At 33.9% G+C, this 57671-nt stretch carries 49 protein-coding genes and 5 tRNA genes; 14 read left to right on the forward strand and 40 right to left on the reverse strand.

What is annotated here, in order from left to right; all coding sequences use genetic code 11:
* The 6 genes from Q0856_RS14690 to Q0856_RS14715 form a co-directional block, all read right to left on the reverse strand.
* Positions 1 to 1109 (reverse strand): hypothetical protein (locus Q0856_RS14690; protein ID WP_298506236.1); only part of this gene is annotated, 1109 nt, incomplete at its 3' end.
* A 295-nt stretch (positions 1110 to 1404) separates the two neighbouring features.
* The gene (locus Q0856_RS14695) at positions 1405 to 7080 is read right to left on the reverse strand and encodes an FG-GAP-like repeat-containing protein (RefSeq protein WP_298506238.1); all 5676 of its coding nucleotides are present in this window, start codon (positions 7078 to 7080) and stop codon (positions 1405 to 1407) included.
* Positions 7081 to 7265: 185 nt separating this feature from the next.
* Complete coding sequence (locus tag Q0856_RS14700) at positions 7266 to 9560, reverse strand: Calx-beta domain-containing protein (protein ID WP_298506242.1); 2295 nt, start codon at positions 9558 to 9560, stop codon at positions 7266 to 7268.
* Positions 9561 to 9814: 254 nt separating this feature from the next.
* Entirely contained in the window at positions 9815 to 11761 is a 1947-nt protein-coding gene (locus Q0856_RS14705; RefSeq protein ID WP_298506245.1) for an OmpA family protein, read from the reverse strand.
* Positions 11762 to 11773: 12 nt separating this feature from the next.
* Entirely contained in the window at positions 11774 to 12727 is a 954-nt protein-coding gene (locus tag Q0856_RS14710) for a type IX secretion system membrane protein PorP/SprF (RefSeq protein WP_298481378.1), read from the reverse strand.
* A gap of 15 nt (positions 12728 to 12742) precedes the next feature.
* A complete protein-coding gene (locus tag Q0856_RS14715; protein WP_298506247.1) occupies positions 12743 to 15832 on the reverse strand; it encodes a gliding motility-associated C-terminal domain-containing protein in 3090 nt (1029 codons plus the stop codon).
* A 375-nt stretch (positions 15833 to 16207) separates the two neighbouring features.
* Between Q0856_RS14715 and Q0856_RS14720 the strand changes: the two genes are divergently transcribed.
* Positions 16208 to 17797: a peptide chain release factor 3 gene (locus tag Q0856_RS14720; protein ID WP_298480873.1), complete on the forward strand. Its 1590-nt coding sequence runs from the start codon at positions 16208 to 16210 to the stop codon at positions 17795 to 17797.
* 36 nt (positions 17798 to 17833) lie between these two features.
* Here Q0856_RS14720 and Q0856_RS14725 read toward each other — a convergent pair whose 3' ends face one another.
* From Q0856_RS14725 to Q0856_RS14850, 26 genes are all read right to left on the reverse strand, one after another.
* Entirely contained in the window at positions 17834 to 18145 is a 312-nt protein-coding gene (locus tag Q0856_RS14725) for a DUF3467 domain-containing protein (protein WP_298480871.1), read from the reverse strand.
* 107 nt (positions 18146 to 18252) lie between these two features.
* Entirely contained in the window at positions 18253 to 22551 is a 4299-nt protein-coding gene (rpoC, locus tag Q0856_RS14730; protein WP_298480869.1) for a DNA-directed RNA polymerase subunit beta', read from the reverse strand.
* Between the two features lie 57 nt (positions 22552 to 22608).
* Positions 22609 to 26418, reverse strand: coding sequence for a DNA-directed RNA polymerase subunit beta (gene rpoB, locus Q0856_RS14735; protein ID WP_298506250.1), 3810 nt, complete (start codon positions 26416 to 26418; stop codon positions 22609 to 22611).
* Between the two features lie 132 nt (positions 26419 to 26550).
* Positions 26551 to 26928 carry a 50S ribosomal protein L7/L12 gene (gene rplL, locus Q0856_RS14740; RefSeq protein ID WP_298480865.1) on the reverse strand — a complete coding sequence of 126 codons (378 nt, stop codon included), beginning with the start codon at positions 26926 to 26928 and terminating at the stop codon, positions 26551 to 26553.
* A gap of 50 nt (positions 26929 to 26978) precedes the next feature.
* Positions 26979 to 27494 (reverse strand): 50S ribosomal protein L10, encoded by a 516-nt coding sequence (rplJ, locus tag Q0856_RS14745; RefSeq protein WP_298480863.1) that lies wholly within the window; start codon positions 27492 to 27494, stop codon positions 26979 to 26981.
* Positions 27495 to 27520: 26 nt separating this feature from the next.
* Entirely contained in the window at positions 27521 to 28210 is a 690-nt protein-coding gene (gene rplA / locus Q0856_RS14750; protein WP_298480861.1) for a 50S ribosomal protein L1, read from the reverse strand.
* Between the two features lie 18 nt (positions 28211 to 28228).
* The gene (rplK, locus tag Q0856_RS14755; RefSeq protein WP_121069271.1) at positions 28229 to 28666 is read right to left on the reverse strand and encodes a 50S ribosomal protein L11; all 438 of its coding nucleotides are present in this window, start codon (positions 28664 to 28666) and stop codon (positions 28229 to 28231) included.
* Between the two features lie 67 nt (positions 28667 to 28733).
* Positions 28734 to 29285, reverse strand: coding sequence for a transcription termination/antitermination protein NusG (nusG, locus tag Q0856_RS14760; protein WP_298480857.1), 552 nt, complete (start codon positions 29283 to 29285; stop codon positions 28734 to 28736).
* Between the two features lie 9 nt (positions 29286 to 29294).
* Positions 29295 to 29483: a preprotein translocase subunit SecE gene (secE, locus tag Q0856_RS14765; RefSeq protein ID WP_298480855.1), complete on the reverse strand. Its 189-nt coding sequence runs from the start codon at positions 29481 to 29483 to the stop codon at positions 29295 to 29297.
* Positions 29484 to 29538: 55 nt separating this feature from the next.
* Positions 29539 to 29611: transfer RNA gene (locus Q0856_RS14770), tRNA-Trp, on the reverse strand.
* A 66-nt stretch (positions 29612 to 29677) separates the two neighbouring features.
* Positions 29678 to 30865 (reverse strand): elongation factor Tu, encoded by a 1188-nt coding sequence (gene tuf / locus Q0856_RS14775; protein ID WP_298480853.1) that lies wholly within the window; start codon positions 30863 to 30865, stop codon positions 29678 to 29680.
* A gap of 56 nt (positions 30866 to 30921) precedes the next feature.
* Positions 30922 to 30993: transfer RNA gene (locus Q0856_RS14780), tRNA-Thr, on the reverse strand.
* Positions 30994 to 31101: 108 nt separating this feature from the next.
* A tRNA-Gly gene (locus tag Q0856_RS14785) sits at positions 31102 to 31174 on the reverse strand.
* Positions 31175 to 31322: 148 nt separating this feature from the next.
* Positions 31323 to 31404 (reverse strand) — tRNA-Tyr (locus Q0856_RS14790).
* Between the two features lie 28 nt (positions 31405 to 31432).
* A tRNA-Thr gene (locus tag Q0856_RS14795) sits at positions 31433 to 31506 on the reverse strand.
* Positions 31507 to 31606: 100 nt separating this feature from the next.
* Entirely contained in the window at positions 31607 to 31909 is a 303-nt protein-coding gene (gene raiA, locus Q0856_RS14800) for a ribosome-associated translation inhibitor RaiA (protein WP_298480851.1), read from the reverse strand.
* Positions 31910 to 31942: 33 nt separating this feature from the next.
* Positions 31943 to 32836 (reverse strand): tyrosine-type recombinase/integrase, encoded by an 894-nt coding sequence (locus tag Q0856_RS14805; RefSeq protein WP_298480849.1) that lies wholly within the window; start codon positions 32834 to 32836, stop codon positions 31943 to 31945.
* 88 nt (positions 32837 to 32924) lie between these two features.
* Entirely contained in the window at positions 32925 to 33119 is a 195-nt protein-coding gene (gene rpsU / locus Q0856_RS14810) for a 30S ribosomal protein S21 (protein WP_291869014.1), read from the reverse strand.
* A gap of 86 nt (positions 33120 to 33205) precedes the next feature.
* Positions 33206 to 34378: an acyl-CoA dehydrogenase family protein gene (locus Q0856_RS14815; protein ID WP_298506252.1), complete on the reverse strand. Its 1173-nt coding sequence runs from the start codon at positions 34376 to 34378 to the stop codon at positions 33206 to 33208.
* Between the two features lie 27 nt (positions 34379 to 34405).
* A complete protein-coding gene (locus Q0856_RS14820; RefSeq protein ID WP_298506255.1) occupies positions 34406 to 35263 on the reverse strand; it encodes a helix-hairpin-helix domain-containing protein in 858 nt (285 codons plus the stop codon).
* 12 nt (positions 35264 to 35275) lie between these two features.
* A complete protein-coding gene (locus Q0856_RS14825; RefSeq protein ID WP_298506258.1) occupies positions 35276 to 36862 on the reverse strand; it encodes an alanine/glycine:cation symporter family protein in 1587 nt (528 codons plus the stop codon).
* Between the two features lie 88 nt (positions 36863 to 36950).
* On the reverse strand, positions 36951 to 37958 hold the full coding sequence (locus Q0856_RS14830; RefSeq protein WP_298480839.1) for a potassium channel protein: 1008 nt from the start codon (positions 37956 to 37958) through the stop codon (positions 36951 to 36953).
* Positions 37959 to 37960: 2 nt separating this feature from the next.
* Positions 37961 to 38188 carry a PspC domain-containing protein gene (locus Q0856_RS14835; RefSeq protein WP_298480836.1) on the reverse strand — a complete coding sequence of 76 codons (228 nt, stop codon included), beginning with the start codon at positions 38186 to 38188 and terminating at the stop codon, positions 37961 to 37963.
* A gap of 9 nt (positions 38189 to 38197) precedes the next feature.
* Positions 38198 to 39481, reverse strand: coding sequence for a DUF2851 family protein (locus tag Q0856_RS14840; protein WP_298506261.1), 1284 nt, complete (start codon positions 39479 to 39481; stop codon positions 38198 to 38200).
* 82 nt (positions 39482 to 39563) lie between these two features.
* The gene (locus tag Q0856_RS14845; protein WP_298480833.1) at positions 39564 to 39875 is read right to left on the reverse strand and encodes a rhodanese-like domain-containing protein; all 312 of its coding nucleotides are present in this window, start codon (positions 39873 to 39875) and stop codon (positions 39564 to 39566) included.
* A 54-nt stretch (positions 39876 to 39929) separates the two neighbouring features.
* Complete coding sequence (locus Q0856_RS14850; RefSeq protein ID WP_298506264.1) at positions 39930 to 40181, reverse strand: hypothetical protein; 252 nt, start codon at positions 40179 to 40181, stop codon at positions 39930 to 39932.
* Positions 40182 to 40644: 463 nt separating this feature from the next.
* Here Q0856_RS14850 and Q0856_RS14855 point away from each other — a divergent pair, with 463 nt between their 5' ends.
* The 12 genes from Q0856_RS14855 to Q0856_RS14910 all read left to right on the forward strand — a co-directional run bounded on the left by Q0856_RS14855 (position 40645) and on the right by Q0856_RS14910 (position 50908).
* Positions 40645 to 41091, forward strand: coding sequence for a MarR family transcriptional regulator (locus tag Q0856_RS14855; RefSeq protein ID WP_298506267.1), 447 nt, complete (start codon positions 40645 to 40647; stop codon positions 41089 to 41091).
* 4 nt (positions 41092 to 41095) lie between these two features.
* A complete protein-coding gene (locus Q0856_RS14860; RefSeq protein ID WP_298506270.1) occupies positions 41096 to 41728 on the forward strand; it encodes an NAD(P)H-dependent oxidoreductase in 633 nt (210 codons plus the stop codon).
* A 39-nt stretch (positions 41729 to 41767) separates the two neighbouring features.
* Positions 41768 to 42346 carry a YceI family protein gene (locus tag Q0856_RS14865; RefSeq protein WP_298506272.1) on the forward strand — a complete coding sequence of 193 codons (579 nt, stop codon included), beginning with the start codon at positions 41768 to 41770 and terminating at the stop codon, positions 42344 to 42346.
* 257 nt (positions 42347 to 42603) lie between these two features.
* Positions 42604 to 44001, forward strand: a complete 1398-nt coding sequence (locus Q0856_RS14870) for an anthranilate synthase component I family protein (RefSeq protein WP_298506275.1) — start codon at positions 42604 to 42606, stop codon at positions 43999 to 44001.
* A gap of 21 nt (positions 44002 to 44022) precedes the next feature.
* A complete protein-coding gene (locus Q0856_RS14875) occupies positions 44023 to 44589 on the forward strand; it encodes an aminodeoxychorismate/anthranilate synthase component II (protein ID WP_298480822.1) in 567 nt (188 codons plus the stop codon).
* Positions 44590 to 44593: 4 nt separating this feature from the next.
* Entirely contained in the window at positions 44594 to 45586 is a 993-nt protein-coding gene (gene trpD / locus Q0856_RS14880) for an anthranilate phosphoribosyltransferase (protein WP_298480820.1), read from the forward strand.
* A complete protein-coding gene (gene trpC, locus Q0856_RS14885; RefSeq protein WP_298506279.1) occupies positions 45586 to 46368 on the forward strand; it encodes an indole-3-glycerol phosphate synthase TrpC in 783 nt (260 codons plus the stop codon). Before trpD ends, trpC begins: the two co-directional genes overlap by 1 nt.
* A gap of 78 nt (positions 46369 to 46446) precedes the next feature.
* On the forward strand, positions 46447 to 47046 hold the full coding sequence (locus Q0856_RS14890; RefSeq protein WP_298506281.1) for a phosphoribosylanthranilate isomerase: 600 nt from the start codon (positions 46447 to 46449) through the stop codon (positions 47044 to 47046).
* A gap of 144 nt (positions 47047 to 47190) precedes the next feature.
* On the forward strand, positions 47191 to 48372 hold the full coding sequence (gene trpB, locus Q0856_RS14895; protein WP_298506284.1) for a tryptophan synthase subunit beta: 1182 nt from the start codon (positions 47191 to 47193) through the stop codon (positions 48370 to 48372).
* Positions 48373 to 48379: 7 nt separating this feature from the next.
* Positions 48380 to 49141 carry a tryptophan synthase subunit alpha gene (gene trpA / locus Q0856_RS14900; RefSeq protein WP_298506286.1) on the forward strand — a complete coding sequence of 254 codons (762 nt, stop codon included), beginning with the start codon at positions 48380 to 48382 and terminating at the stop codon, positions 49139 to 49141.
* A gap of 3 nt (positions 49142 to 49144) precedes the next feature.
* Positions 49145 to 49369: a hypothetical protein gene (locus tag Q0856_RS14905; RefSeq protein ID WP_298480810.1), complete on the forward strand. Its 225-nt coding sequence runs from the start codon at positions 49145 to 49147 to the stop codon at positions 49367 to 49369.
* Positions 49370 to 49408: 39 nt separating this feature from the next.
* Entirely contained in the window at positions 49409 to 50908 is a 1500-nt protein-coding gene (locus Q0856_RS14910; protein WP_298506288.1) for a M20/M25/M40 family metallo-hydrolase, read from the forward strand.
* A gap of 97 nt (positions 50909 to 51005) precedes the next feature.
* On the opposite strand, the gene Q0856_RS14915 is transcribed toward Q0856_RS14910, so the two are convergent.
* From Q0856_RS14915 to Q0856_RS14945, 7 genes are all read right to left on the reverse strand, one after another.
* Positions 51006 to 52118, reverse strand: a complete 1113-nt coding sequence (locus Q0856_RS14915; protein WP_298480806.1) for a glycoside hydrolase family 88 protein — start codon at positions 52116 to 52118, stop codon at positions 51006 to 51008.
* A gap of 130 nt (positions 52119 to 52248) precedes the next feature.
* Positions 52249 to 52641, reverse strand: a complete 393-nt coding sequence (locus Q0856_RS14920) for a RidA family protein (RefSeq protein ID WP_298480805.1) — start codon at positions 52639 to 52641, stop codon at positions 52249 to 52251.
* 141 nt (positions 52642 to 52782) lie between these two features.
* Entirely contained in the window at positions 52783 to 53394 is a 612-nt protein-coding gene (locus Q0856_RS14925) for a hypothetical protein (RefSeq protein WP_298506290.1), read from the reverse strand.
* A 135-nt stretch (positions 53395 to 53529) separates the two neighbouring features.
* On the reverse strand, positions 53530 to 54222 hold the full coding sequence (locus tag Q0856_RS14930; protein WP_298506292.1) for an aspartate/glutamate racemase family protein: 693 nt from the start codon (positions 54220 to 54222) through the stop codon (positions 53530 to 53532).
* A gap of 70 nt (positions 54223 to 54292) precedes the next feature.
* The gene (locus Q0856_RS14935; protein ID WP_298506293.1) at positions 54293 to 54577 is read right to left on the reverse strand and encodes a hypothetical protein; all 285 of its coding nucleotides are present in this window, start codon (positions 54575 to 54577) and stop codon (positions 54293 to 54295) included.
* Between the two features lie 173 nt (positions 54578 to 54750).
* Positions 54751 to 55134, reverse strand: coding sequence for a hypothetical protein (locus Q0856_RS14940; RefSeq protein WP_298506295.1), 384 nt, complete (start codon positions 55132 to 55134; stop codon positions 54751 to 54753).
* Positions 55135 to 55326: 192 nt separating this feature from the next.
* On the reverse strand, positions 55327 to 55863 hold the full coding sequence (locus tag Q0856_RS14945; RefSeq protein ID WP_298506296.1) for a YcxB family protein: 537 nt from the start codon (positions 55861 to 55863) through the stop codon (positions 55327 to 55329).
* 332 nt (positions 55864 to 56195) lie between these two features.
* On the opposite strand from Q0856_RS14945, the gene Q0856_RS14950 reads away from it, so the two are divergent.
* Positions 56196 to 56792, forward strand: a complete 597-nt coding sequence (locus Q0856_RS14950) for a hypothetical protein (protein ID WP_298506298.1) — start codon at positions 56196 to 56198, stop codon at positions 56790 to 56792.
* Between the two features lie 119 nt (positions 56793 to 56911).
* Here the strand turns inward: Q0856_RS14950 and Q0856_RS14955 are convergent, their stop codons facing one another.
* Positions 56912 to 57637, reverse strand: coding sequence for a hypothetical protein (locus Q0856_RS14955; protein WP_298506299.1), 726 nt, complete (start codon positions 57635 to 57637; stop codon positions 56912 to 56914).
* Positions 57638 to 57671 lie beyond the last annotated feature (34 nt).

The raw sequence follows: 57671 nt of genomic DNA on the forward strand, positions 1-57671 counted from the left end.
GAGGTAATATCTCCATCGCCTGTGATTGCTGTTCCATCTACTTCTAAGGCGCCTGTTGTTGCATTTTGTACCAATCCTGTTCCTGCTACATCTGCATTAATTGTTGAAGCATTTACAGCATCTGCTGCGATATCTGCACTTGCTATTGTTCCGTCTAAAATTTCCGTAGTAGTAATAGCGTCATCTGCCATCTTTACATTGGTAATAGCATTATCTGCAATTGTCAATGTTACATTATTCAATGTTGCGTTAGAACCACCTGTAACGTCAATATCACTTGATGTTATACTTCCGTCACCAACTATATCTGTAGGGTCTACTGTTACTCTATACACTGTGTTATTTCCAGTTACACTTGAGGTTACATCTATTCCGGTTCCTTCTACTACTGTTGTAGTTAGTTCACTAGAGGTAATACTTGCATCTAGCTCTTCTAAAGCAGATTGTACATTTGTACTTGTTATATTGCCTGCTGGATTTACTGAAACTTCACCCGCATTTTGATTATCGGTTACCATTGTCCAGTTAGTACCATTATATACATACAACTCATTGGTTGCCGTATCTAAATAGGTTACTCCTGGGTTATTATTTGCTGGAGGCCCTGTTGGTGGTCCTAGATTACTTGTTGTAAGTTCATTAGTAGGATCTATATCTAAATCTAATGCATTGTTTGCTGCTAAATCTGCTATTGCTTCTTCTACTGTAGTCTCATTTACACTATCTCCATCTACATCTAAAGGGTTATTTAAATTTACCTCAGCAGCATTCTGATCTGCTAAATCTTCTAAATTTACAGAAACGGTATTTCCATTTTCTATATCTAAGGATAATAAATTTGTAGCAGAATCAAAACTAAAATTTTGTAATTGCTGACTATCTGTAGAGGTTAACTCCCAAGTATTTCCATCCCAGAAATAAATTGTACCCGTATCTGTATTTACATAAATATCCCCTATGTCTGCACCTGTAGGTGTACCAACACCTGGAGCTGTAACATCTGTACCACTTAACACTTCGCAATTACATTGATCCTCTAAAAGAACTGTTTGTTGTGAAAACGCAATTCCCGATATAAATAACAACATCGGTAATAGAAACTTTTTCATTTGTAGGTTTTTAGTTTTGGCCATTTTAGTACTATAATTTTGCTATATATTTTAAATATATACCTGTAATCTTTCTTTTAAGAAACCATAACTTTTACACTATGATCTTACTACACTCTACAAAAATAACTTTACATCCTCCGTTGGAAAATAAATGTTGTGTAAGTGTACATTAGTATTGTATACCTCTTAAAAAGTGAGGTTTTAGTAAAATAAAACACTTAAAAAACTTTATTCCTTTTATCGATAACCTCAACAAAACAAAAAGCTCCAAGCGTTTAATTTTTTTAGTAAATCAGTTTTTTCTTACCCTATGTGTTATTCTTCTATTTGTAATTACTGTTGCAACTCTAAGGTTTAAAACTGCAGTAATAGAAGTATCCATTGTACAGACAAACATAGAATTAGAAACTAAAACTCTGTACTGATTCCCATTATCACTAGATGTTGGATTTGTTATAGATAAGGTATTGGTATTTACACCACTATGTATACCAGAATTAGGTAAATTATCCCAAGTTGTACCGTTAAATAATTGCCACTGAAATATATCTCCGTTTGTTGCAACGACGGTCATAGTACCACTACATCCTGGACAGATAGTTAAACTACTAGGTTCTGTGGTAATAACAGGAGCTGTACCTGCTTCTTTATAATCGAAAACTAAATTCGTATTAATATCAACTGGAGTAGTATATCCATCAGAATTACCAGTTACTAATCCATTTACAACATTATATCCAGTTCCCTCTAACTCCCCTATTTCTGTTCCGCTTTCCGTATAACCTGCTTCTTGCACATCATTACAACCATCGTTATCCGAATCTAACTCTATAGCATCTATATTACTATCTCCATCAGAATCTGCTAATGAATAATTTACAGTCTCATTATTTGGTTCGCTTTGTACTGCATTTGGCACCCCATCTATACCTACCACTCCATTAACTACTCCGTTTGTATGGGCTTGGTTATGACCTGCTTCTACAGCATCATAGATACCATCATTATCACTATCTAAATCCATACTGTCTGGAACGCCATCATTATCGGTATCTTTACAAGTAGTGATATCTTCTACCGTTACAAAATCTAATGCAGCTCCATCAGCAGTATAACTAGGAGTAGCTTCAAAAGAAATAGTTGTTTGCGCTGTTGTTGCTACAAAGGTTTGTTCAAAATAAAACCATTTCTTTGGTCCCATGATTCCTGAAACTATTCCTTCTGCTTTTGTTAATAGGGTTTGATTTATTAAAGAGTTATTTCCTGAATCAATAACATCTACATCTAAGGTAACTTGTGCTCCTTTTGCATGACCTACATCTTCGCCCCAATAAAAAGAGAAGCGATATGTATTTCCAACCGTAGTATTTATTACTTGAGAGAGAATATTATTTACTCCTCCTGTTACATTGTTGTTACCCATAACATCTAAATACTGGACGCCATGATATTCATCTGCAAAAGTGGCTCCTCCTGACCAACCTGGAGTTTCGCCTCCTACCCAACCATCAAGGTTTTGAGTGTATGTCCAACCTGCTAATGTATTAGCATTATAGGTAGCTCCTATAAAGGTTCCTGCTGCTCCTGTAAAGCCTCCAGGGAATACTACCGCATCTGTAAAGTCTTGTTGTTCAAAGGATGGGTTTATTACTAAATTACCACAACCTTCATCGGTATCTAAAATACCATCATTGTCATCATCAAAATCTAATGCATCTACAATAGTATCGTTGTCGGTATCGGGTCTGTCATCTAAAGCATCTCTAAAATCTACATCGCCTCCTGTTGTTGCATCATTATCAGAATCTAGCAAAGTAAATGATGGGGTTATTGGATTATCTATGGTTCCTCCTGGATTATTATACCCTGTTACATCGGTATCTATTGCATCATCTAAACCATCATTGTCGGTATCTTCTCCTGCTAAGGCTATCCCTGCTTCTGTAGTATCTCCATGACCTTCGTTATCACTATCTAAATCTAAGTAATCGGGTTGATCTGTTCCATCGGTATTGGTTGGGGTTAATCCTCCTAAGTAAGCAGAATTTACTCCATCATTGATTGCATATGTTGCGGCTGTATCATTGTTAGATAGGATGTATCCTAAAGTGGTTTGCGCTTCTACATTATCCGGTATTCCATCTCCATCACTATCTAAATCTAAATCGTTATTTATACCATCTTTATCGGTGTCTATACTTGCTGTCCAAATAATTGCTTTAACCAACAAATTTTCTCCTGCGGTATTGAACACTCCACTATCATTTGCATGAGGTACTATGACTCTTCTACCGGGAGCAACGCCAGATGGTATAGTTTCTCCTTCTTCCCATGCTGCCAGAGATATTTCTCCGTTTGGATGCAGCCCTAGTATTGTTCCTGTACCTATGTCTAAACTGTTTGTTCTATAAGACGCATTACCTATATTGTAATTCCCTAACGCAAGTCCTGCTGTTATTGGATGTGTATTATTTGTTATTTGAACATCTGTGGTGTTAGTAGTTGCTCCTTGGCTAGCTCCCAAAATTTCGTCATGAAGAAAAGTTTCACTTGTAATTACTCCGCGATTAGTTGTCGCCATATTCGCAACGTTTGTAAAAGCGGTACCGCTATTTGCATCTTCATAAATAAAAGTTACTGCATAATCATTGGCGTTACCTCCTACATTGTCATCTACTACGGTTACTGTATATCCTAAAGCTATTAATTTATCTATGGTATTTTGTTCTTCACTCCCAGGTGTTCCATTAGTTACCCATAAAACAGTTCTTGGACTCTCTACCAAATCTAAAATACCATCATTGTCATCATCTAAATCTACTCCATCTGGAACTCCATCGCCATCATTATCTTCACAAGCGTTTACCCCTATGTCTTGATAATATGTATTGGTAGTATTATAGGCTGCTCCCACAACTTGCCCTGTTGAAGTAACTGTAGGAGTACCAGAACCATATGTTCCATTATCGTCTGCATCTGCATTAGCAACCAATCCTAAATAGGCTTCATCAGCGTCGGAACATCCATCTCCATCACTATCCGTATTTTTAGAATAAGCACAGGGCGTATCCGTACTATAAACAAAATTATCTAAACCATGAGGGTCACGCGCGGTAGAAGTTATACTTTCTGTTAGAATATCATATCTAATAGTTACCGTACTTACGGGAGTATCTGTTAAAAAACCAAAATTAGTTTCTCTATTTTGACCGGCAACAGCTGTTCCTCTTGGTAAATTTGTACCATCTAAAATATTAACTGGACCTGTAATATCATCCCCAACAATATTATCTTTTATAGAAGCTATTAATGTTCCATCTGCATATACGGCATAGCTCAATAAAGGATTATCCCCAATTATGGTATCTAAAATATCTACCATATCAAAACTAAAAGCCGTTACGGGATTTGTAAAGTTTATTGTCACTGTATAAAAGTCTCCTGCTACACCACCCTGCTCTGGTTCTACATATACAGCATCTCCTGAGCTACCTGACTTAAATGCCCCACCTGTTGTTCTTCTAAATTCATTCCTATTAGTGGTAATATAACTTGTACTATAGGTCATTGTACCATTACTAAATGTAACTACACTACTTACTCCAGAACCATCACCAGACCCCGTTGAAGAAAAATCATTATTACCGTTAAGAACGGTTAAACTTAGCTGTCGATTATAAGCTTCTTTTTGAAATCCAGATTCTAAATATCCATTAGCATTTGTATTATTACCTATTACAAAAACACGATAATCTCCTCTTATCCAATCTAAGGCTTCTACTTGCGATTCTACAACTCCTGAAAGTGGAGGACATTCATCTACATCGTAAATTCCATCATTATCATCATCAACATCGCATATATCATTAATACCATCTCCATCAGTATCAATACCAGTTAAATCGGTACAAGGTTCTTCTATATAAACCGTAGCAGTATCACTTTTACCTAATGCCGGGCAAACAGAAACCGTTGAATCCGTAATTGTATAGTCAAAATTTGTTCCAGTAAAAGGTGTTCCTGCGCTATATGTATAAGTAACCAGACCTGCATCCGCATCATCAATAACTACAGACCCTACGGCTGGTTGCACAACACTTTCAATAAAGAAATTTTCTCCGTCTGGCTCCGAATCGTTATCAAATAGATTAATTTGAATAGATACAGAATTCCCTTGTGATACCACCACTAAATCATCTTCTGCATTTGGTGGATTTACGTTTTCTAAAATTTCAGCATCGGTAGTAGACATATCATAATGATTGGTCCCTGGAATTGTACTAGGTGTAGCAATAATTGTTGAAATAAGCCTAGAAAATCCTGAAGGTTCCGAAGGATCATAAAAATTAGGATAACGTACTTCTATAATATAGGTTTCATTTTCACCCAAAGGCAATCCAAAATGTACTTCCTCTGGACTTTGCGTTCCGTGACCGAAAACTCCATTTACTTGTCGTAATCCGCTAACTATATTACCTGCACAATCCCTAATTAAAACATTAGTTCCTATGGCCACACGTTCCGGAAGCCCTCCGGTGCTTCCATTTGCACCACGGTCTTCAGAAACGTCAATTAATAAGTGATTATTTCTATTCGCTGCCGGAAGATTGTTTATAAATAATTGATTAGAGCTACCATTAATATTCATATAAATATCTAAATCGCCATCATCATCAATATCAATCATTGTTGCTCCCTCACCATCACTTGTATTAAATATTTCAGTATCTAGACTAAAAGTCATTGCTGTACCACTACCAATTACTCCTGGTGCAGGTGTTGGGCTATTTAGTTGATTAATAAATAAATAACTTCTTCTGTTTGCCGCACTTCCAGAACCATCTCCAACAAATAAAATATCAATATCCCCATCATTATCTATATCTCCTCCTGCAAGTGCATCAATATCATTAGATGAGCTTCCATTATCTGTATTAGAAGGTTGTGGCAAACCAGGGAAAGTTGCAGCTCCTAATGGAGTCCAAACGCCAGGGCCGTCATTTCTAAATATTTGAGTTAAGCCATTTTCGGTCCATACTGCATCTAAATCTCCATCATTGTCTAAATCCCAAAGACCATTTCCTCCTTTATTTCCGTTTTCGGCTTGTGCTAAATCTGAGCCACTGGTAAAACTACCTCCTTGATTTAAGAAAAAATCATTTTCATTACGCTTACGCATAAAAATATCCACCCAACCATCGTCATTTACATCAGCCGCAGAACCATAATCTCCATCCGTTGCAAATTGATTTAATCCAAACTCAACTACTCCATTCCCATCACCGGGGGTTATGTGGGTAAATAATGCTGAAGGTGCAGGATTAGCAACTGTATGTGTAACATGATTTATATAATTGTTTCTTAAAAGTTCTATTCCGTATGCATGGCTGTCAAAAAAAATATCTAAATCTCCATCTCCTTCAAAATCGAAAAAACCTGCCCCTTCTACGTTGAGTCTACTTATGGTTACGGTGGCACTATTATTCCTTCCTACTGTAATTGGACTTGAGCCCCCAACACCATCTCCAAAAGTTCCATTTGCATTTTGTATAAAAATTTGAATAGCTACATCAGAAGAGCTTGTACCATGACTTGTCATCATAAAATCTGGTCTTCCATCTCCATTTAAGTCACCCCAAGCTGCTTGTCTTTCTGCTCTATCTCCTGATATCATTCCTGGAACCAAGGTAGATTGTACATTAGTAAAAGTACCATCACCATTATTGCGCATTAAGTAATTTCTTTGAGAAGTACTATTCCGTAAAACTAGAACATCTATATCCCCATCTCCATCAAAATCGGACCAAGCATGTCCTCCATCTTTAGAACCTCCCAAATTTAGTCCATACGAAGCTGCACTTTCTGTAAAAGTGGTTTGGGCGTAAAAGTTATTAATGCCTAGGAGAAAAAAAACGAATAGAATAGCATAAAATCCCTTTACAGAACTATTTGCGTTACTTTTATACATTGGTATAACTTTTAGTTATTTCTTTTGGGAACCCTTACAAAGTTATTCACATAGTAGTCTGGATGGGAAATTATGTTGTGTAACTATAGTTATACGATATAAATACAATGAAATTTGAAGTAAGAAATAATGTTCGCATGACAGCCCATATTTAAATGTAGTCTATATCTTACAAATTAAAATATTTATTCTTTCTTTACTCTATATGTTATTCTTTTATTTGTAATTACTGTTCTTGGGAATACGGAAAGTTCTCCTGTATATTCTCCCGCAAATGGTATATTTTGATCATTTGATGTGTCGATAGGAAAAATAGTATTTTCATAATTTCCAATTTTCAAGGTCACAATATCAAAACTAAAAGAACATGTATTACCAGCTAGAACACTAATTCCGGAAATAGTAAAATTACTACCTCCAGCAATTGCAGTAATAGTACCCCCACTAGAAGAAGTTGCATCTGGAGTAGTTGAAATTACCATATCTGTTGGTAGGTTATCTGTTAAGCTAAAATTTGTTAAATTCACACCATTAGCTGGATTTTCTACTATTATGGTTACACGAGATTCGTTACCTTGAGAAATTGCTGTTGGATTAAATGACTTACTTGCTACTGTTGGAAAAGCTATTTCATTGGACGTTACAAATACTCCTCCCCATATACCTTCGCTACTGCTACCTAAAACAACATCCATTTCCGTGGCAGAATTAGGTATAAGTCCTGTAGCATCAAAAATATCAATATCTACACCCCAACTATATCCAAAATTTGGATTTCTATTTCCTACATCAACTCCAAATTCGGAAATAGTTCCATTTAATGTATTGTTCCCTGGGTTTAAAGCATTTGTAATAGGCGATCCATTTATGGAAACAAAGTCACCAGATGAACTCGATTCCCCATCTAAACCAAAATATCCAACACTACTTTCAAACACTCCCGAAGATGGTGTTAATAAGCCTGTAACCGTAAATGAATCATTAGCTCCAAAACCAAAAAAATCGAAACCATCCCAAATACTAATATTACGAGATTTTTCTGTGCTATCATTGTAAACGACTACCATTGTCCAACCTCCATAAGGACCTGTAAAAGAACTCCCTGTTATTAATGCAATATCTGCAACAAAATAATTACCATTACCTCCTGATTGCACTAAGCTAGTAACATCTGCATAAGACATAAAAGAATTCCAACCAGAAAATGCACTTGTCTCAATATTACGTTGATCAGCTGTTATTGTATTATAAGTACTCCCGCTAGGTGTTCTTAGTTTTACTTCATCTATATTTAAGGTTGGTGGCGGATTAGTAATTCCACTATTGCTACTATTATAAACACCCCCCCAATATAATGCGGCATATTCCACAGTAGCTCCAACTGGAATAGTTATTGTACTACTACTAGAATTGGTTGTACTTGGATCTCCGTCCACATTTGAATACCCCATTATTACAGTTGGATTATTACTAGTTGGAAATCCTGGACAATTAGCAGTACATATTAAATTTGTGTTCCCCTTCATTATAAAATTTCCTACAATATTCATTGCATATCTTTCTTCATAGGGTCTCACATCATTAGGATCACTTTCATTATCATTAATTGTACCTATTGCAGTATCCGAAATATCAACCGACACATCACTAGTTGCACTAAAACTTATTGTAAAGGTCTCGGATACCTCTAGTAAGGCATCATCTGTTATTAAAATTGTTATTTGCTCGGTATCTCCAGATGTACCATTAAAATTTAATGTTCCAGTATAAATTCCAGAACTAACAGTATAATCAATACCTTGAGTTGCAGTACCAGCTGTTATTACATAATCTACAGTATATGAAGACGGCGTATTTAATCCTGCATGAGATATATCAAAAGTTGCAGTACCTACATCTTCTTCTACTGCTACGTCTTCCACTAATACTCTAGCACCAAAACTGGCGGTAATTCTAAAATTATCTATATAAAAATATTCTCCCGACTCCCAATCTCCCCAAGCCCATGTACTTTCATTATATAATCTAAATGTTGTTGTAGCTGAAGCATAAGCTAATATATTTTGACTAAAAGTATTTGCTTGTGTACCATGAAACGTATTTAAGGTAGTATAGTTTACTCCGTCAGTAGAAACTTGAAGACTCATATATTCACTTGTAGTATCATTCCCTCCATCTAAACCAATTGTTTGCCAATCAAAAGAAATAGTGGCACTAGAAGCCCCTGATAAGTTTACAGACCTAAAAATGTTTTGGGAGTTTCTACTAATATCTTCAAAACGCAAATCACCGCCAGTAATTCTAATTCTTCCATTAGCAGCACTATTACCATCATTAACTTCATTCCAATTACCTGAAAAATTAAGAGTCCCATCATTATTAGAATAAGATACAGAGCTAAAGTTATCTCTATAAGTTTCCTGTGCTAACAAAAGAGGTGCAGCGAGCAAAAAATAAATTAATAAAAGGGGGAATTTCATAGTATTACTATAATCAGGGTTTATAATAGTAAATTAGTATTTTCTATATCTCTAAATTTTAAGATTATTAGTTCATTACTAAATTACACATAAAAATAAAGAGCTTAGAGTTCTTTGCTTAATATTTGTTGTATAGAGATTAAAATAAGAGGTGTAGCTATAATTAAATGGTGTTAGCCCAACTAGAAAAATGCTTATATAAAAGAAAAGCTACCAAAAATGGTAGCTTTTCTTTTATATAATTTTTGAAAAATTTACTCCAATATTATAAATTCTGATCTACGGTTTAACTCATGTTCTTTTCCAGTACACTTTACACCATTCTTACAGTCATTTACCAACTTAGTTTCTCCATAACCTTCACCACTTAAACGATCTTTAGAGATGCCTTGAGAAATCATATAATCCACAGTAGCTTCTGCTCTTTTTTGAGATAACCATAAATTGTACGAATCTTTACCTCTACTATCCGTATGCGAGTTTACTTTAATTTTTAAACTCGGATATTTTTCCATAGCCGCTATTACTTTCTCTACTTCTATCTCCGAATCTTTACGGATAATATATTTATCAAAATCGAAATAAATTGTACTTAGTTGCAGTAGTTTTGCCAAATCATCTCCAAAACCTGCTAATATTTTATCTCTTTCTAAATAGAAATCAATAATTTTAGCTTTACCATCTGACTTTCCAATATACTCTTCTGCAGGTACATAACCTTCCATAAGTGCTCTTACAAAATTCCCTTGATTACAATCTAACTCCAAAGAATAAGCCCCCTTAGAATCAGTAATCGCGGAAAGAATTTCTTGATTATCCTCGTCAATTATTTTAATTGATGCTCCTACTAATACCTGATTAGAAATTTTGTCTCTTACAACCCCAGTAATTTGTTGGTTACAATCTAGCAACAAAGGTTCGTTTTCTATAAAACTATATATATCATCCGCACCTTTTCCTTCTTCTCTATTAGATGCAAAATAACCCTTTTTAGTTTCTTCATTAAAAATGAAGGTGAAATCGTCCATTTTACTATTTATAGACTCTCCGACATTTACAATTGCTCCATCAAAATTATCTTTTGCGATTTTAGTTGCAAATACATCTAAACCTCCTAACCCTGGATGCCCATCTGAAGAAAAATAGAGAACATCTTCCGAAGTAACAAATGGGAATGTTTCTCTAGATTCCGTATTTATAGCATCACCTAAATTTGTTGGTGCACTATAAGTACCATCTTCATTGATATTAACTTTAAAAATATCTGAAGCACCTAAAGAACCTGGCATATCAGAAGAAAAATAAAGTGTTTTTTCATCTGGACTAAGAGCAGGGTGTGCTACAGAATAAGAATCGCTATTAAACGGCAATTCAGCTATATTAGACCACGCATTAATACTATCTACAAATGTGGCTCTATATATTTTTAAGCGAATTACACCTTTTTCATCTTTCTTATACTTACCCTCCACCGTATTATTACGGGTAAAATATAAAATTTTCCCATCTTTCGTTGCCGCTGAAGTAGACTCATGTAATCTTGTATTGACGTCATCTCCTAATCTAGAAACCAAACTATCAGATCCATTACTAGTATTAACCTTATATAAATCCAAAAAGTCCTTCGAATTCCAGGTATGTCTATACCTTGCAAAATTCCCCGTATCTCTATCCGAAGAAAAAATTAAACCTTCTTTATAAAAAGAGGGAGCAAATTCTGAGTAAGAAGTATTGTATTGAAAAGACTTAATAGTATATCTTCCTGAATTTTTCTTAATTTCCTTTAAATAATCTTTTTCCTCTTTAAAACCTTTAGCTCTAGCATCATCTGCCGTTACTTCCGAAAATTTAGTCATTACGGCATTGGCTTCTTTGTAATCACCAATAGATTTAAGGGTTTGAGCATATCTAAAAAAATACTCTGGTCCTACTTCCTCTCCATAATCTTTTACTAATCTTTTATATATTTCCGAAGCTTCTTTATAATTTGCATTGAAGTAATAAGAATTACCCAAATTCTTCAACAAAGCAACGGAGACATATCCTTTGTCTAGAACTTTTTTATAAATATCAATTGCAGGACTAAAAGAATACTCCTCGTATTGTCCATCCCCTTTAGTTGCTAATTTATCCTGAGCAAAAGATGTTATGGTACAAATAAAAGTGAAAGCAAAAAGGAATATTTGAATACTTTTTTTCATTTTCAAAATATTTTAAAAGAATCTAGGTGAAACTAAACGTCTAAATGACTTAACCAGTTCATACCTTAAAAAAACTTCAAAAGAACCGTCGTTGAACTGTGTACCACCTAAATCTGTAGTTTCTTTGTCGTAGGCAAGCCCTATCATAAACTGATCTGATATTTGAAAACCTGCCATTCCACTTAATGCAGCATCCCATCTATATGCAGCTCCTAATGTAAATTTATCATTAAACATGAAACTTGTGGAAAAATCTACTTGTAATGGCGCTCCGCCAACCATTTTTGTTAATAATGCAGGTTTAAATTTTGTTCTTCCATTTAAATCAAATACATATCCTGTAATGAAATAGAAATTAATTCTTTCTTTAGATAAAAATTGTACCGAATTTGAATCTTGTTTAGAGTTATCAAAATGGTCTGTCTGTAAGAGGTTAGGTGCTGATAAACCTGCATAAAATCTATCCGAATGATAATACAATCCTAATCCAAAATTAGGAGAAAACTTATTTTCTATATTATCTACATTTACTGGTTCTACATCAAAATTGCGCAACCCATTAAAATCTAAATTAAGTAGATTTCCACCTGCTTTTAGTCCAAAAGATAATTTACCTTCTAAAGAGACATCTATTGTATAGGATAAAACAGCATCGAAATAAGTTTCTTGTACTACACCATCACCAATTTCATCATTAACAATCGAAAAACCATAACCTAACTTACTATTTCGGATTGGCGAATGAATATTAAGTGTTTGCGATTTAGGTGCTCCTTCTAGACCTACCCATTGCGCTCTATACAAAGCTGCAATGCTTAATTGCCCTCTTGAACCTGCATAGGCAGGATTAACACTCATTGTATTATACATATACTGTGTATACTGAGCATCTTGCTGTGCATTTATATTTTCAAAAAAAACTAAACCTAGAAATAATATTGTTAAAAATCTTTTTTTAATAATCATGTGCTTATTAATTGATTACTTACTTACGTATATATAACCGCTATCAGTTACTTGTTTAAGATTATCATTTTTATTTTGATACTCAAAGATATAAAAATAAACTCCTGAAGGAAGATACTCATCTGCACTTAAAGTAGATCTTCCTTTTGATCTACCATCAAAAACATTATTCTGATTATTATACTCATTTCCTTCATAAACCGCGACGCCCCATCTATTATATATCTTTAAGGAGTTATTTACTGCTCCATCGACTCCTCTAATAAATAAGAAATCATTTTTTCCATCTGAGTTTGGCGAAACAATTTGATTTATTTCAATTTCAAATATTTCTGGTGTATCGTCCGTTGCATCTAAATAATCTGGAGTACCATCATTATCCGTATCATCATTTGTTGGGTCACCATCGCCATCTGCATCTTCATCTGGCGTATTTATACCATCACCATCATCATCTAAATCTCTATAATTAACATCTTCGGTTCCATCCGTATCTGGCAAATCTGTCTGAGGATTATCTATCTCATCATTAACATCAAATCCATCATTTACATCACTGCCTTCGTAACCATCATCTAATCCATCGCCATCTGTATCTACTCCTGTATAAGTCTGGTCTGGAATACCATCGAAATTAAAGTCGTTACCCTCATTGTTATCCGGAACACTATCATTATCACTGTCTAAATCAATATAATCTTGTGTGTCTTCTCCGTCTGTATTTACTGGTGTTAATCCATTTGGATAAGCACTGTTTAATCCGTCATTAGATATATAAGTAGCTTCATCATCTTCATTTGGCGCTATATAACCTTCCGTAGTCTGAGCTTCTACATTATCTGGAATACCATCATTGTCAGAATCGATATCTAAATGATTTGGAATACCATCGTTATCACTATCTAATGGGTCTGTCAACGGATTATCATCACCATCTAAATTTGGATCTTCATCCATATCTAATATACCGTCATTATCATCATCTAAATCTGCATAATCTGGTACGCCATCACCATCAGTATCTGGACGATCATCTGTTGGATCTAAATAATCTGGTGTACCATCATTATCTGTATCATCATTTGTTGGGTCACCATCGCCATCTGCATCTTCATCTGGCGTATTTATACCATCACCATCATCATCTAAATCTCTATAATTAACATCTTCGGTTCCATCCGTATCTGGCAAATCTGTCTGAGGATTATCTATCTCATCATTAACATCAAACCCATCATTTACGTCACTGCCTTCGTAACCATCATCTAATCCATCACCATCTGTATCTACTCCTGTATAAGTCTGGTCAGGAATACCATCGAAATTAAAGTCGTTACCCTCATTATTATCCGGAACACTATCATTATCACTGTCTAAATCAATATAATCTTGTGTGTCTTCTCCGTCTGTATTTACTGGTGTTAATCCATTTGGATATGCACTATTCAATCCGTCATTAGATATATAAGTAGTTTCGTCATCTTCATTTGGTGCTATATAACCTTCCGTAGTCTGAGCTTCTACATTATCTGGAATACCATCATTGTCAGAATCGATATCTAAATGATTTGGAATACCATCGTTATCACTATCTAATGGGTCTGTCAACGGATTATCATCACCATCTAAATTTGGATCTTCATCCATATCTAATATACCGTCATTATCATCATCTAAATCTGCATAATCTGGTACGCCATCGTTATCGGTATCAGGACGATCATCTATTGGATCTAAATAATCTGGTGTACCATCATTATCTGTATCATCATTTGTTGGGTCACCATCGCCATCTGCATCTTCATCTGGCGTATTTATACCATCACCATCATCATCTAAATCTCTATAATTAACATCTTCGGTTCCATCCGTATCTGGCAAATCTGTCTGAGGATTATCTATCTCATCATTAACATCAAATCCATCATTTACGTCACTGCCTTCGTAACCATCATCTAATCCATCGCCATCTGTATCTTCTCCTGTATAAGTCTGATCTGGAATACCATCGAAATTAAAGTCGTTACCCTCATTGTTATCCGGAACACTATCATTATCAGTATCTAAATCAATATAATCTTGTGTGTCTTCTCCGTCTGTATTTACTGGTGTTAATCCATTTGGATATACACTATTCAATCCGTCATTAGATATATAAGTAGCTTCGTCATCTTCATTTGGTGCTATATAACCTTCCGTAGTCTGAGCTTCTACATTATCTGGAATACCATCATTGTCAGAATCGATATCTAAATGATTTGGAATACCATCGTTATCACTATCTAATGGGTCTGTCAACGGATTATCATCGCCATCTAAATTTGGATCTTCATCCATATCTAAGATACCGTCATTATCATCATCTAAATCTGCATAATCTGGTACGCCATCGTTATCGGTATCAGGGCAAATAAGAGGTAATAATTTTATTCCTATTCCGCTTGCAGCAACTGAATTTGTTGTGAAAAATTGTACCTCCGAAGCAGCTCCCCTAGACACCCAATCAAAACCACTACTTCCTCCTAACCCTTCATGAGCTGTATTATTTTCAACGTAATAGACATTGTCCTCTACTACTGACTTCAAAAGCTCAGATATGTTAGATATTAGTGAATATTCAACATTATCCAAACTAACAAACCCATCCCTAGCATTAGTCGCAAGACCTCCCGAATGGTGCACTATTGCAATTACCGGAACAGTTCCTGCGAATTTAAAGATTGGGGTTTGTTCATGAGTTATTCTAAAACCACTCCCATTACTAGCTGTACTTACTCCAGAAACACTTACAATAACACTACCGCTAGGTAAACCCCATTTATGGCTAATATCCAAATTTGCAGCTGAAAGACTACCATCACTTATCCCCGAAGAAAAACCGAAATCTACAGGTAATACACTCATTAAGTCAAAAGAATCACATCCATACTTTTCCAAATCAGTTCTACTCGTTTCAAAAGATGCATATATAGAGCCATCATTAACAAAATAGGTCAAATCTTTACTTGCGGCAAAAGTAGTGAAAGATGTTATCCATAATATTCCGCAAACAAACAGTTGCTTGAAATTAAAATTTTCATTGAAATAAGATGTAAATATTTCCATAAGTGTTAGTAATTTTAATTTTACTTATCACCATGGCTTGTAGATTATTTAATCAGGTAAGATGCTGGGAACACTATCCAATTTAATGCAAGATAAATCTAAAATTCCTTTCGTCAAATTCTTTTTATTCTATATGTTATTCAAAATCTTTAAAAAACATTTTTTCTCGTTGTATTACTGTTTTTTAAGAGGTTTCTTACTTATAACGAAAAAACAAACACTTTAGACGAATAGTAAATAAAATGAATTTCGTCCGATTAAAATGCATTTCGTCGATATTTATAAGAGATAAATTCAAAATCACCTCCTTACTTTTAATTTCATGTCTTATTTATAAAATCCTTTATTTACCGTATTTTTGCGCAAATTTATAGCATGGATTTTAAAACAGAAATTGAAAGAAGAAGGACATTTGGGATAATATCTCACCCAGATGCAGGTAAAACCACCTTAACAGAAAAACTCTTATTATTTGGAGGTGCTATTCAAGAAGCTGGTGCTGTCAAAAACAATAAAATAAAGAAAACCGCTACCAGTGACTTTATGGAAATTGAGAGGCAAAGAGGAATTTCTGTGGCAACTTCCGTTTTAGCTTTTATCTATGGTGACAAAAAAATTAATATTTTAGACACCCCTGGTCATAAAGATTTTGCGGAAGATACGTTTAGAACTTTAACTGCTGTTGATAGTGTTATTGTTGTTATTGATGTTGCAAAAGGCGTTGAGGAACAAACCGTAAAATTAGTGGAAGTATGTAGAATGCGTAACATACCAATGCTAGTATTCATTAATAAATTAGATAGAGAAGGAAAAGATGCTTTTGATTTATTAGACGATTTAGAACAGAAACTTGGTCTTAAGGTAACCCCTTTAAGCTTTCCTATTGGAATGGGATATGATTTTAAAGGAATATATAATATCTACGAAAAAAACGTAAACCTGTTTAGTGGAGATAGTAAAAAAAATATCGAAGACACAATAGCTATAGACGATATTCATAGTACTAAATTAACCCAATTAATTGGTGAAGCAGCAGCAAATACCTTACGAGATGATTTAGAGTTAGTAAGCGGCGTATATCCTGATTTTGATAAGGACGCATATTTAAAAGGAGAACAGCAACCAGTATTTTTTGGTTCTGCATTAAATAATTTTGGAGTAAGAGAATTATTAGATTGCTTTGTTGATATAGCACCATCGCCAAGAGCGAAAATGGCTGAGGAACGTTTAGTAGACTCTAACGAAAAAAAACTGACTGGATTCGTTTTTAAAATTCATGCAAATATGGATCCAAAACATAGAGACCGTTTGGCTTTTGTTAAAATAGTCTCTGGAACTTTTGAAAGAAACAAACCGTATCTGCATGTTCGCAATGGCAAAAAAGTAAAGTTTTCTAGCCCCAATGCTTTTTTTGCTGAAAAAAAGGAAATCGTAGATACATCATTTCCTGGGGATATTGTAGGGCTACATGATACGGGAAACTTCAAAATTGGAGATACACTAACCGAAGGCGAACAATTAAACTACAAAGGAATACCAAGCTTTTCTCCGGAACATTTTAGATATATAAATAATGCAGACCCATTAAAATCTAAACAATTATACAAGGGTATTGACCAGTTAATGGATGAAGGTGTTGCTCAACTCTTTACGCTAGAATTAAACGGAAGAAAAATTATAGGTACTGTTGGCGCTCTACAATTTGAAGTCATACAATATAGATTAGAGCATGAGTATAGCGCAAAATGTACTTACGAGAATCTTCCTGTGTATAAAGCTTGTTGGGTAGACGAGTCTAATAACAAAACGGATGAATTTAAAGAGTTCGTTCGGGTTAAACAAAAATTCTTAGCAAAAGATAAAAAAGGGCAGTTAGTTTTTCTAGCGGATTCTAGTTTTTCTTTACAAATGACACAACAAAAATATCCTAATGTTAAACTCCATTTTACTTCGGAGTTTAATTAAATAAAAAGGGATGAAATTAAATTTCATCCCTTTTTATTATGCTTCTCCTGTTGGACCAAAATTCATTGGTATAGGTGGTTGTTCATAATCTTTAATAGTTCCATGCGCCTTTTCAAAACGATCTACGTTATCACTTAAAGCCCTAAGAAACTTCTTTGCATGTTGAGGGGTTAAGACAATTCGGCTTTTCACTTTAGCTTTGGGTGCGCCAGGCATCATACTAATAAAATCAACAACAAACTCCGAAACAGAGTGGTTTATTATTGCTAGATTAGAATATGTACCTTCGGCAATTTTCTCATCTAACTCTATATTAATTTGCTGTTGCTTTTTTGATTCGTCACTCATAATTCTATCAATATTATCTTTCTTTTAAAACTCTAATAAAATAAAGTTAGTATAGAATATAACTAAAAAAATAACCCTCAATTTTCATCGAGGGTTATTTCTAGAAATTAAAATTTCAACGCTTCTTTGCGAGCCATAATTTCATCGTACTCTTCTTTAGAGCCAACGATTATATTATCATAATCTCGCATTCCTGTTCCTGCCGGGATTTTATGCCCAACAATTACATTCTCTTTTAAGCCTTCTAATGTATCTACTTTACCACTTACAGCAGCTTCATTTAACACTTTAGTTGTTTCCTGGAAGGAAGCAGCAGAAATAAATGATTTTGTCTGTAATGAAGCTCTTGTAATACCCTGAAGTATTGGTGTTGCCGTAGCCGCTACAGCGTCTCTAGCTTCAATTAAATTCTTATCTCCTCTTCTTAGAATAGAATTTTCATCTCTAAGTTCCCTTGCAGAAATAATTTGACCAGCTTTAATATTATCCGAATCTCCCGCATCCACTACAACTTTCTTTCCATAAATTTCATCATTTTCAACAATAAAATCTTGTTTATGAATTAGTTGGTTTTCTAAGAAAATTGTATCTCCTGGATCTACAATACGTACTTTACGCATCATTTGCCTTACTACAACCTCAAAGTGTTTATCATTAATTTTCACCCCTTGCAAACGATATACTTCTTGCACTTCATTTACTAAGTACTGCTGTACAGCTGATGGGCCTTTTATTTTTAATATATCCTCTGGAGTAGTAGAGCCATCCGAAAGTGGCATACCTGCTCGAACATAATCGTTTTCCTGAACTAAGATTTGATTAGAAAGTTTTACCAAATACTTCTTAACTTCTCCTAATTTAGATTCAATAATTATTTCACGGTTACCTCTTTTAATTTTCCCAAAAGAGACAACACCATCTATCTCAGAAACAACTGCTGGGTTCGATGGATTACGAGCTTCAAATAACTCAGTAACTCTTGGAAGACCTCCTGTAATATCACCTGCTTTTGCAGACTTACGTGGAATCTTAACTAAGATTTGACCTTCTTTAATTTTATCACTATCATCTACCATTAAGTGAGATCCTACTGGTAAATTATAAGAACGCAACACTTCATCATTGGCATTCTTAATTAGTAATGTCGGGATTAATTTTTTGTTTCTAGATTCTGAAATTACTTTTTCCTGAAAACCTGTCTGTTCATCAATTTCTACTTGATATGTAATCCCTTGATCTATGTTTTCGTAAGCAATTTGACCAGGGAATTCCGAAACAATAACTCCATTATATGGATCCCAAGAACAAATTACATCATCTTTCGCTATTTTGGCTCCATTCTCAATAAATAATTGAGAACCATAAGGAATGTTATTTGTACTTAATACAATTCCAGATTTAGCATCTACAACTTTTATTTCCGATGTTCTAGAAATAACAATTGTAGCAGGATTACCTTCTGAATCTTCACCAACAACAGTTCTTAAATCTTCAATTTCTGCAATACCACCCAACTTAGCGATAAGCTTATTATCTTCAGAAATATTACCTGCAATACCACCCACGTGGAATGTACGTAATGTTAACTGTGTTCCTGGTTCTCCAATAGATTGGGCAGCAACTACACCAACGGCTTCACCTCTTTGTACCATTTTATTAGTAGATAAGTTTCTACCATAACATTTAGCACAAATACCTTTTTTAGCTTCACATGTTAATGCTGATCGCACTTCCACTTTTTCTACTGGCGATGCTGAAATTTTCTTAACATCAGACTCCATAATTTCCTGCCCTGCAGAAAGTAATAATTCTTCTGTTAAAGGATTATAAACATCATGTAGAGAAACCCTACCTAATATTCTTTCTCCTAATGTCTCAACAATCTCTTCGTTCTTCTTTAAAGCTCTAACTTCTACACCTCTTAAAGTTTCACAATCTTCAATGTTAATAATAACATCTTGGGAAACATCCACTAAACGACGTGTTAAGTAACCTGCATCTGCCGTTTTAAGGGCAGTATCTGCAAGACCTTTACGAGCACCGTGAGTAGATATAAAATATTCTAAAATCGAAAGACCTTCCTTAAAGTTAGAAAGAATTGGATTTTCAATAATTTCACCACCACCAGCAGTAGATTTTTTAGGCTTAGCCATTAATCCACGCATACCGGTTAACTGACGGATTTGCTCCTTAGAACCCCTCGCACCAGAATCAAGCATCATATATACCGAGTTGAATCCTTGTTGATCTTCGCGAATACGTTTCATAGCCAACTCTGTTAGCATAGCATTCGTAGAAGTCCAAACATCAATAACTTGGTTATAACGTTCGTTATTGGTGATAAGACCCATATTATAATTTGCCATAATGCCGTCTACTTGACCATTGGCATCAGCAATCATTTCAATTTTTTCTTTTGGTATGATAATATCCCCTAAACTAAACGATAATCCACCTTTAAAGGCAAAATCATATCCTAAAGTTTTAATTCTATCTAAGAAATCTGCTGTAGTAGGTACATCCGTTACGGCTAAAATTCCACCAATAATATCTCGTAATGATTTTTTATTTAATACATCATTAATATAACCAGCTTCTTCAGGTACCTCCATATTAAACAATACTCTACCCACAGTTGTTGGTATAATTTTGTTTACTAACTCCCCTTCTTCATTAAAATCTTTAGCACGAACCTTAATTCCTGCATTAAGATTTACCATTCCTTCATTAAAAGCAATTTCTACTTCTTCATAAGAATAGAATGTTAATCCTTCACCTTTAATAGGCACCTCTGGGGTAGATTTTCTTTCCTTAGTCATATAATATAGACCCAAGACCATATCCTGTGATGGTACCGTTATTGGAGAACCATTTGCAGGATTTAAGATATTATGAGAAGCCAACATTAATAATTGAGCCTCTAAAATAGCCTCAGGACCTAATGGTAAATGAACTGCCATTTGATCCCCATCAAAATCCGCATTAAATGCAGTACATACCAATGGGTGAAGACGAATAGCTTTACCTTCTATAAGTTTCGGCTGGAATGCTTGTATACCTAAACGGTGTAATGTCGGAGCACGGTTTAATAATACTGGATGCCCCTTAAGAACATTTTCCAAAATATCCCAAACTACTGGCTCTTTTTTATCTATTATTTTCTTCGCAGACTTAACTGTTTTTACAATACCTCTTTCAATTAACTTTCGAATTACAAAAGGCTTATAAAGCTCAGCCGCCATATCTTTTGGAAGGCCACATTCAAATAATTTCAATTCTGGTCCTACAACAATAACCGAACGAGCAGAATAATCTACACGCTTACCAAGTAAGTTTTGACGGAAACGCCCTTGCTTACCTTTTAATGAATCAGAAAGTGACTTTAAAGGTCTATTAGATTCCGTTTTAACAGCAGACGCTTTACGTGTGTTATCAAATAATGAATCCACAGATTCCTGAAGCATACGTTTCTCATTTCTAAGAATAACTTCTGGAGCCTTAATTTCTACTAAACGCTTTAAACGGTTATTACGAATAATAACTCTTCTATATAAATCATTTAAATCTGAAGTAGCAAAACGACCACCGTCTAATGGTACTAATGGACGTAATTCTGGTGGAATAACCGGAATTACTTTCATAATCATCCACTCTGGCCTGTTATCTCTATTTTCTTGAGATTCTCTTAAAGCTTCTACAACCTGAAGTCTTTTTAAAGCTTCTGTTTTTCTTTGCTTAGATGTCTCTGTATTAGCTTTATGCCTTAATTCATATGACAATTCGGTTAAATCAATTCTAGCTAATAAATCAATAAGACACTCAGCTCCCATTTTAGCTATGAACTTATTAGGGTCTGAGTCTTCTAAATACTGATTTTCTTGTGGTAATTCCTCTGCAATATTAAGATACTCTTCCTCTGTTAAGAAATCCATTTTCTTAACTTCCTCTCCTTCTGGACCTTTTGCAATACCTGGTTGAATTACTACATAACGTTCGTAGTAGATAATCATATCTAACTTCTTAGAAGGTAATCCAAGAAGATATCCAATCTTATTAGGTAAAGAACGGAAGTACCAGATATGAGCTACAGGAACAACTAAATTAATATGACCTACTCTATCTCTACGTACTTTTTTCTCTGTAACCTCTACCCCACAACGATCACAAACAATACCACGGTAACGAATTCTTTTATATTTACCACAAGCACACTCATAATCCTTAACAGGACCAAAAATACGCTCACAAAAAAGACCATCTCTCTCTGGTTTGTGTGTTCTATAGTTAATAGTTTCAGGTTTTAAAACTTCACCTTTAGACTCTCCTAATATTGCCTCAGGAGATGCTAATCCGATGGATATTTTATTAAACCTTTTTATTGGGTTATTATCTTTTATTCTAGCCATAATATAATGGTGATACTAAATTAACAATGTGTTCTTAAATCGTTTTATCCGATCTGACTATTCCTCTAATCTAATGTCTAAACCTAAACCTTTAAGTTCATGCATTAATACATTAAAGGATTCTGGTAATCCAGGTTCTGGCATTGTTTCGCCTTTAACAATAGATTCATATGTTTTTGCTCTACCAATAACATCATCGGATTTAACCGTTAATATTTCTCTCAAAGTAGCAGACGCACCATATGCCTCTAGAGCCCATACTTCCATCTCTCCAAAACGCTGACCACCAAATTGTGCTTTACCACCTAATGGTTGTTGTGTAATTAGTGAGTAAGGTCCTATAGAACGAGCATGCATTTTATCATCTACCATATGCCCTAATTTCAACATATAAATAACTCCTACTGTAGCTGGCTGATCAAAACGCTGACCTGTACCACCATCATGAAGATATGTATGTCCAAATCTTGGTATACCTGCTTCATCAGTGTATGCATTAATTTGATCTAAAGTAGCACCGTCGAAAATTGGAGTACCAAACTTTTTACCAAGTTTAAGACCTGCCCAACCCAATACTGTTTCATATATCTGTCCTATATTCATACGAGAAGGTACCCCTAACGGATTTAATACAATATCCACTGGCGTTCCATCTTCCAAGAAAGGCATATCTTCATGACGAACTATACGAGAAACAATACCTTTGTTTCCGTGACGTCCTGCCATTTTATCTCCAACTTTAAGCTTACGTTTTTTCGCAACATAAACTTTCGCTAACTTTATAATACCTGCTGGCAATTCATCTCCTACAGAGATAGTAAACTTATCTCTTCTAAGGTTCCCTTGAAGATCATTTAATTTAATCTTATAGTTATGTAATAAATCTGCTAAAGAAGCATTTGTTTCTTTATCTGTTGTCCAACTTCCACCAACTAAGTGAGCGAAATCATCAACAGAATTCAACATCTTCATAGTATATTTCTTGCCTTTTGGCAATACTTCTTCCCCTAAGTCATTTAATACACCCTGCGACGTTTTTCCATTAACTAAGACAAACAATTTTTCAATCAAAATGTCTTTTAGTTGTTGAAATTTAACTTCGTATTCTAATTCTAAATTAGAAATAGCTTCTTTATCTTCTGAACGCTTGCGCTTATCTTTAATAGATCTAGAGAATAATTTTTTCTCAATAACCACACCTCTCAAAGATGGAGACGCTTTTAAAGAAGCATCTTTTACATCACCTGCCTTATCACCGAAAATTGCTCTCAATAATTTTTCTTCTGGCGTTGGATCAGATTCTCCTTTTGGCGTAATTTTACCAATTAAAATATCTCCAGGCTTAACTTCAGCACCAATACGAATCATTCCATTTTCATCCAAGTCTTTTGTCGCTTCTTCTGAAACATTTGGAATGTCATGCGTTAATTCTTCTGCTCCTAATTTTGTATCACGAACATCTAAAGAATACTCATCTACATGTATAGATGTAAATATATCTTCTCGCACTACTTTTTCGGAAATTACAATCGCATCTTCAAAGTTATACCCTTTCCAAGGCATAAAGGCAACCACTAAGTTTCTACCTAATGCTAATTCCCCTTTTTCTGTTGCGTATCCTTCACAAAGAACTTGCCCTTTTTTAACTCTATCTCCTTTTTCAACAATAGGTTTAAGGTTAATACTTGTTCCTTGGTTTGTTTTTCTAAATTTAACTAGTTTATAGGTTTTAGAATCTTCTTCGAAACTAACTAATCTTTCATCGTCAGTACGATCGTATTTAACCGTAATTTTCTGAGAATCCACATACTCAATAACACCTTCTCCTTCGGCATTAATTAATACTCTAGAATCTGATGCTACTTGACGCTCTAAACCTGTACCTACAATTGGTGATTGCGGTTTTAATAATGGTACTGCCTGACGCATCATGTTTGATCCCATCAATGCACGGTTGGCATCATCATGCTCCAAGAAAGGAATAAGAGATGCTGATATAGATGCAATTTGATTAGGAGCAACATCCGTAAATTGTATTTCTGATGGATCTACAACTGGGAAATCTCCTTCTTCCCTTGCTATTACTTTGTCTGAATCAATAGTACCATCTTCTTTTTTAGGAATATTTGCCTGCGCAATTTTCATTCCTTCTTCTTCTTCGGCACTTAAATATCTAAACTCATCCATATCCACCTTAGAATCCGTAACCTTTCTATACGGAGTCTCTAAGAACCCCATTGGGTTAACTTTAGCAAAAACAGCTAAAGAAGAAATAAGACCAATATTTGGACCTTCTGGTGTTTCAATAGGACATAATCTTCCGTAATGCGTATAGTGAACATCACGAACCTCAAAACCTGCTCTCTCTCTTGATAAACCTCCTGGCCCAAGTGCAGATAATCTACGCTTGTGTGTTATCTCTGCCAACGGATTCGTCTGATCCATAAACTGAGATAATTGGTTTGTACCAAAGAAAGAGTTAATAACCGATGATAAGGTTTTTGCATTAATCAAATCGATTGGTGTAAAAACCTCGTTATCACGAACATTCATACGTTCTCGAATGGTTCTTGCCATACGAGCTAAACCAACACCAAACTGAGAAGACAACTGTTCCCCTACCGTACGTACACGACGATTAGAAAGGTGATCAATATCATCAATCTCTGCCTTAGAGTTAATTAATTCGATTAAATATTTAATAATCGTTATGATATCAATTTTGGTTAAGACCTGCTTATCCATTCCGATATCTAATTGTAATTTTTTGTTCATTCTATAACGACCAACTTCACCTAAGTTGTAACGCTGATCAGAGAAGAATAATTTATCAATAATACCTCTTGCAGTTTCCTCATCTGGCGGTTCTGCATTACGTAATTGACGATATATATGCTCAACAGCCTCTTTTTCAGAGTTTGTTGGATCTTTCTGTAATGTATTATGAATTATAGCATAATCGGACTGCGCATTATTTTCTTTATGTAATAATACCGTCTTAACATCCGCATCCATAATTTCTTGAATATGATCTTTTTCAAGAATGGTGTCACGATCTAAAACAATTTCATTTCTTTCAATAGATACCACTTCTCCAGTATCCTCATCCACGAAATCTTCATGCCAAGTATTCAAAACTCTAGCCGCAAGTTTACGACCTAAAACTTTCTTTAATCCTGCTGCAGATGCTTTAACCTCTTCAGAAAGGTCAAAAATCTCTAATATATCTTTATCTCTTTCAAAGCCTATAGCTCTAAATAAAGTAGTAACAGGTAATTTTTTCTTTCTATCAATATATGCGTACATAACGCCATTGATATCTGTTGCAAATTCTATCCAAGATCCCTTAAAAGGAATTACTCTTGCAGAATATAGCTTTGTTCCATTTGCATGGAAAGATTGTCCAAAGAATACCCCTGGAGAACGGTGTAATTGAGAAACTACAACTCTTTCTGCACCATTAATTACAAATGTACCACTCGGTGTCATGTAAGGAATTGTACCTAAATATACATCTTGTACAATAGTCTCAAAATCCTCATGTTCCGGATCTGTACAATATAATTTAAGTCTAGCTTTTAATGGTACACTATATGTAAGTCCACGTTCAATACATTCTTGAATTGAATATCTTGGTGGATCTATGAAATAATCTAAAAACTCCAATACAAACTGATTTCTTGTGTCAGTTATTGGAAAGTTTTCCATGAAGGTGTTATATAATCCTTCATCTCCTCTTTGATCAGATTTTGTTTCAAGTTGAAAGAAATCTTGAAACGATTTAATCTGAATATCCAAGAAATCTGGATATTCCGGAGTGTTCTTAGCGGATGCAAAATTTATTCTTTGAGTCTGATTTTTGAACATCTATGGACAGTATTTTGATCGTGAATACTAAATGGGTTGTATACTACTTTATATACATATTATATAAAAAGGCTTAGGTCTAAGCGCAAATTGCGAAAAGACCTAAACCATAAGTGCTATATGTCGTTGCTATTATTTAAGCTCAACTTCTGCTCCTGCTTCTTCTAATGAAGTTTTAATTCCTTCAGCTTCGTCTTTAGAAACACCTTCTTTAATTGCTTTTGGTGCGCTATCAACGATATCTTTAGCATCTTTCAATCCTAAACCAGTTAATTCCTTAACTAATTTTACAACTGCTAATTTAGAAGCACCAGCCGCTTTTAATATTACATCAAATTCTGTTTGCTCTTCAGCAGCATCTCCACCAGCGGCAGCACCACCAGCAGCAACAGCAACTGCAGCAGCAGCAGGCTCTATACCGTATTCTTCTTTTAATATATCAGCTAATTCGTTTACTTCTTTTACAGTAAGATTAACTAATTGTTCTGCGAAATCTTTTAAATCTGCCATTTTTACTATCGTTTAATAAATTTTTAAAATATAATTGTTTTTAGTGCGTACTATCTTTCTGATAATGTTTTAAGGATACCAGCTAGTTTACCACCACCTGATTTAAGTCCAGAAATAACATTCTTAGCAGGAGATTGTAATAAACCAATTATCTCGCCAATCATTTCCTCTTTAGACTTAATGCTTACTAAAGCATCCAAATTCTCATCACCAATATAAACTGCTTCTTCTACGAAAGCACCTTTTAATAAAGGCTTATCAGATTTTTTTCTGAAACTCTTTATTAATTTTGCAGGAGCATTTCCTACTTCAGAAAACATTAAAGAAGTATTCCCTTTAAGTACTTCAGGAAGTTCTCCAAATTCTCTATCAGAAGCCTCCATTGCTTTTGCAAGCAATGTATTTTTAACTACAGCCAGTCTTATATCCGATTTAAAACATGCTCTTCTTAAATCCGAAGTAGTCACTGCATCAAGACCAGAAATATCTGCCAAATAAATGGTAGAGCTTTCCCCTAACTGAGTAGTCAAATCCTGTATAACGTTTGCTTTTTCTTCTCTTGTCATAATTAAATTTTTAAACTACCAGTTAATTAAACTGTTTTTGGATCTAATTGAACACTAGGACTCATTGTGCTAGACATGAAAATTGATTTCATATAAACACCTTTAGACGCCGTAGGCTTCAATTTATTCAAAGTATCTAATAACTCTTTAGCATTTCCTGCAATCTTATCCGCAGAGAAAGAAGCCTTTCCAATTGCAGCATGCACTATACCTGTTTTATCTACTTTAAAGTCAATTTTACCTGCTTTTACTTCTGTAACCGCTTTAGCTACATCCATAGTAACAGTACCTGTTTTTGGATTAGGCATTAAACCTCTTGGCCCTAAAACTCGACCTAGGGGACCTAATTTACCCATTACACTTGGCATTGTGATAATTACATCAACATCTGTCCAACCGCTTTTTATTTTATCCAAATATTCATCTAATCCAACAAAATCTGCACCAGCTGCTGTAGCCTCTGCCTCTTTGTCTGGAGTAACCAAAGCCAAAACTTTAACATCCTTACCAGTTCCATGTGGAAGCGTTACCACCCCACGAACCATTTGATTTGCTTTTCTTGGATCTACACCCAAACGAACAGCTAAATCTACAGATGCATCAAATTTTGTATTTGTTATTTCTTTTACTAAAGCAGACGCTTCATCAATAGAATAAAGTTTATCTTTCTCTATTTTAGCACGAGCCTCCTTTTGATTCTTTGTTAACTTTGCCATTTAATTGCTTTTAAGATTTTAAAAAGGTCTTTTTCCTGCCACTTTTAAACCCATAGATCTTGCTGTTCCTGCGATCATACTCATTGCTGATTCTACAGTAAATGCATTTAAATCTACCATTTTGTCTTCGGCTATTGCCTTAACCTGGTCCCAAGTTACATTACCTGATTTTACTCTGTTAGGTTCGCCAGATCCTTTTTTAATCTTAGCTGCTTCCAATAGCTGAACTGCCGCTGGTGGTGTTTTTACAATAAAATCAAATGATTTATCCTTGTATACGGTGATAACAACTGGTAATACTTTACCTGGTTTATCCTGTGTACGAGCATTAAACTGCTTACAGAATTCCATAATGTTAACACCGGCAGCACCTAAGGCGGGTCCAACCGGTGGCGATGGATTCGCTGCACCTCCCCTAACTTGTAGCTTAACTACTTTACCTACTTCTTTTGCCATTGTTTAAAATTAAATTGAAAGTGTATCAATGGAAGCGATACTACTTTTAAATATGTAACAAATTATATTAAATTTTTTCTACTTGCATATAACTTAACTCCAATGGTGTTTTTCTTCCAAAAATCTTAACCATTACCTCAAGCTTACGCTTCTCCTCATTAATTTTTTCAACCGTTCCGTTAAACCCATTAAAAGGACCATCTATTACTTTTACCGTTTCACCAAAAACAAAAGGTATTGCAACGCTATCTGTATTTACAGTTAACTCATCCACCTTACCTAACATTCTATTCACTTCCGATTTTCTCAAAGGAACAGGATCTCCTCCTTTTGTCTCCCCCAAAAAACCAATAACATTTGTAATAGACCTAATAATATGTATCATTTCTCCACCTAAATTAGCTTTGATCATGATATACCCAGGGAAATACACCCTTTCTTTATTAATTTTTTTTCCGTTTCTAATCTGAACCACTTTTTCTGTAGGAACTAAAACATCCTCCAGATAATCAGAAAAACCTAAACGAGACACTTCACTTTCAATGTATCCCTTAATTTTATGCTCCTGACCACTAACAGCCCTTACTACATACCACTTCTTTTCTAAAACTTCAGACATGATCGCAGTTTAATTTAAAACGTTATCAAAATACAAACCAACCAACTTACTTAAACCAGAATCCACACCCCAAGTTGCCAATGCAAATAAAATAGAGAATACCGCAACCACAACCATAAGATTAGATGATTCTGAACGCGGCGGAAGAGTAACATTATTTTTTAACTCCTCTATAGATTCTTTTATATAAGTTAACATAGTTGTTTATTTTTTTCAATTTTACAAGAAACAGAACATACGTTCTTTTCTTTCGCACGGGAGGAGAGACTCGAACTCCCGACACCTGGTTTTGGAGACCAGTGCTCTACCAACTGAGCTACACCCGTTTGTATTTACATTGAAAGGTATCCGCCAACGGCGGACACCCCTATAATGTAAAACTATAAATTATCTTAATCTAAAATTTTAGTAACCTGACCAGCACCTACTGTTCTACCACCTTCACGAATCGCAAAACGCAATCCTACGCTTAATGCAATTGGAGACAACAACTCAACAGTAATAGTAAGGTTATCACCAGGCATAACCATCTCAACCCCTGAAGGAAGATTAATAGTTCCTGTTACATCCGTAGTTCTAACATAAAACTGTGGACGATAGTTATTATGGAAAGGCGTATGACGACCACCTTCTTCTTTCTTAAGGATATAAACCTCTGCTTCAAATTTAGAGTGAGGAGTCACAGAACCTGGCTTACAGATTACCATACCTCTACTAATTTGAGATTTTTCAATACCTCTCAATAAGATACCTACATTATCTCCTGCCTCACCTCTATCTAATATCTTACGGAACATTTCAACTCCAGTAATAGTAGAGGATAATTTTTCAGCACCCATACCAATAATATCAACTGCATCACCTGTATTTGCAATACCAGTTTCGATACGACCTGTAGCAACAGTTCCACGACCAGTAATTGTAAATACATCTTCAATTGGCATTAAGAAATCTTTATCAACATCTCTCTTTGGCAATTCAATCCAAGCATCAACTTCTTCCATTAATTTCATTACTGTATCTACCCACTTTTGCTCACCATTAAGTGCACCTAAAGCAGAACCAGCAACAACAGGTCCATTATCACCATCATACTCATAAAAAGAAAGTAATTCTCTTACTTCCATTTCAACAAGCTCTAAAAGTTCTTCATCATCAACCATATCCACTTTATTCATGAATACAACAATTCTTGGAATACCAACCTGACGACCTAATAAGATGTGCTCACGTGTTTGTGGCATTGGACCATCTGTAGCAGCAACGACTAATATAGCACCATCCATTTGAGCAGCACCAGTTACCATGTTCTTTACATAATCCGCGTGACCAGGACAATCTACGTGCGCGTAGTGACGATTTGCAGTAGAATACTCTACGTGCGATGTATTAATTGTAATACCTCTTTCCTTTTCCTCAGGAGCGTTATCGATAGAATCGAAACTTCTCAATTCAGAAAGACCTGCATTTGCTAAAACTGTAGTAATAGCAGCAGTTAATGTAGTTTTACCGTGATCTACGTGTCCAATAGTACCTATATTTAAGTGCGGTTTGGAACGATCAAAAGTTTCCTTTGCCATGTTTAATGAATTTTAATCTTTAGTTTATATTAGTGTACAAATTTATGCCTTAATTGAGCCAATGACGAGATTTGAACTCGTGACCTCTTCCTTACCAAGGAAACGCTCTACCCCTGAGCTACACCGGCGTAAAGTGTTAAACCTAACACCTCAAACAACCAAAGCTCATTAAAGGTGTAATTTATTTACAGAAAAAACAGAAGCAACGCAAGGTCGATTCTGTTTTTTATGTTTTGAGCGGGAGACCGGGTTCGAACCGGCGACATTCAGCTTGGAAGGCTGACGCTCTACCAACTGAGCTACTCCCGCTTATTTACTTCTTGAAATTAATTTCAGAAAGCAAAATTACAACATTTTCAAAATTTCAAAAAACTATTTTAAAGAATATTTTTTAAAGCTACTTCGAATTTTAGCTTTGCAAAAGTAACCTTTTAAAAGTACTTTCTAAAATTTTTTGTGGGGAGAGCAGGATTCGAACCTGCGAAGACGTAGTCAGCAGATTTACAGTCTGCCCTCGTTGGCCGCTTGAGTATCTCCCCAAACCATTAATTAAAGAACTTTTCAAAGAGCCGATGGAGGGACTCGAACCCACGACCTGCTGATTACAAATCAGCTGCTCTAGCCAGCTGAGCTACATCGGCTTTTTTACTTTTTTAGTTATAAAAAAGTCCGCTATTTCTAACGGACTGCAAATGTATACGTTTTTTTGTTTATTCAAAACAAAATTTAAAAAAAATTTCATCAAGCTTTTGCTCTAATTTTTTCTTTCTTTTTTATTAGCCTTCTTTCCAGCGAATTACAAGCAGAATCTACTGCTTCTTCAAAAGATTTACATTGCTTTTTTACCATGAAATTATCCTTAGGAACGTTTAATTTTATCTCCACAATCTTATTTTCCTTCAAATTATTGTTATCTAATTTTAAAAACACTTCCGAACTAATTACTTTATCATAAAATGTTTCTAATTTATCTAATCTGTTTTGTACAAACTCAATTAACCCATCTTCTGCATTAAAATTTACGGATTGCGCATTTACTTTCATAGAATACTATTTTTAAAAATTAAACAATGTAATTTATATTTTACCGCCTCTTGGATGAGCGGAAGCGTGTACTTTTTTCAACTCTTCTATACCATTATGGGTATAAACTTGTGTTGATGCTAAACTAGAATGCCCTAATAACTCTTTTACAGAGTTTAAATCTGCACCCTTATTGAGCAAATGGGTGGCAAACGTATGCCTAAGTATATGAGGACTCTTCTTTACCTTACTAGACACCTTACTAAAATACCCATTTATAACTCTATAAACAAGAGTTTCATACAATTTATTGCCTGTTTTTAAAAGAAAAACATGATTTACATCTTTTACACAAGCTAACTCTTTTCTCTCCGCAAAATATTGAGAAAACAAATCTACCGTAGATTCCAATATAGGTATTACACGCTCTTTATTTCTCTTTCCCAAGACTTTTAAGCTACGTTCCTCCAAATTAACATTACTACATTTTAATTGAATAAGCTCAGCTCTACGCATACCTGTAGCATAAAGCAAATCTATAATTAACTTATCTCTAACCCCTTCAAACCCTTCTGGATAAACAATTTGCCCTAACACTTTTTGCATTTCTTCCTCAGAAAATGGAACTTCTATTTTTTTGGAAACTTTTAATGCTTTATGTTTTGCTAAAGGAGAAATTTCTATTGCCTCTATACGAAGCAAAAATTTATAGTACGCTTTTAAAGATGCTATTTTCCTATTAATTGTACGATTTTCCAATCCGTCCTTAACCAAGTTAACAACCCAACTCCTAATAAGAACATATTCTATATTATCTATACTAGGCACCTCATATTCTTCTAAACAAAAACAAGCAAAAGATTCTATATCTTTTTTATAAGCCTGCACCGTATGCTTAGAATATTTCTTTTCTAAAAGAAGATAATTTAAAAAAGGAGTCCATACCATACTCTCAAAGTTAGCATATATTTTAACTTAATTCCATAAAAAAATCCTGCTAATAGCAGGATTTTATATTGAAAATAGATTCATTAACCTATATTTCTTCTTGATCTCTTAAACCTTGTATGTACTGCGCTTTTTGTATTTGCGCTCTACGTGTTACAGATGGTTTATTGAACTGCTGACGCTTTCTCAATTGACGCATTGTACCGGTTTTATCGAACTTTCGCTTAAAGCGCTTTAAAGCTCTATCTATGTTTTCTCCTTCTTTAATTGGTATAATTAACATATGCTACTACCTCCTCTCTTTTGTGATTAAGGCTGCAAATATACTATTTATATCGGCATTACAAACCTTATTGAAAATTATTTTACCTAAACCTTTACTGCAGGCGTATAGCTTTTCTTGTCTATAATTATTTTGGATAGTATTTCTTTTAGTATTTCAGATGTTCCTCCTCCTATAGGCCCACACCTACTATCCCTAAACAATCTGGCTAGTGGATAATCTTCCATAAAACCGTACCCTCCAAGCATTTGTAAACAATCATAAATAGTTTCATCTGCCATTTTGGTAGAAAGTAGTTTAGACATAGTTGCTTCTTTTACTACATATTCTCCATTATTTAATCTTTGTGCTACAGAATAATTAAATTCCCTGCACATAGTCATCTCTGCCGTACGTTCCGCTATCTTATGTCTTAACGCCTGATACTGATTAATTTGTTTACCAAAAGCCGTTCTTTCCGACATGTAATCCATTGCATATTCTAACGCATACTCTGCTCTAGCATGTGCATTAACGCCCATTATTAATCTTTCTAAAGCAAAATGCTGCATTATATAAGGAAAACCTTTCCCTTCTTCTCCCATCAAATTTTCTGCCGGTATCCTAACATTATCAAATGCTATTTCACCAGTATCCGAAGCACGCCAACCCAACTTATCTAATTTAACAGCACTAACTCCAGCTGCATCTCTATCTACAACAAAAATACTAATACCTTTGTTCCCTAACTTTGGAGCGGTTTTAGCAGTAACAACCAAATAATCACTTAATACACCATTAGTAATAAATGTTTTAGAACCATTTATAATATAAAAATCTCCTTCTTTAGTAGCAGTTGTACGCATTCCTGAAACATCAGATCCGGCGAAAGGTTCGGAAATACAAAGACACCCTATCTTATCACCTGCAATACTTGGAGCTAGGTACTCTTCTTTTATTCTCTCGTCTCCCTCCTTATTTAGGTGCGTCATTGCCAAGTACATGTGAGCCCATATTGCGGCCGCGAAACCAAGCGAATTTATTCTTTGAAGCTCTTCTAACAGGATTACCATATAAAACAGATCTAGCTCAAGGCCTCCATATTTTACAGGATAGGTTAAACCTAAATACCCCATGTCTCCAAATTTTTTCCAAATAAAACGCTCAATAGCACCTTCTTTTTCCCATTTATCCACATGTGGCACCACTTCCTTTTTTAAGAAACTTCTTAAACTCTCACGAAACAAGTTATGTTCTTCACTAAAATATCTTTTATCCATGCTAAAATTTACTATACCTGAAATACTTTATTTAAGCTTCAAATATAACTTAATTTTATCAATTTTTTCGAATGGGAAATTTTTAATATTTGCTAATTCATCAAAAGAAACGATAGAATCATTGAGATTTCTATAATTTACCACCTCAAAAGCAACTGTTTTTTGAATATATAATAATTTTGATAGCTCTGAAGCCGTTGCTGTATTTATATTGATTTTTTTAACTTCGGGCGCCTTCATCACTTTATACTGTTTTAACAGCCTTTCAGCTACCTCCGGTTTTAAACCATAAACATCTAACAATTGTTTATCTATCAAAAAACCACCAAGAGCATTCCTAAATTTCACTATTCTTTTAGATAACACCTCTCCTATTCCATTTATAGCCTGTAGCTCTTCCTCCGTACAATCATTTAAATCTTTAATCGGAAATATTTTTGTGTCCTTATACGTATTTTGTCTACTCGTTTTCTTTTTCCATTTTGGAAATTTAAAATACGGTTCTAGAAGTTTTAGTAATGAATCTGAAATCTTAGTAACTTGCTGAAACTCTTCAGCCGAATTTACAAAGCCGTTCTTTTTTCTAAATAAATGTAACCTATCTATTTCTTCTACTGACATACCCAATGTATATCCTTTATAGTCTGTTATATAATTAGGGTTAAATACATAAAGAATCTTTTCTTTTGCTAAAAACGCTTTTGATTTAAGAGAATCAACTTTAGCTTGCTCTTTTGTATTAAGAGTAAAATTTTCTACCCTACTAGAAGTATATGTATTAAAAAAATAATATCCTATTTGAAGCGTAACTATTAATAATAACAAATAAAAAATCCCACTTCGTTCTTGTTTAGAGAATTGAAAGTGGGACTTAAAATTTTTCAAAAGAATTATGTTTTACAATTTTGCTTCTTTAATAGCTCCTAAAAATCTATTTAATTGTTTTTTAACTACTGGGAACAAGAAAAACAACCCAACCATATTCGGGAATACCATTGCAAAAATCATAGCATCGGAAAAAGCCCAAATTGAAGACATACTTGCTGCTGCTCCAATAATAATAAAGGTTAAGAACAACAGTTTATAAACCATATCTGCTGTTTTACCTCTTCCAAATAAAAATTTCCAAGATTGCAAACCGTAATACGACCAAGATATCATGGTAGATACTGCAAATAAAACTACCGCAACGGTTAAAAACACATTAGAATAAGGAATGTATTGTGCGAAAGCCATAGAAGTAATTCCTGCTCCTTCATACGGAACCCCATCTATCATAACAGAACCTTCTCCTCCATATTCAAAGAAACCGCCAAAATTAAAAATGATAATTACTAATGCTGTCATGGTACAAATTACAACTGTATCTATAAATGGCTCTAACAATGCCACCAACCCTTCAGATGCAGAGTATTTAGTTTTTACAGCAGAATGCGCAATGGATGCAGAACCCGCGCCAGCCTCATTAGAAAAAGCTGCTCTCTTAAAACCTACTAATAAAACTCCTATAAAACTACCTACCCCTATTGCAGTTGGAGTAAAGGCCTCTTTAAAAATTAATGAAAATGCATCATCTATTAGAGTAAAATTACTTAGTATAATATACAAACAAGCTATTAAATACATTACAGCCATCAGAGGTACTACTTTTTCTGTAACTTGTGCAATTCTCTTAATTCCCCCGATAATGATTATCCCTACTAATATAGCCAAGATAAGACCAATAATGGCACCTGCACTAGTACTAGTTAGCCCCATTAACTCTTTTATAACAATAGTTGCTTGATTAGATTGCGCAGCATTACCTCCACCAAAAGAACCTCCAATACAAAAAATAGCAAACATTGCTGCTGCTATTTTTCCAAACATAGTATACCCTCTTTCCTTTAAACCTTTGCTTATATAATACATAGGGCCACCGTAAATAGTGCCGTCTTCACCAACATCTCTATACTGCACACCAAGTGTACATTCCACAAATTTTGATGACATGCCCAATAATCCACAAATAACCATCCAAAAAGTGGCTCCAGGACCTCCTAAGGCAATTGCCAATGCAACACCTGCAATATTACCATTCCCAACTGTACCAGAAACAGCGGTTGCTAAAGCCTGAAAATGAGTAACCTCTCCTTCTTGACTTTCATCACCGATAGTACCAACAATATCGCCATCAACAATATTAACATCTGCTTTCTCCACTCCGTGATGATCTATTTCATCATACTTACCTCTTACCACATTTATTGCTTTTCCAAAATATCTAATATTAGGAAACCCAAAATAAATCGTAAAAAATAAAGCGCTCAGTACCAATAATATTAAAACAAATGGAACACCGAACACTTCAAAGAAAATAACTGCTGAGAAAAAATCTGAAATAGGTTTAAAAGCTTGATCAATTTTCTGATCCAAACCGACCTCTTGAGCCATGGTTAATAAAGGAGCAAATAATGCAAAAAACGATAGAAGTTTATACTTCATAATATAAAATTTGTATTTATTAAATTAATTAGTCCGCAAGCAATATCTAAAAAATAATGACCGTAATCAAATATATAGTCATTTAATATTATTCTATATGAAACATTTTATTCAATTTCTTAATCTGCTCTGGCCTCCCTAAAACAATTACTTTACTTTTAGGTTGTAATTTCATATCTGCCTCTGGATTAATAATATATTCTCCATCTGGAGCTATATATCCTATTATAGTACAGCCCGTTTTTCTGCGCAAATCTAAATCCCTAAGAGAGTTACAATCTACCTGATCTGCAAAATCTTCAATAGCCACCTCTTCTAAATTAGTTGTGTGCTCCCCTTCTACGGAAAGTTTATCCATAAAGGTTATTAAATCTGGCATAACTACTAAAGACGCCATATGATCCCCTCCAATCTTATCGGGCATAATCACCTGGTTAGCTCCTGCTAATTCTAATTTTTTTTGTGATGTAACCAAAGAAGCCCTACTAACGATGAACAAATCTTTATTTATCTGTCTTGCAGAAAGAACCACAAACAAATTGGAAGCATCATCTGGAAGAGTCGCGATTAAATATTGCGCCCTATCTATACCTGCCTCTATTAAAACTTTATCTTCATTTGCATCACCTTCAACAAATAGAATTTCCTCCTCAAATTTTTCTATAATTTCCTTATCCTTTTCTACAACTACAAAAGGTCTTTTGTAAGCTTTTAGTCTTGCTGCCGCTTGCATTCCGTTTCTACCATAACCACACACTATTACATGGTTAGACAATTTTCCTATTGTATTCTTCACTTTCTTCTTTTTTAATAGTTGCATAGAATTCCTGCTCAAAATATATTCTGTAATTACAGAAATAGCAAAAGCAAAAATAAAAACACTCGATATTATTAAAACAATTGTAAATAATTTACCCTCAGCTCCCAAAGGTTGTACTTCCGAAAAACCAACCGTGGTAACCGTAATAATAGTCATATACATGGCATTTACCCATGAGTAATCCAAAATTAAACGGTACCCCAAAACACCAAACAATAAGACTGCAAGCATTAGCCCTATTGCTACATAAAATCTTGTTCTAAACAATTTTGCCATAATTACAAATCAAAAACGGAAGTTCTTTTCGTGTGTACTAAATCTTTAATTTTCAGCCAAAAAGCCACAAATAAATATAATGCAAATCCAAACCCTAGGGTTACAAATGTTACATATATAAAGGAGGTGCGAACCACTCTCGCTCTTATACCTAAACGATCAGCAATACGCCCGCAAACCTCGAACCCTCTCTTTTGAAAATAATATAAAATTTTATAGAAAAAATTCATTGGATAAAATTAGGAATTTCCTTTTAATAAACTTGTACCAATAGCGCATTGCAAACATTTATTTTTTGTGCAGTATTTATTATATAATTGCAATATAGCCTGACTTTCTTTTGAAGATGAACAAGATGCACCTAACTTTTTAAAATTGTTTATGATAGAATTATCTTCTGCCGCTATTTTAGAAATAATTTTAAGCAACTCTTCATCATTATCTTTTCCTAAAGTTTTAGAATAATAAAATTTAAATGGAAGTATCGTATTTATAATTATTAAGTTCACAAACTTAGTAGTAATTCGCTTCTTATTTTTCTTAGATTCTTTACCGAAAGTAAAATGGGTATCCCAATAATCACTAGCACTTACCTTAAAAATTATATGCAAATCTTCTAAGGACGTATTTCTTATTAATTTAGAAAATAAATTTTGATGCACACTATACAAATTTGCAAATTGTGACAACCTAATTGTAGGAAAATTTGGAGGTCGGAGTTTAAAAAATTTTGGCTTCATTACCCCTTCTTCCGAAAGATTAAATTTATTTTTTAAAAATTGGTATTCTTTTCTCAACTCCACATAATAATTATCCAAACACTCCTCCTCTTTTAAAACCCCAAGCAAACCGTAAATCACACTTTCTAACTGAAACCCATTATTCTTAAGCTTGGAAACTACGGATGGATGCAATGCGGATTGTAAACTAAAAAAAGGTTCTCCATTCATTTTTAACCCAAAATTCTTTAAGAGCATTATAAAAAGAACGTACTCCCAATCATTTTTAGATTTTTGCAATAACTCTTTAATAATTTCTGTCTTTTGTTCTAAGCGTTCAAAAAATAAACGCTCTAGCCAATTTTGGACTATAAAATCATCTACCGCCTTAATTCCCTTTTCGCAGTTAATAAATTTCTTTCCCGAGTTATTGAATAATGCCTTATAAGCAACTAGAAGATTATTTCCTATGAAAGATTTTAACTCTAATGTAGGCATCTTGGAATTATCACTTCTAAAAACCGCTCCGTCATCTTCCCAAACTACATGTAATATAACAGAATTATAGGCATCATCTATTTCATGATTATGGGCATACCAATCCGAAGATTTTAAATGAATTTCCACATTACCTACCCATAATTGTTCATCAATACGGATATGTGAATTAAAAAAATCGGGGCCCGCTTCATGGTTATGCTGACCCATTTTAACAATAGAAAGAGAACTACCTTCGGTTGTCTTCAAACCTATTTGAGGAAACTTTTTATGTTTCCAAATAAAATGTAATAAGTCCTCTCGCATTTATTATTATGTAAAACTAATAAAGGTTCTAACTAAAAAAACCCACTTAAAAAGCGGGTTTAATTTACTAAATCTATTTTATTTATTCTGCAACTTCACCTTCCCAATTCATAAAACCGCCTACCAAATTATAAGTGTTTTCAATACCAATACTATTCATAATAGCACAAGCTTGCCCACTACGATTACCGGAACGGCAGTACACATAAAAATTCTTTGTCTTATCTAATTTCTCTATTTCTGTCAAGAATTCTTGACCCAAATAAATATCAATATTCGTAGAATTAGGAATATATCCTTCTTCTATTTCTTCCGGGGTTCTTACATCTAGAATAAATGCGTTATCGTCTTTTTCTAGTTGTTCCTCCCATTCTTGCTGTGATAAATCTGCCATTTTTTCGTACTTTTTTTTGATATCTCAAAAATACTACATTATTTATAGAATTACTTAAACCAAACCTAAGGTTTTAAACTTTCCGCTTAAGATAGAACTTGGCTCTGTTTGTAACCTCTCTTTTAATAGTGAAACATAGATATTTCTATAATCAAGATTACACTCCTGTAAATAAGCTTTTGTATAGTTATCTAACATTTTTCCGAAATAGCGGTCTTTTACAGCCAAACCATGTACAGATTCTCCTTTCATTGATAAAGACAGGGTATCATCTACCCCTATGTCTCCCAACCGTTTTTTTACCATTTCTTCTATATACCTTACAACCTAGCCTGTTCTATACATTCCTACCTTCACCTACGATATGGCAAAAATCTAAAGACCCATATTACTATCAACTATTGTTAAAACAACCTAACCTTATTAATTAGGCAAACAAAACCTGAATCACAAAGAGACTTAAACCCTGACGAATTTTAAGTAAAATCATAAAAATCAATTTCCATAAGCAACTCTTTTTAAACTCAATAGAAACAACTCCTCTGGCCTTCTTAGCAAAATCATAAAGACTGTTCTTTAATATAGCCGCTTAATGTGTTCTTTTTACACGACAGATTCCTATTGTTCTTAGACTCCTTTACGAACAAAAGTTTTATCTCTAATGGCCCAAAAAACAAGAATTATTTTTTTTTAACAAAAATTTAATCCAAAAAAAAAAGTTTCATAAAACAAATTTTTATACATTTGTACATACAAATGTTGTATAGACATGAATATAGAAAAGATTTTAAAAACTGATAAAGAAATTCCAATTGACAAAAGAACCGTTGTTCATGTTATATTGGTTAGCCATAAAATAAATGAGGTAATATCTCAAGCTTTAAAACCTTACGATGTTTCCATACAACAGTTTAACGTATTACGCATTCTACGAGGGCAAAACGGTAAACCAGCTAATCTTGGTACGATTAATGAAAGAATGGTTACTAAAATGAGTAATACCACACGCTTAGTAGATAAACTAATTGCCAAAAACTATGTAGAACGCAAAACCTGTGCAGCCAACAGAAGAAAAATAGAAATAAGCATAACTAGCAATGGTAAAAAAGAATTAGAGAAAATTGATATTACCATGGCCGAAACCGAAAACAAATTAGTAGCAAATTTTTCAAAAAAAGAATTAGAAACTTTAAACCAATTATTGGATAAATTTTAGCGAAATGAATGATTATATTAACAACTTACAGTGGCGATACGCTACTAAAAAATTTGATTCTTCGAAAAAATTAACAGAAGAACAATTAAATTTTATTCTTGATGCAGTGCAGCTCAGCGCTTCTTCGTATGGCCTACAACCATACCATGTTTTTGTTATATCGGATAGAGAAATTAGAGAAAAACTAAAAGCCGCTTCATGGGGACAAGTCCAGATTACAGAATCATCGCATTTAATTGTGTTTGCAAATCAAACTACATTTAAGGATAATCTTATAGATGATTATTTAACAAATGTAATTTCAACAAGAAATTTACCTGAAAATTCTTTACAAGAATATGGCGATTTCATGAAAAGTAAACTAACTCCATTAACTGATGAAATTAAAAATATTTGGACTTCCAAGCAAACATACTTAGCTTTAGGAAATTTACTTTCTGCCGCCGCCTCTATTCAGGTTGATGCTTGCCCTATGGAGGGTTTTGATGCCGAAGAGTATAATAATATTTTAGGTCTTTCAGACAAAAATTTAAATGCTTCTGTAATAGCAACAATAGGCTTTAGATCAGAAAACGATGAAACACAGCATTATAAAAAAGTACGCAAATCAAAAGAGAATTTATTTACGCAATTATAACAAACATAAAAACAACGTTAACTATTAATTAAATTAAAGATGAAAAAGAAGTTATTAAGTTTAGCATTAGCAGTAGTATTTGGATTTTCAGCTACAGCAAACACACCAATCGACGGTGATAAAAAAACAGTTAAAACAAGTGAAAGTACTGTTACCTGGAAAGGTTACAAAGTAACAGGTTCCCATGAAGGAACAATTAATTTAAAATCTGGTTCTTTAGATTTTAATGGCAGTAAACTTACTGGAGGAGAGTTTGTTGTTGATATGACTACTATTAACACAACAGATTTAGAGGGAGAATACAAAGGTAAATTAGATGGGCATTTGGCATCTGACGATTTCTTTGGTGTTAAAGCACACCCTACCGCCAAATTAATCTTTAAAAGTTTAAAATCTTTTAATAAAAACTCCTACACTGTAACAGGAGATTTAACTATTAAAGGTATTACTAAAGAAGTAACATTTGTAGTTTCTGTTTTCGAAAACAAAGCCACTGCAACTTTAAAAGTAGACAGAACAAAATTTAATATTAAGTACGGTTCTTCTAGTTTCTTTGACGATTTAAAAGACAAAGCAATCTATGATGAGTTCGATTTAGTAGTAGATATGGCTTTCTAAATTAAGCCAAACCTATTCTAAAACCCTGTTACTTATAACAAAGTGACGGGGTTTTATTATTTTTAGCACAGCCTATTGGCTATTTTAAAAATCCTTTTTATATTTGATGCTTAATGAAAAACAAAGGAACAAATACTTGGTGGTGGAATAACTTGCGAAAAACAACGTGAGCAGAGCATCATTGTAGTTAAACTATATAAAAGGCTTGTCATCACGACAAGCCTTTACTTTTTTATAAAACTTAAATATTTTATCTAATGACGTACCAATTAGAGACACATTTTAAAAAAATATTAGCAGATACCATTACACCCGTAAGCGTATACTTAAAAATAAGGGATCGCTTTCCTAATAGTATTTTATTAGAGAGTAGCGACTACCATGCCAATGACAATAGCTTTTCTTATATCTGCTGTAACCCAATTGCATCTATTAAAGTAGAAAACGAAACTATTTCTCAACAATTTCCGGATGAAACTTCCCAAAAAACTAAAATCGATAGCAATACAGATGTAGTTTCTATTTTAGATGATTTTAGCAAAAAATTTAAAGGCAATAAAAATGATTTTAAGTTTATAAACAATGGTCTTTTTGGCTACATGGCTTATGATGCGGTACGGTATTATGAGGATGTAAAAATTTCTAAAAAAGAAAACAGTGTTACAATTCCGGATATTTATTATGCCGTGTATCAAAACATAATAGCAATTAATCATTTTAAAAATGAAGCATATATTTTTGCTCATTGCTATAATAATGAGCAAAATATTGCAGAAATAGAGCAAATTTTAAATATTCGAAATTTTGCATCGTATAATTTCTCTATTCAAGGAGAACCTACATCTAACTTAAAAGATGAAGAATATAGAGAACATGTAGAACTTGCAAAAAAGCATTGCCAACGTGGTGATGTTTTTCAATTAGTACTCTCTAGACGCTTTTCTCAAGAATTTAAAGGGGATGAATTTAATGTATACCGAGCTCTACGTTCCGTAAACCCATCTCCTTACCTATTTTATTTTGATTATGGCGATTTTAAAATCTTTGGAAGTTCTCCAGAGGCGCAACTAATCGTAAAAGACGGAAAAGCAGAGATACACCCAATTGCTGGTACTTTTAAAAGAACTGGTAATGATGAGCAAGATGCCATTTTAGCGAAAAAACTCTCCAAAGACGATAAAGAAAATAGTGAGCATGTAATGCTCGTAGATCTTGCTCGTAACGACCTTAGTAGAAACGGAAATATGGTTAAAGTGGAAAATTATAGAGAGGTTCAATTCTTTTCTCATGTAATTCATTTAGTATCTAAAGTTACGGGGCAAAAGAAAGAAGACATAGCCACAATGAAAGTAGTTGCAGATACTTTTCCTGCAGGTACCCTAAGTGGCGCTCCAAAACATATGGCTATGCAACTTATAGAAAAATACGAAAAAACTAGTAGAGGTTATTATGGTGGAGCAATTGGCTTTATGGATTTCGAAGGTAATTTTAATCATGCTATTATGATACGTACTTTTCTTAGCAAAAACCACCAATTACATTACCAAGCAGGTGCTGGTTTAGTAGCAGCATCTAACTCAGAAAGCGAGTTACAAGAAACATATCACAAATTAGGCGCATTAACCAAGGCATTGGAAATTGCAGAATCTATCTAAATTTCCAAAATAGACACTACAATGAAAAAAATATTAGTCATAGATAATTACGATAGTTTTACCTATAATTTGGTACATTATTTAGAAGATTTAAATTGCGAAGTTGTTGTTAAACGTAATGACCAACTTAGTCTGGAAGAAGTAGATGTTTTTGATAAAATTGTACTTTCTCCAGGACCAGGAATTCCTGATGAAGCTGGGCTTCTTAAAGAAATCATTGCAACATACGCTCCCACCAAAAGTATTTTTGGTGTTTGCTTAGGACAACAAGCTATAGCTGAAGTATTTGGCGGTTCTCTTATAAATCTAGAACAAGTATACCACGGTATTGCTACTAAAATAAAAATTACAAAACCAGAAGATATTCTATTTCAAGATTTACCTTCTGAAATAGAAGTAGGTCGTTACCATTCTTGGGTAGTGAATCCTGATATGCCAGAAGTTCTAGAAGCTACTTCTTTCGATGAAAACGGACAAATAATGTCTTTAAGACATAAACTATATGATATTTCTGCTGTGCAATATCATCCAGAATCGGTACTTACTCCTAATGGAAAAAAAATACTAGAAAACTGGATAAATAATTAGAACGATGAAAAAAATATTAAACCGACTTATTAATCACGATATTCTAGAAAAAGAAGATGCTAAACAAGTATTAGTTAATATTGCTAAAGGCGATTATAATACAAGTCAGATAGCCGCTTTCTTAACCGTATATATGATGCGTAGCATTACTATTGAAGAGTTAGAAGGCTTTCGTGATGCTCTTTTAGAGCTTTGTTTAGCAGTAGATTTATCGCACTACAACCCTATAGATTTATGTGGTACCGGCGGTGACGGAAAAGACACTTTCAATATATCTACCCTATCCTCTTTTGTAACGGCTGGAGCAGGTGTTAAAGTAACTAAGCATGGAAATTACGGTGTTTCTTCGTCTTGTGGTAGTAGTAATGTAATGGAATTTCTAGGCATTAAATTTAGTAATGATGCAGGTTTTCTAGAAAAATGTTTGGACGAAACCGGAATTTGTGTTTTACACGCTCCCTTATTTCACCCTGCAATGAAAAACGTTGCTCCGATTCGTAGAGAACTTGGGGTGAAAACCTTCTTTAACATGCTTGGCCCAATGGTAAACCCAGCGTTCCCTAAAAACCAGATGGTTGGCGTTTTCAATTTAGAATTGGCAAGAATGTATGGTTACCTATACCAGAATACAGATAAAAAATTTACAGTTTTGCATGCCTTAGATGGATATGACGAAATATCTTTAACAGGAGACACCAAAACTATTTCTAACCATACAGAAGGAATTATTAAACCATCCGATTTTGGGTTAGAACCTATACAACAGTCCCAGATTTATGGCGGAGATACCGTGGAATCTTCTGCTCAAATATTTATGAATGTATTACAAGGAAAAGGAACCGCTCCGCAAAACAATGTGGTTTGCGCCAATGCTGGTGTTGCAATTGCTACTGTAAAAAATTGCACTCCAAAAGAAGGTTTTGAACTTGCCAAAGAATCTTTATTAAGTGGAAAAGGACTAGAAACCCTTAAAAAATTACAAAACCTCAGCGCCTAATGGATATTTTAGAAAGAATAGTTATTGACAAACGTAAGGAGGTAGATATAAAAAAATCTTTAATTCCCGTTTCCCAACTAGAGAGTTCTGTGCTTTTTTCAAGAAAAACGGTTTCTCTAGCAAATGCATTAAAAAATAGCACTACCGGAATTATTGCGGAACACAAAAGACGTTCTCCTTCTAAATCTATTATCAACCATACCTTAAATGTTCAAGATGTAGCTACAGGGTATGAAAATGCTGGAGTCTGTGGCATGTCTGTTTTAACAGATGGTAAGTATTTTGGCGGTTCTATAGATGATTTATTAATCGCAAGAGCGGCAGTAAGAATGCCACTATTGCGTAAAGAATTTATTATAGATGAATATCAAATTCTAGAAGCAAAAGCCCATGGAGCCGATGTAATTTTATTAATTGCTGCCATCCTAACTAGAAAAGAAATTAAAACATTTTCAGAATTAGCAAAAAGCCTAAATTTAGATGTACTTCTAGAGATTCATAACGAAGAAGAATTACATAAATCCGTTATGCCTTCTCTAGATATGCTTGGGGTTAATAACAGAAACCTTAAAACTTTTGAAGTAAGTTTAGAAACCAGCAAAACACTTTCCGAGATAATCCCTGACGATTTTGTAAAAGTATCCGAAAGTGGTATTAGTTCTATAGAAGCAATAAAAGAACTACGACCTTATAATTACAAGGGGTTTTTAATAGGAGAAAACTTTATGAAGACAGATAACCCTGGAGAAAGTGCAACCACTTTTATCAACTCTTTAAAATAGATACCCATGAGTAATTACTATTACACAAAAAAAGAGGAGCCGATAAAAATCGGTATACCAAAACTTAAAATTTGTGGAATGAAGCTCAATATCTCGGAAGTTGCGGCATTACAACCAGATTATTTAGGTTTTATATTTTGGGAGCCCTCCAAACGTTCTTTTTCTGGCAATATGCCTGCAATGCCACATAGTATCAAAAAAATAGGGGTTTTCGTTAATGAAACTATTCCCGAAATTTTAAATAAAATTAAAGAATACAACCTTCTTGGCGTACAATTACACGGAAAAGAAAGCGCCGTATTTTGTAAAGAATTACAAGAAAAAGCAAAAGGTGTAAAAATTATCAAAGTATTCTCAGTAAAAAACGAATTTAATTTTGACGTTTTAAAAGAGTTTGACGAGGTATGCGATTTCTTCCTTTTTGATACTAAAGGAGAACTACCTGGTGGAAATGGATATACGTTCGATTGGAATGTCTTAAAAAAATACCCATCTACCAAACCTTTCTTTTTAAGTGGTGGAATAGGGTTAGAAGAGACAGATAAAATAATTTCCTTCTTACACACCAATGCAGCTAAATATTGCTATGCTTTAGATATAAATAGTAAGTTTGAAGATAGCCCTGGATTAAAAAATATAGAAAAATTAAAGCAGTTTATTGCGAAAGTTAGGATTTAGGAGTTTAAAATGATTATATCAAATAACATTTTAGAAAATAAAGACCAAAAATTATTAGGAGCTTATTGTTTACAAAAAACAAAAGGAAAACTTTAGACATTAGACTTTGAACTTAAATCTATAAGACTATTAAGAAAAAAGAATATGAATTATAACGTTGACGAAAAAGGATATTATGGTGATTTTGGAGGAGCCTTTATTCCAGAAATGCTGTATCCTAATGTAGAAAATCTAAGACAAAACTATTTAAAAATAATGCGCGAACCTTCTTTTATAGAAGAGTTTAACCAATTATTAAAAGATTATGTTGGCAGACCTTCGCCTTTATATTTTGCAAAACGATTGTCCAAGAAATACAATACCAAAATCTATTTAAAAAGAGAGGACCTAAACCATACAGGAGCTCATAAAGTAAATAATACTATAGGGCAAATATTAATGGCGAAGCGTCTAGGCAAAAAAAGAATTATTGCAGAAACTGGTGCTGGTCAACATGGTGTTGCTACTGCTACTGTTTGTGCGTTAATGGGTATGGAATGTATTGTTTACATGGGAGAGATAGATATTGCTCGCCAAGCCCCGAATGTTGCGCGCATGAAAATGCTTGGTGCAGAAGTGCGCCCTGCATTGTCTGGCAGCAGAACTCTTAAAGATGCTACTAACGAAGCTATTCGCGATTGGATTAACAACCCCGTAGACACCCATTACATCATTGGTTCTGCTATTGGCCCTCACCCCTATCCAGATATGGTTACTCGTTTTCAATCCGTTATTTCGGAAGAGATAAAAAAGCAATTAAAAGAAAAAGAAGGAAAAGAAAACCCCAATTACGTAATTGCATGTATTGGGGGCGGAAGTAATGCTGCCGGCACTTACTATCACTTTTTACATGAAGAAGAAGTAGGCATAATTGCTGTAGAAGCTGCTGGTAAAGGTGTACATTCTGGCGAAAGTGCAGCAACCTCAGCTTTAGGAAAAGAAGGCGTTATACATGGTTGCAAAACCTTACTTATGCAAACAAAAGACGGACAAATTACAGAACCATATTCTATCTCTGCCGGTTTAGACTACCCTGGCGTTGGTCCTATGCATTCGCATTTATACAAAACAGGACGGGCTGAATTTTATTCCGCTACCGATGATGAAGCTATGCAATCTGGGCTGGAATTAACCAAACTAGAAGGTATTATTCCTGCTATAGAAAGTAGCCATGCACTTGCAATTTTTAAACACAAAACTTTTACTCCAGAAGATGTAGTTGTTTTATGCCTTTCCGGAAGAGGAGATAAAGATTTAGATAATTACATAAAATATTTCAATTTATAAATTGACTATGAATCGTATTAAACAAAAAATACAAGAAGATAAAAAACTACTCTCTATTTATTTTAGTGCTGGTTTTCCTACTTTGAATGATACTTTTACCATTATTCAGGATTTAGAAAAAAATGGCGTCGATTTTATTGAGATCGGACTCCCCTTTTCGGACCCTTTAGCAGATGGTCCTACCATACAAGAGAGTTCTACCATTGCCCTAAAAAATGGGATGACTACGGAAACTCTTTTTTCGCAATTAAAAGATATTAGAAAAACGGTACATATTCCATTAATTATTATGGGCTATTTTAACCCTATGCTCCAATATGGTGTTGAGGCTTTTTGTGCCACATGTGCTGAAATAGGCATTGACGGACTCATAATTCCGGACCTTCCGCTAGATGTTTTCGAGAGGGAATATAAAGCAATTTTTGAAAAACACGGCTTACTCAATATATTTTTAATCACACCACAGACTAGTGACGAACGCATCAAACAAATTGATGCTGCCTCTGACGGATTTATATATATGGTAAGTTCAGCAGGTGTTACAGGTTCTCAATCTGGTTTTGGAAACACCCAAGAAGATTATTTTAGTAGAATAAAAAAAATGAACCTAAAAAACCCGCAAGTAGTTGGTTTTGGCATTAAAGATGCGGAAACCTTTAAACAAGCTACAAAATCTACCAAAGGAGCTATTATAGGCTCTGCCTTTATAAAACATCTGCACAAAGAAGGTATTAAAGGTATTTCTGGTTTTATAAAGAGCGTTCGATAAAGAATGAAATTAATAAATGACTGGAAATTAGTTATACTGCTATGCCTAACTTTAGGCATGGCACCTTTTTTTCCAGAGCCACATCTCCAAGGTAAAATTAAATGGATAGCTGGTGGCGCCATTGGCATGGAAGGTAAAGATTGGTTAGATGTTCTTTTTCACGGCTTCCCATTTATTCTACTAACAAGACTCTTAATTTTAAGAATTATAACTATGCTTAGGAGTTAGAAATCGTTACTTTTAGTTTTTAATTACCAAAGACTAAAAATGAAAAAACTAAGTATACTTTTCCTTCTTTTAATTGCCTTTAAAAGTTATACACAAGAAGAAGCTCAATTAAAAAGACAAGTTCGCCAAACTATAAAGGAACTAAGAGATTTTATTGCCATTCCAAACGACGCTTTAGAGCATGCCGATATTAATAGAAACCTAACCTGGTTAACTAAAAATTTTAATGCCAGAGGTTTTAACTCTTCCGTTTTGCCAACTTCCGGAGAATCCTTGTTTTTTGCTGCTTTACCAATGGAGGATCAAAAACCTACTATTTTATTTTATATGCATTTTGATGGGCAGTCTGTAGAAAAAAGCAAATGGAACCAACCGGACCCATACAAAATGGTTTTAAAAACAAAAGAAGGAGACAACTGGAAAACACTACCTATAGACACTCTAAATACTAATTTAGATTATAGTATGCGTTTATTTGGTCGTTCTACTTCCGATGATAAAGGACCCATTGTTATGTTCTTAAATACTATAGACTTGTTAAAAGAAAATAACATTACACTTCCTTTTAATGTAAAAGTTATTCTCGATAGTGAAGAAGAAAAAGGCAGTAAACCATTACCCAAAGCGGTTAAGGAATATAGAGAACTATTACAGGCCGATTTTTTAATCATAAACGACGGTCCTGTTCATTCCTCAGGCAAGCCAACAATAGTTTATGGTTGTAGAGGTATAACCACCTTATCTCTAACCACTTTTGGGCCCCAAAAACAGCAACACAGCGGTCATTACGGCAACTATGCACCTAATCCTGCCCTTTTGTTATCCAAAGCTTTAGCTAGTATGAAAAATGAAAAAGGCAAAGTAAGTATTCCAGGGTTTTATGATGGTGTTACTATAGACGAAAATACGATGACTATTCTTAAAAATGTACCAGATGATGCTGCCAGTATTCATAAAAATTTAGGGATAAAAACACCTGATAAAGTGGGTAGTTTTTATCAAGAGTCTTTACAATATCCTTCCTTAAATATTAGAGGATTAGGTTCCGCTTGGATAGGAAAAAAAGCGCGCACCATTGTTCCAGAAAGTGCAACCGCAGAAATAGATATACGATTAGTTCCTGAGACCGATGGTAGTCGTCTTAAAGATTTAGTAAAAACCCATTTAGAAAAGCAAGGTTTTTTCTTAACATCCAAAGTGCCGAATAAAGAGACTAGATTGTCTCATGATAAAATTATGATGGTTACCGAAGGCTCAATAACAGATGCCTTCCGCACACAATTAGATAACCCTTATGGTGCTTTTCTTGTAAAAACATTAACAGATACTTTTGGAGAAAACCCTGTACAGATAAGAACCATGGGAGGTACTGTTCCTATTGCGCCTTTTATAAATGAATTAAAAATACCAGCTTTTATTGTTCCTATGGTTAACCCAGACAATAACCAACATAGTCCTAATGAAAATTTAGAAATAGGAAAAATAGCTTATGGTATACAAACCTTTTATGCCATTTTAAGCTCAAATATAAAGGAATAATCGTATGGAGTCTGAAATGTATATAATACTGTATACAGCATTAAAATAATTGGCCAAGAGCCTTTGTTAAGAAAACAATATGTAGGTTGCTAGTATTTTACTTCCCTCCGTATAATTTATAAATTTCAGAGCCTGCACTTAAAAAGGCTCCTGTTCCATAAACTTCTGTTTTATCTGCCCATGCCTTTCCGGGTGCAGCTCCAATAGGTTGCACATAACCAAGCATACCATCTTCTGTTACATAACTAACCATTGCTATCCATCCTTTTTTAACTGCTGTGGTATATTCTTTTTTATCTAAAATACCATTATTAATACCCCAAGCTAATCCGTAAACATAGAAAGAAGAGCCGCTTGTTTCTGGCGTTGGGTATGCTGCATCTCCTAATAAACTCATAGACCAATGCCCTTTAGCAGTTTGTATTTGCAATAATTTTTTAGCCATTTTTTTATAAATTTTTAAGAAGTACTTATATTCCTTACTCTTCGGATTTAGCTCATTCATAATATTAACAAGTCCGGCAAAAACCCAACCATTACCTCGGGACCAAAATATTTTCGTGCCATTATCTAATTTATCCATATATCTTTCGTCTCTATAGAATAAGTTTTCCTTTTTATCCATTAGAAAATCTGTAGTGGCTTTATATTCTGTCATCATAAAATCTAAGTACTTTCTTTCCCCTGTAATTTTATACAATTTTGCCCAAACTGGGGGAGACATAAATAGAGCATCGCACCAATCCCAACGATCTTGGTGGTACGGAGTATCCCAACGCAAAGAACTCTTGGAAGGATGCATTCTAATAAAATTAAACTGTTCTATAGTTGGTTTAAGCATTTTATTGTCTTTATACTTACGGTATAAGTCCGCATAAAATTGACCCACCGTATGATCATCGGCATGGTATTTACGCTCATGTAAATTCCAATTATTAGATTCTCCTATTTCTTTAAGCCAATTGTAATACGTATCCTCCTGTGCCATTCCCGCCCATTTTATCATACCAACATATAAAGCACCATTTGCCCAATGTAATGGATGATGGGGGTTTTTACGTCCGCTATAACTGTCTGAAAAATGATGTATTTGCCAATCGGCAACTTTCTTCATTACCTTTTTTACTTTAGCAGGCTCTATTTCTTGCGCCTGTACTACAATTACGCCTAAAAATAAAACGATACTAACCCCCCATTTTAATACTTTCATGATACACTGAAATTAAATTCTAATTTTTATCTAAAATTGCTTCTTTAAAGGTATTCATAAAACAATAAAAAAAAGGGTACAAATACACTTAAAAAGGGGGTAATTAAATTTTTAAGCCATGGAGAATATATTATAGGTCTTTTACTGCAGTTCCTGTTATTTTTACTTTTCCACCAAATGGTAATGCTTCTGCTTGGTAGATTGTCCTTGCTGGTCGCTTTCCTTCTGGAAATAGTTCCATATATAAGGTATTAATTGCTGACACATCTTTTAAGTCATCGAAAGCTATATCAATAAAAACAACATCTCCTTTTTTAAAATTGGCATTCTCTAAGGCCGCAAAAAAATTAGAGAATGCTAATTTACCTTCCTCTAAAATTGTTCCTGACACATAATTTCCTTTGGTATTTACAGATAATTGTCCGCTTACAAAACACATATTATTTACTACTACTGCATGGCTTATTGGGTTTTCCCAATTAGGAAGACCTTTGCCTTTGGTTATGTATTTTTTTTCGTTCATACCGTATTTTATCTGGATTAATACAACTTACATTTCTGCACTAAAATACGTTAATTAAGTAACCTATAAGAAAATACTTAAAAGCTCCTTTATAAAAGGTGTAGACTAAAACAAAAAAACAATACTCCTTCTATAAAATGCTTACTCCCGTTCTAACTCAAAAGGAACATCAGAGAATTTTCCTTTGGTTATCCTATATGTTTTTCCTGTAGTTGTAGAAGAACCTTTATAATTAAACTCTCCGGAAATGAGTTTTTTATCCTTATCTATACTTGTTATTTTAACATAAATTTCTTCTAGTTCTTTATTATCTCCAAATCCTTCATTACCTGCCGCACCATTGTTTTGCGTATACCAGGCATAAGCACCTGTAGATATTAAATCTGATGAAATAGTATCATAAACTTCTCCATTCTTTAACGTGTCATAATCCATACCGATAATGCAAAAAATTATAACCTTTGGTCTGGTTAAACCAGTATGAAAATCATACCCAGATATAGCCCCTAAATACTGCCCATTAGGAAGTTCTTTTATAGAAGCTCCAACAGCTTCATTATTACCCATTACAAAAGCATCAAAACTAACCCCATTAACTTCGGCTGTCATATTTCCCCCTTTTTCTTCTTGCTCCTCCTCTCCAAGTCTCTCTATTTCATCTTCTACAGCACTTTCGGTACAACTATGTATTGTCTGTACTAAAAAAGCAACTAAAAGAAAGGTTAAAAAGCGCTTTACGTGTATTAATTTCATATCTAGGTCTAGTTTAATTTAAACCCAAACATAAACTAAATACCATTCTTAAGAAATAGCTATTTAGTTCTAGATCCTATTTTTAATATAACTGTGTTATTTATTACTATAAGTGTAGCTTCCTAAAAAAAATAATCATTGTAATGCAAATTCTACCGCACTTTCGGCATGGATTCTTGTAGTATCAAAAACAGGAATATCTACGTCCTTACTTTTTATAAGCAAAGGAATTTCGGTACACCCTAAGATAACGCCTTGGGCGCCATTTGCTATAGAATTATTTATTATTCTTATGTAATTTTCCTTGGAGCTTGCTTCTAGTTTTCCATGTACTAGTTCTTCATAAATAACCGTATGCACAATTTCTCTATCTTCATCTTTTGGTATAATTACGTCTACTCCATAATCTTCCTTAAGAATATCCTTAAAAAATTCTTTTTCCATAGTAAACTTTGTACCCAGCAATAATACCTTTTTAATGCCTTCTTGTTTTATTACTTTACCTGTAGCAGAAGCTATATGCAAAAAGGGCACATTACTATTTTTGGTTATTTCCGGACTGCACAAATGCATTGTATTAGTGCATAAAATAATAATATCTGCTTTAGCATTTTCTAAATTTTTCGCAGCTTCTACCATACTTTTATTTAGAGACTCCCAATTATCTTGGTGCTGTAACTTTTCTATTTCGGCAAAATCAACAGACTCTAGCACACATTTAGCGGAATGGAATCCGCCTAAGATTTCCCTGACTTTTTCATTAATAATAGAATAATAAACCTGAGAAGATTCCCAACTCATTCCACCAATAAGTCCAATTTTTTTCATATTTAACCAGTGTTCTCTTTATTCTTATTAAACAACTAAAATACGTTAAAAAAGAAACGATTTATTATTTCTATATAGAGGCATAAAAATTAAGGTATACAAAAACGCCAAGACCTATAAAAAAGATAACTAAAGTGATTATAAAGTCTCTCCTTTTTACCTTGTTAGCCTTTTCTCTAATTTCGCCTTTTATTCTTTGTAATTCTTCTGGACTTACTTCCTTAAAATGTACTTTGGTTTGTGTAGAACTATAGACATGTAAATCGTTTTCTTTAGCTGACCTACGCTTTTTAAGCATAGCTCTATTTTGCCTTAAAGTATTAATTGCATGTAACATGTATCCTTCTCCTGCCATAATATATATTTTACACATATGTAGCAATTAAATGCATTTTGTTACAATAAATTCAATAAATAATCCATTTAATTGACTATCACACACAATAAGAGCCATTATTAGAACAATATGATAATGGCCACTATTTAATATTATCTCTTTTGATTATTGTTATTTTCTTAAAAACGGAATTAATCTAAAGCAAAAATATCGTCATAGGTTATATAATTATCTCTACTAATAGCATATAGTACTTTTCCATTACTATCTAGCAACAGGCCTACAGATTCATCATCTGCAAGTGGAAAATTAAGTTGGTATTTTCTACCGTCTTCTAAATTTAGTCCGTAGGTTTCTACAGAATTTTTTATATTTACACTGTTCTGCGTATAGTTATAATTGGTTACTTCTCCGGCCGTATTGGTTACCGTAAAGCTCTTCGCATTAAAAGTTAAGTTATACTGCTCGCCATCTACATTTGTAGCTTTCCAGTCTCCTCTATAGGTGTCGGAGCCACTACAGGCTATCAAAAAAATTACTGCTAAAAGAGTTACAAGATATTTTACTTTTTTCATTTTTCTATGGTTTTAATTTCTATTTTATTATAACGACTCGGCTATGGTAAGGAAACTTTTCGTTTCCATTCTGCCGACGAAGCTAAAGCTTATTGTTTTGCTTTTTCTTTTTTTGTTCCAAAGTTAAATCGATAGGATTTAGCACAAATGCCCTATGTTTTTTACCTCAGTTCTTTGTTGCCATTAGTACTTTTATTTCCATCTCCAATTCAGTTCGTCAACATATTCAGCTCCTAATTCAGTCACACGATTTTTAAATTTCACTTTATTTTCAATCGAGTTTTTTGGAATTATAAGAGATAAGTCAGTTGTTAATTTTAAAAAAAAATGATTTTGAGTTTCAATCAGTTCTTTGAGTTCAGTTGCGTTAATTTTACTTTCAGAGGCAAAATCTTTGGCATTCGCAGAATTTTCATCAAAGTCAATTTCCACTGGTTTGTTAATCCGATTTTTATAATTTTCCTCAACGTGTTTTTTAAAATGCCTTTTATAATTCCATTTGGCATACATTGGATAAAAAGCAAACCATAATAGTCCAAATGAAGCCATTATACCACCCATACGATTGTTATCATTTTTATAGGCAAAATAAAGCCCTAATAAAGTGTATAATATAAAAACTATATACCTAGAACGTAAACGTTTCTTTTTATGTGATTTCGACTTTGAAGATGTATAAAGCTGATACTCTAAAAAATCCGAATTAGTAAGTTGATAGTTTATAGTCATTTCGTATTAATGGCAACGGTATAATATGTATAACAACTGAGCTTATTATTTAAAAGGAGACTTTATACCCTTCATTGAATTTACTCTTCATGATGAAAATAAAAACAAACGTAACTTTTATAAAAATTATTGCGAAAACAAAGCCATTATGTATACTTTATACTTTACTAAGTTAACTTATGCACTCCCCATTTACAAAGTATTTTCCTAGAAGTTTTCTCTTTTCGGTACTGGTTACAAACGACAGCTTTCACAGGTAAACAAAAAATGTATTTGTAACTTTAATTTGTCATTTTAAACATTAAGTTTGTTTCACTTTAAGTTATAAAGACATGAAAAAATTAGTGAGTATTATTTTAATCATTCTTTGCGTTACCCCAATTTTAAGTCAAAAAATAAAAACAGCTTCCGGAGATATTTCTGTGTTAGCTGGGGAAAAAGAACTATCCGTCACTTTTGGCTATAACAATATGAAGGTACATGGCTATACTACAGAAGAAGAGTTTATACAAGTTAAGGAGGAATTAAGAGAAAATCACAATCCCGGTTCTGGCGCCATATTTAGAGGTTCCTGGTTTGCGGACAGAGATACGGTATATGAACCACTATTTATAGAATATTTTAACTACGCCTTACCGAAAAAAAGAAAAGTTACAGTTTCAAGAAACAATCCTGATGCAAAATACAATTTGCATGTACAAACTCTATGGATGTACCCTGGTTATAATGTGGGGTTTTCTCATGCAGCAAAAATAGATGTACTTCTGCAAGTGTATGAAATAGCAAACCCGGAAAAAATCCTTTGGGAGTCTAAATCCCCAACGCGAATAGTTGCTAAAGTAGCCCCTTTTAAAAGAGAAGAAAGAATAGGAGCTGCTTATGGCGCATTAGCCATAAGTATGTCTTGGCTACTAAAAAAAAAAGGCTAAGTAAAAAATTTCAATTCCAAATTATTTTCTCTGCACTTTATTTTTTTCCAAGTACGAGTCCTTACGTTCGCACCAACAATTGGCGTTTTAAATATTCCTTTTTTTACCAAAACGAAAACCTAATTACTCCGAACGGTACGAGCATGATTTCCACGTGCACCGGATGCTTTTTGTTGGTATTTCCAATTTTCTTGCCTAAAATATTTGTTGTGTCTTGAAGAAAAATCAAACTTTTTTTCTTCTAACTCTTTATAATCCTTAGTACGATAGTATTTAACCTCTAGCCTATTTCCTACTCTTGATTTTTCTAGGCGTATATTGCCCTCTTCATAAGAAAAATTGTTAACATGAATAATCTTTACAGCATCATAATCCGGTACTGGTGTAGATGGTATGGAATCTAAACCTTTCATTTTTACGGCACGCATAGAAGATTGCATGTATTTTCTAAAAACAGGTTTTGTATCTGGGCTTTCAACTACATTACACAATACGGCATATCCCAAATGCTTGTATTTATCCATTTCTTCAGGGTAATTTTTAAAAAGAAACGCATAGAATTGGTATCGCATTTCTATTTCAATAGCTCCCAAAGCATGACTTTTTTGCGCTAAATTATTCCTAGAAGTTTCAAATTCTGTACTATTAGTATAATAAGAACATTCTAAAGGTACGTTAGCAGAAAAAATAGTTCTTTGTTCCGAAATACCCCTAGGTGCATGTATAATTCTCGAGACAGTTAACTGAAAATTAAAGGTTTCTTTTTTTTCTTCTACTTTATATTCTTGCCCGTAGGATAAAACAGCAAAAAATAACACTCCAACAACAATCCCTATTTTTTTCATAACACTCTTACTTTAGACATTTAAAAGTATAACT

The sequence above is a fragment of the uncultured Maribacter sp. genome (assembly GCF_947496775.1).
Taxonomy (GTDB): Bacteria; Bacteroidota; Bacteroidia; order Flavobacteriales; family Flavobacteriaceae; genus Maribacter_B.

Bases quoted from the DNA above. Each gene is read 5' to 3' on its own strand.
- Q0856_RS14695 (WP_298506238.1), bottom strand. From the start codon at position 7,080: ATGTATAAAAGTAACGCAAATAGTTCTGTAAAGGGATTTTATGCTATT.
- Q0856_RS14700 (WP_298506242.1), bottom strand. From the start codon at position 9,560: ATGAAATTCCCCCTTTTATTAATTTATTTTTTGCTCGCTGCACCTCTT.
- Q0856_RS14705 (WP_298506245.1), bottom strand. From the start codon at position 11,761: ATGAAAAAAAGTATTCAAATATTCCTTTTTGCTTTCACTTTTATTTGT.
- Q0856_RS14710 (WP_298481378.1), bottom strand. From the start codon at position 12,727: ATGATTATTAAAAAAAGATTTTTAACAATATTATTTCTAGGTTTAGTT.
- Q0856_RS14715 (WP_298506247.1), bottom strand. From the start codon at position 15,832: ATGGAAATATTTACATCTTATTTCAATGAAAATTTTAATTTCAAGCAA.
- Q0856_RS14720 (WP_298480873.1), top strand. From the start codon at position 16,208: ATGGATTTTAAAACAGAAATTGAAAGAAGAAGGACATTTGGGATAATA.
- Q0856_RS14725 (WP_298480871.1), bottom strand. From the start codon at position 18,145: ATGAGTGACGAATCAAAAAAGCAACAGCAAATTAATATAGAGTTAGAT.
- rpoC (WP_298480869.1), bottom strand. From the start codon at position 22,551: ATGGCTAGAATAAAAGATAATAACCCAATAAAAAGGTTTAATAAAATA.
- rpoB (WP_298506250.1), bottom strand. From the start codon at position 26,418: ATGTTCAAAAATCAGACTCAAAGAATAAATTTTGCATCCGCTAAGAAC.
- rplL (WP_298480865.1), bottom strand. From the start codon at position 26,928: ATGGCAGATTTAAAAGATTTCGCAGAACAATTAGTTAATCTTACTGTA.
- rplJ (WP_298480863.1), bottom strand. From the start codon at position 27,494: ATGACAAGAGAAGAAAAAGCAAACGTTATACAGGATTTGACTACTCAG.
- rplA (WP_298480861.1), bottom strand. From the start codon at position 28,210: ATGGCAAAGTTAACAAAGAATCAAAAGGAGGCTCGTGCTAAAATAGAG.
- rplK (WP_121069271.1), bottom strand. From the start codon at position 28,666: ATGGCAAAAGAAGTAGGTAAAGTAGTTAAGCTACAAGTTAGGGGAGGT.
- nusG (WP_298480857.1), bottom strand. From the start codon at position 29,285: ATGTCTGAAGTTTTAGAAAAGAAGTGGTATGTAGTAAGGGCTGTTAGT.
- secE (WP_298480855.1), bottom strand. From the start codon at position 29,483: ATGTTAACTTATATAAAAGAATCTATAGAGGAGTTAAAAAATAATGTT.
- tuf (WP_298480853.1), bottom strand. From the start codon at position 30,865: ATGGCAAAGGAAACTTTTGATCGTTCCAAACCGCACTTAAATATAGGT.
- raiA (WP_298480851.1), bottom strand. From the start codon at position 31,909: ATGAAAGTAAATGCGCAATCCGTAAATTTTAATGCAGAAGATGGGTTA.
- Q0856_RS14805 (WP_298480849.1), bottom strand. From the start codon at position 32,836: ATGGTATGGACTCCTTTTTTAAATTATCTTCTTTTAGAAAAGAAATAT.
- rpsU (WP_291869014.1), bottom strand. From the start codon at position 33,119: ATGTTAATTATACCAATTAAAGAAGGAGAAAACATAGATAGAGCTTTA.
- Q0856_RS14815 (WP_298506252.1), bottom strand. From the start codon at position 34,378: ATGGATAAAAGATATTTTAGTGAAGAACATAACTTGTTTCGTGAGAGT.
- Q0856_RS14825 (WP_298506258.1), bottom strand. From the start codon at position 36,862: ATGAAGTATAAACTTCTATCGTTTTTTGCATTATTTGCTCCTTTATTA.
- Q0856_RS14830 (WP_298480839.1), bottom strand. From the start codon at position 37,958: ATGGCAAAATTGTTTAGAACAAGATTTTATGTAGCAATAGGGCTAATG.
- Q0856_RS14835 (WP_298480836.1), bottom strand. From the start codon at position 38,188: ATGAATTTTTTCTATAAAATTTTATATTATTTTCAAAAGAGAGGGTTC.
- Q0856_RS14840 (WP_298506261.1), bottom strand. From the start codon at position 39,481: ATGCGAGAGGACTTATTACATTTTATTTGGAAACATAAAAAGTTTCCT.
- Q0856_RS14845 (WP_298480833.1), bottom strand. From the start codon at position 39,875: ATGGCAGATTTATCACAGCAAGAATGGGAGGAACAACTAGAAAAAGAC.
- Q0856_RS14850 (WP_298506264.1), bottom strand. From the start codon at position 40,181: ATGGTAAAAAAACGGTTGGGAGACATAGGGGTAGATGATACCCTGTCT.
- Q0856_RS14855 (WP_298506267.1), top strand. From the start codon at position 40,645: ATGAATATAGAAAAGATTTTAAAAACTGATAAAGAAATTCCAATTGAC.
- Q0856_RS14860 (WP_298506270.1), top strand. From the start codon at position 41,096: ATGAATGATTATATTAACAACTTACAGTGGCGATACGCTACTAAAAAA.
- Q0856_RS14865 (WP_298506272.1), top strand. From the start codon at position 41,768: ATGAAAAAGAAGTTATTAAGTTTAGCATTAGCAGTAGTATTTGGATTT.
- Q0856_RS14870 (WP_298506275.1), top strand. From the start codon at position 42,604: ATGACGTACCAATTAGAGACACATTTTAAAAAAATATTAGCAGATACC.
- Q0856_RS14875 (WP_298480822.1), top strand. From the start codon at position 44,023: ATGAAAAAAATATTAGTCATAGATAATTACGATAGTTTTACCTATAAT.
- trpD (WP_298480820.1), top strand. From the start codon at position 44,594: ATGAAAAAAATATTAAACCGACTTATTAATCACGATATTCTAGAAAAA.
- trpC (WP_298506279.1), top strand. From the start codon at position 45,586: ATGGATATTTTAGAAAGAATAGTTATTGACAAACGTAAGGAGGTAGAT.
- Q0856_RS14890 (WP_298506281.1), top strand. From the start codon at position 46,447: ATGAAGCTCAATATCTCGGAAGTTGCGGCATTACAACCAGATTATTTA.
- trpB (WP_298506284.1), top strand. From the start codon at position 47,191: ATGAATTATAACGTTGACGAAAAAGGATATTATGGTGATTTTGGAGGA.
- trpA (WP_298506286.1), top strand. From the start codon at position 48,380: ATGAATCGTATTAAACAAAAAATACAAGAAGATAAAAAACTACTCTCT.
- Q0856_RS14905 (WP_298480810.1), top strand. From the start codon at position 49,145: ATGAAATTAATAAATGACTGGAAATTAGTTATACTGCTATGCCTAACT.
- Q0856_RS14910 (WP_298506288.1), top strand. From the start codon at position 49,409: ATGAAAAAACTAAGTATACTTTTCCTTCTTTTAATTGCCTTTAAAAGT.
- Q0856_RS14915 (WP_298480806.1), bottom strand. From the start codon at position 52,118: ATGAAAGTATTAAAATGGGGGGTTAGTATCGTTTTATTTTTAGGCGTA.
- Q0856_RS14920 (WP_298480805.1), bottom strand. From the start codon at position 52,641: ATGAACGAAAAAAAATACATAACCAAAGGCAAAGGTCTTCCTAATTGG.
- Q0856_RS14925 (WP_298506290.1), bottom strand. From the start codon at position 53,394: ATGAAATTAATACACGTAAAGCGCTTTTTAACCTTTCTTTTAGTTGCT.
- Q0856_RS14930 (WP_298506292.1), bottom strand. From the start codon at position 54,222: ATGAAAAAAATTGGACTTATTGGTGGAATGAGTTGGGAATCTTCTCAG.
- Q0856_RS14935 (WP_298506293.1), bottom strand. From the start codon at position 54,577: ATGGCAGGAGAAGGATACATGTTACATGCAATTAATACTTTAAGGCAA.
- Q0856_RS14940 (WP_298506295.1), bottom strand. From the start codon at position 55,134: ATGAAAAAAGTAAAATATCTTGTAACTCTTTTAGCAGTAATTTTTTTG.
- Q0856_RS14945 (WP_298506296.1), bottom strand. From the start codon at position 55,863: ATGACTATAAACTATCAACTTACTAATTCGGATTTTTTAGAGTATCAG.
- Q0856_RS14950 (WP_298506298.1), top strand. From the start codon at position 56,196: ATGAAAAAATTAGTGAGTATTATTTTAATCATTCTTTGCGTTACCCCA.
- Q0856_RS14955 (WP_298506299.1), bottom strand. From the start codon at position 57,637: ATGAAAAAAATAGGGATTGTTGTTGGAGTGTTATTTTTTGCTGTTTTA.